We start from the raw sequence: 56603 nt of genomic DNA, 5'->3' as shown, positions 1-56603 counted from the left end.
CATCATCAAAGTAGATGCGAAAAAACGCTTCATGGACAAACTTGCTGGCGTTTCCGATCCAGAACAAAAACGTAAAATCATCGGTAACGAATTCATTTACGTATTCGACGACGAAGCCAACAAACTAGACGGCGTAGAATTCCTTGCACAAGGAACACTTTACACAGACATCATCGAAAGTGGTACAGCAACTGCCCAAACAATCAAGTCTCACCACAACGTTGGCGGCTTACCAGAAGATATGCAATTTAAACTAATCGAACCATTAAATACACTTTTCAAAGATGAAGTTCGCGCACTAGGAACAGAACTTGGCATGCCTGACGCAATCGTTTGGCGCCAACCATTCCCAGGCCCAGGCTTAGGAATCCGCGTTCTTGGCGAAATCACGGAAGAGAAATTAGAGATTGTTCGTGATTCTGATTACATCTTGCGCGAAGAAATCAAAAACGCAGGTCTAGAACGCGAAATCTGGCAATATTTCACAGCACTTCCAAATATCCGTAGCGTTGGTGTTATGGGTGATGGTAGAACGTATGACCATACTGTGGTTGTCCGTGCGGTGACGAGTATTGATGGTATGACAGCCGATTGGGCACGTATTCCGTGGGATGTACTGGAGAAAATTTCGGTACGGATTGTGAATGAAGTGGATCACGTGAATCGTGTTGTTTATGATATTACGAGTAAACCACCAGCTACGGTTGAGTGGGAATAAAAAGCAAAGCCCTAAAATCTCAGTAATGCTGAGGTGTTAGGGCTTTTTATATGACGAGTGATAACGGTTTTTTATTATCGTAGTATTTTTACGGATAATATTTTCTCAAAGTTTGCACATTATCAAAGATGGGGATATATTTTTTACAAAATAATTATAAAGCTGTTAAATTTTCTGAAATAAACAAACAGTTTTTTTATTTCGATAATTATATTGATAACGTTTTCACAATGTGGTAGGATGAACTAAAGGATAATTTATTCCAAAAAATAAAAAAGGAACCATTTGAATGAAACTTAAATCATAAGCAACAAAGTGGGTACAGTAATAATGCTGTAGGCTCTGAAGTGATGAACTATGCAGCTGGATGTTACTCATGTTCTTGTTCAACTTGCACATGTATATGAGCATTATCTGCTACGACCAAAATATAAATTTTAGAATGAAAAAGGGATGCATTTGTGTCCCTTTTCAATAAGTTATGAGGTGCAAATGCATATGAATAATATTTTGGAAACGAAAAATTTGAAAGTTACAATAAATAATAAAGTAATTCTATATTTAGATAAAGAAGTTTGTATTTCAGAAAAAGACAAAGTTGCTATTCTAGGAGACAATGGAGCTGGGAAAACCACATTAGTAAACAGTATTCTTGGCGAAAAGAACTTCTCTGGAGAAATTACCAAAAAGTTTAAAAAAAATGACTGTGGTGTAGTATTTCAAGAAAATGCATATAATGATTTGATGAAGGTTTATGAATTGATTACTTTAGTTCTGCCACATCTAAAGAAAAAAGAGATAGCACAGTTTTTACACAAATATGAACTTGAAAGCTTGAGAAAAAAGTATATTAAAGACTTATCTGGCGGAGAAAAACAACGGCTAACACTATGTTTAGTACTAGAAAGTCATAAGAAATTATATATTTTTGATGAGTTAACTTCAGGATTAGATTATAAGAAGAGACTGGGCTTACTTGCTTTGATGAAAGAAAGAACTAAGGACTCGACGGTGATAAATATAACGCATTACTTTGAGGAAGTTGAAAACTGGGCAACGAAAGTTTTGATTCTTCAAAAAGGAAAATTACTTTTTTGGGGAACAATATCAGAATTTTTCTCTAGTTTTCCTCATTATTCTGTTATTAAAGTAGATCAAACCGAACTAACAAAGATAGATGATACAGATATGGCTTTTATGAAAAGCACAGATACTGGTGACGGAATAGCAGTTATTTGTTCGGATTTGCAAATTCAGGAAGAGATAAAGAAAATTTTGGATAAAAAAAACGTCACATACAACACAATAAAACAAAATAAAACAAAATATATATACAACTTATTTAGTTGCATATTTGCGCGGAGCACCAAGCAGTGAACTGGAGGTACTTATATAATGAGTTATTTATGGACAAGTATTAAACTGCAATTTAGAATTCCAGTATCTGTATTTTTCTCATTATTATTTCCACTAATCATGATGTTCGCTATGGTTACTTCTTATGGGAATTTTGATATTGGTGAAGGTTATCATTTTGTAGATAAATATTTTTTGATTAGTACAGGGATGGGAATGTTACCAATAGCATTAATCAGTTTTCCAATTTGGCTTGGTGAAAGTGTTCAAAATAAAAGCTATAAAAGATTGGAATATTTTGGATTGAGTGCACAGAAAATAATTGTTTCAGATGTATGTTCTTATATTTTGCTAACAGCCTTAAGTATTTTTGTTAATATACTGTTTGGCTACTTGGTATATGGACTACATATCCCAGAAGGGCAATATTTTATTGCTTATGTTTTGCAATGTCTGTATTGTAATCTAGTGCTTTTGATTTTTGGTGCCTTGCTTGCTTTAATTATTAAAAATCCCCGGATATTGATGCCAGTAGGAATGTGTTTATTATTTATGTTTTATATTTTTACAGGAACATTTTCATCTTTTTCGGAACTTCCTAAATCATTTCAAGCTATTGGGAATTTTTTACCTATGAAATATATAATGAATGATTTATTTAATGTTTGGACACAAAATAAGTTGTTCATCTCTAAGTTTTTAGCTTTAAACACGTTATATGGAATCATCTTATCCTTCGCACTAATTGCTTTTTTGTTGAGAAGCAGAAAAATAAAAATTAAATCATAATTTATTATACTCAAGGTATAGAAAGGATTGTTTGTAATCTATGAAAAAAAATTTAGCAATCCCACGTTTAGAATTATTGCATCAATTATCATAGGGATTTTAATAGGTGTTCTTATTTGTTTTGTGGCTATTGGTTTAGGTTATATTCACATGAATGATGGCACATTAAAAGAGTATAGTGTGAAAATTTTCGGACTAACTATTTTTGATATTAAAAGAGTTGGTAGTGAGATGTTGGGAACACCTAATAACACTAGCATGATGTTTATAGGGGTTATTATTTCTATGATACTAGCTATTGTTGTAGAAATTATTGTTTCGTTAAAAAACAAACATAGAAAGGAAACAGCAAAATGATCGACTATGTATTTTTTCTTACCATTTATAAAAAAATAAAATAATTATTTTGTATGGTTCCTACCACAAATCCCTATCAAGATGATGCTTGATAGGGATTTGTTTTTTTGAGGGCTTACATTTTAATACTAAATTGTAATATAATTTATTTATATGATTTTCAGAAAATGCTGCTCTAAAAAGGAGGGGGAACAATGAAAACGAAGATGCCTGAAATGCTTTCTTTCATTTCAGAAGAAGCTGTTAGTAGAAAAATGACAAGTGAGGAAATTGCTGCTCACTTTGGTTATGATAAACATCACTTTAGTCGGAAATTTAAAGAAATTAATGGATTCAGTGTAGTTGAATTCCTCTCTAGTTTAAAAGTGGAAAAGGCGATTATTGGACTTGATGAAGAAAAGAAAGTACTCGACCTACAAGAACATTCAGGTTTTGAAAGCAGTGGTAGTTTCACGAATACTTTTAAAAAATATACAGGTAGTTCTCCTCGAAAATACAAAATGGAAATGAATGATATTTTTTATGATATGAAACGTTTTGAAAATGATAATAAAGATAAGCCGATAGCGCATTTTCAAGAAAAGAATGATTCTTTTTGTACTGTAACTATTGAAGTACCTGATGAATTTGAAAAGGGTATCATATTTATTGGGGTTTTCCATACTCTTATACCGAATCATATGCCTATATCTGGATTAGCTACTAAAAATTTAATAGGAAATCAATTGAAAAATATTCCAAGTGGAGACTATTATTTATTAGCTTGTGCGATAAGCCAGTCTAATAACATTCTATCTTACTTTAACTTAAGCAATAGTTTGAGGGGGAAAGAAGATAAAAGGCTATCTTTCCCAAAATGTTCTGGCCATCATTACACGATTAAGCTGAGAGAACCAATACCAGAAGATCCACCCATATTAGCTAATGTGGGAAAACTTTTAATCTCCTGTTTAAAGAACACAATCTAGAACAATATTGTTTGATTATGAAATGATAAAATAATTGTAGATTAGTGAAATGGAGGGAATAGTTATGGCTTTAAATGCAAAGAGTATCACTGTAGGGCTACCAGTAAGTAATTTGGAGAAATCTGCTAGTTGGTATGAAAAAATACTTATGAGTGATGAAAAATTAATACCAGTTGAAGGTGTTATTGAATATCCAATTGGTTCGGTTTGGATTCAACTTTTTGAAGAAAAAATAAATGTTTCAGAAAACGTTTTACGCTTAGGTGTAGAAGATTTAGATGTGGAATTTGAACGTTTAAAAACACTTGGAGTAATAACTGACGAGGTGATAGAAGATGTACCAGGTATCATTCGATATTTTGACTTCTCTGATCCTGATGGTAATAAGTTATCATTCTATTGGTTGTATGATCAGGAATAGATTTAAACAGTATTATATGATGGATGTAATGTTAAAACGACGGATGAATGATTCGTCGTTTTTTGATGCTAGAAATAAAGCTTAAGTGGGGTGGGGTAAGATATAACATTGTGGATTTTAATAGAATTAGCAACTCTTATAGAACCAATGACTTTGAACAATAGGACTGCTGTTTCAATGGAAGAAGCAGAAGAAATATTTAGATAATATTCATTAGATTTACAGCATACGAAAAAGTATGCTGTTTCGTGATAATTGCAGATAACTCATGTATTTGTTAAAGCCTTTGTAGTAAATAGTATCGGAGAGGTCATCGATTTTATTAGAGAAGCTAACTAAAACTTCTTTTTATTTCTCAAATAATAATGTACTATGAAAACATGGGAGATTCAAATACGAGAGGAGAAAAGAAAATCAATCATACACAAAAGGGTAAAATTGATTTCACTTTCTTTGTGTTTATGCTTTAAAACCTTTAACAATTAAAAAAAACATCATGGGATTTTTGTATTTAGGACAACAACATATAAACAATAGTGTAATCCAGCACAATAATTTTAAAGGAGCGTAACTTTATGAACGAATTTCCAGTTGTATATGAACCAGAGTATATGACAATTTATTTACTTGTTATCATCGGTGTCTTTTCTACAACTTTGGCTTTATCGCTTGAAAAATATAAGTTCACTTTAGCGGGAAAAGCGTTGATTGGGATGTGTTTTATTTCTCTAGCTGTGTTATTTATATATGTTTTAGAGTTAGCATATCTTTCGGATACAGCTGATTTGTTATTTCATACAATCGGTGTTTGGGAAGTAGTGCTTTTCACACATCCATATATTTTCTTAATACTTGCAATCTTGCTCGGTGGGGAAAAGAAACCGCCACATGTACCCAAACTTAAAAAATAAACTTGCTTAAATGACAGCATGAAAAGGAGATTATCAAATGAGTATTACAGAAGAAGAATTTGAAGAACAGGTTTCGGAGTTGTTTATTAATTATTTAGAAAAATGTACGCCTGAAGAGATTCATCAAGTGGTTGTAGAATGGAATTTTGATAATCCTAAGAAACCGATTTATTGGATTGCTAATTCGCCGAAAACGGATAAAGGGACTGCGTTAATGTTGTTTTGGTTAATGGAGCCGGACTTTGCTTATCAATTTGAAACGAGAGAAGCGATGGTTGAAAAAAGTAGTTGGTATGCGGAAGATTTTGATATTGTTGCTAGTTTGGAAGAAAAGTACTTAGCTGGGTTCTATCAAAATCAAGTCTATGGTTACGCACCTCCAGCCGAGTTTCAAGAGGAGGAAATGAAAAGAGCAATTCCGAGCGAAATGTTTGTTCCTTTGAAAGGGCTAGAAGTTTCTGAGTCGGCGGATTGGGAAGATGGTTTTCCTCCTGAATTGCAAGAACGGTATAATGAATTAGCTGAATCAGTGGAAGAGTAATCTTGATTCGGTATTATTCAAAAAGGAATTCAAAGTCGAAAATCTTTTAGATAGGTTTTCGACTTTTTTAGTATTGTTGCTTTGAAAATATTAAAGCAGATTAGGAGGAATAGCATGAAGTCGCAGCAGACCTTTATGGTAGAGGTTACCTTTTATTCTAGTGCAAGAAAAACGGTTCCAGAAGCGGGGTATCGGCCGCATTTAGTGATGGAGTTGGATGAGGAGCGGGAATATTTAGGTGTTGAAATTTATGATATAGAGGTGGATACGCTGGATTCGGTGGGGTACGCAATGTGTTCTTTTTTATATGAGCAAGAGGGCGTAGGTTATAGTAAGTTTCAGCCGAATAATTCTTTTAATGTTATGGAGGGGTCGAGTGTTGTTGGGAGAGGGAAGATAGTGTCGTTTAATTTGTAAATGAGAGTTAAATTGATTTATGCGTTTTACACAGTATAATTAAACTATAAGAAGAGGCTTTTTATAACCAGCATACACCATTACTGAGGAGGGAAAATGTTGATTCCATCATATTTGAAAAACACAGCTAAAGAGGTAAGTATTAATGATTTTCTTAATGTAGAAATTGTAACAACAAGCAACGAGGAAACTTTTGAGATTTTTTATTGTGGAACGCTTAAAGAAATAGAAGGCGATCAGTTAATTACTTCGGAAGCATACGAAATCCCATTAAAAATTATAGCGAAAAGCACTTTATCTGGAAAAGAAATTTTGCTTTATGATGGTGCATATTATGGGTATGATAGTATGTTTTGTGATGAGTTTGAGGCAGAAGTTACGCAAAATAGAGAATTAACAAAATATCCTATAAATAATTTATCTAACATTCGTTTATCTATAGGAATTGGCATTGATTATGAAACGGAAAAAGAAGATTATGAATTTGATGAAAATGGTCATGTGGTTTTAATTGATGATAGGCATATACCATGGGAACAAGTAAAAACGGACGGTTTTGATTTTTTAGAAATAACGGCAACAGATGAAAATGGAGAGTCTTTATTAATCTTGACCGAAGAACTTGCGTAAATAAATAGGAAGTTGAAAAAAATGATACTTATAAATAAACGAGCGAAAAAACAAGATTACCAGACGATTTTAGCGATTTGGGAAAAGTCAGTTATTGTAACGCATGATTTTTTAGCTGCGGAAGATAGGCAGTTTTACAAAGAACAAATTCCTTTGTTTCTAGATAATGTGGAACTGTCCTTATGGTTCGATGGTGAGCAGGTTGTTGGTTTTAGTGGGACGAGCGAGCGGGAACTAGATATGTTGTTTCTGGATCCGGTAGCCACGGGTAATGGTTATGGGAGTCAGATTCTGGGTTGGCTAATAGAAAATAAGCAGATAAACCTGGTGGATGTGAATGAACAAAATGAAAATGCCACGAGATTTTATTTGAAGCATGGATTTGTGGTTTCTTCCAGAAGTGACTTGGACGGTTTTGGGAAGCCTTATCCAATTCTTCATTTACAACTGAAGGAGAGCGTTAATGGAATATGAACAGCTGTTACAAAGCGAACTTGGTGAACTTGAAATAATTCGGGAAGAACTACAAAACAAAGAATATCGAGGAATGATTGTAAAAACGGCTAAAGATGGCACAACGATTCGGACGCGTTTGGCGAAAAAAACAGATAAAAAAACAGGGTACTTTGTTGCTTTTTGGGAGAAAGATGAACTTGGTAAGAATTGTCCTTTTGATGAGAATGATAGCGCTGACTTTTTATGTATTGTTGTTATTGATGGTGATTTGAACGGTTTATTTGTTTTTCCAAGGCAGTGTTTAATTGAAAAGGGAATTTTAACTAGTGAAGCTGGTATTGGAAAAATGGCTGCTAGATTTTATCCATCGTGGTGTCAGGATTTAAATAAAACAGCGAAAAAAACGCAAGCTTGGCAACAGGTGTATTTTAAAAATTATTCTATAAGAAAAGAAGACCATTAATTTGGTCTTCTTTTTATTGTATAGAGACTACTTGCTCGCAGTAATCTAAGTAAGCATCGTCTACTAGAAAATATTTTGGAACCATTAAGCCAACAATATTGGTGAGTAGCTCTGAATTAGCGATGGCAGGATTAATCATTTGGTGAGAGACGTCTGGGATGGTTTGGGTTTCTACGTTTTCTTTTTTGATTTGTTTGGTGTAAACATCTTTTGTTTCTGCTGAATCGACATTTTTATCTTTTTCAGCTAAGACGAGATAGATTTTTGCTTTTACTTTTGAAAGGTCTAGGGTGGCATCTTGGTTCATGTTTTTGCGAATAAAGTTGTAGCGATCTGGGGTCATTTTTTCTTTACCGCCATTTTGTTTGTAGCTTTCGTAGGTTTTGTTTTTAGAAATAAGGGCGCTGTCGGTGCGAAAATTTTGTTTTGCTTGATTGATTTCTTTAGTTGCTTTACCAGCTTCTTTCGCTTGCCAGCCGGTGTTGTATTCTCCTTGACGCATCCAGTTGATAGCAGGGGCGGCAAGGATTGAGAAGTCAATCTCCTTATTTGCATTCATTGCTTTTGGGATCACCCAACCAGCTTGACTAGCGCCCCATAAGCCGATTTTGGCGGTGCTATCAGAATACTTCACTTTCATCCAATCAATCACTTGGTTGACTTCGTTTGCGCGATCATCCATGGACTGATTTAGCCAATTGCCTGTGGATTTACCAACGCCTAACTTATCCCAAGAAACAGATATATATCCTTGTTTGGCAAAGCGTTCCATCAGCGGTTTATAGCCACCATTTTGTGTTGCTTCTTGTGCCCCGTCACCGTGAACAAATACGATAATGCCTTTTGGTTTCTCGTGTTTTGGGGTTGTCACGACCGCAGAAAGTTTTCCACCAGTAGTTGGGATTGCGACGCTTGTTTCGTTCATTTCGAAATCGTTTCCGATGAAAAGAATCGCTACTAATATGACGATGATTGCGCTCATTATGATAGTTATTTTTTTCCAAAGTTTCATTGTATCCACTCCATTTTTTGCCATTCTTTAATACCGGTGAGTACTCCCATCAATGTGCTATTTTCTTTTTGAATCACTTCGAAGCCGATAGTTCTATACAGCTTGCAAGCGCCATTATTGTTCTTGGCAACGTATAAAGTTATCTGTTCATCATGAAAAGTTTCTAGGCAATGAGAAATTAACGTTTTTCCAATACCTTGACCACGAAAATTTGGTGAAACGGTTATAAAGTCAATATATCGTTCATTTTGAACAGGTTTGTGTGATAGAAGACTGAGGAAGAAAATCAATTTGAGGCACTGTGAAAATGATAAAAATTTTCTTAGGTTTTGATATAGCTTTTGATGAGAGTCACTCTTGCTCGTTACAAACATGCAACCGCAAACTAGCTCATCTTGTATTGCAATTAGTAGGTTTTCGCCTTGTTCTGTATAAATGTAATGGCAAAAAGCGTATATAATGTCATGTGCTTCTGTTTCTTTGAATAACGTTTTTGTGAACTTTGATTTGAACCCTGCGAAAACTAAAGATGTTACTTCTTCAACGATATTTTCTTTTTCAAATGAATCAATGCTTTTAATGGAAAGTGTCATAACGGCACTTCCATTGTGTAAACCATTGCATCCGGATAGGCGAGTGAAGGGTAGATGTTTTCGTATAATATCATGCTTGGTGTAGGATGTTTTAATTCTTCTAAAAACAGTTGGATTTGCGTTTCAATAGTTGCTTCATCTTTGGCAATAAAAGATTTACAAGCATATTCGCCGGCTGGAAAAGTATAATCACTCCTTTTTTTCACGCTCTTAAGGCATATTACACCAGCGTCTTGCTTGGAGAAAATGTAAAAAGGTTCCTCTAAATCCGGTAGATTGTGTTTTGCGGCTTGGGCATAGTTGATAGTGTTATTATCAATTATTTGGTTAGGAACTTTTTTAAAATAACGATCGTCTTTAGCTACAAACGTGATTTCATTTAAACGCATTTCTTTTTGCGAATGGATGATTTTCTGAATCGTTTTCTGAATTCCTACTAATTCTTCTATTTTTTGTTGCAAATCTTGTTCAGCCTGCTCTAACATCGGAGTCACTTTTTCACTAAGCAAACTTTCTTTGATTTCTTGAATAGAAAAGCCAATTTTTCTAAAAAGGATAATTTGATATAAACGGTAAATGTCGGCTTCTTCAAAATAATAATAGCCATTTTCGGGATTTCGTTTAGGAACTAGAATACCTTCATCGATATAATGACGGATTTTATATTTAGATATTTGAAAAAGTTGCGCGATTTCGCCAGTGGAAAGGGTAAGCATCTGAAAACCTCCTTATGATTTAGTTTTAGTATAAACTATGTGGTTACCACGCAGTCAAATAAAAAAACAAATGACAATGAGAATCATTATCAAACGCTGATTTTTGTGATATAATAAACAAAGATTTATTAATGGGGGTTAGCGATCAAATGGGAAAAGTAGTATTGAAAATGGCTTATACTGCCAAAAAATCAAATAAAGTATTAAGGTATCTTGAAACGAACCTTAATGTAACTCGGGGGAAGTACAATGATTGATAAGCGTTTGTTTCAATTGGTTGAAAAGAAATCTTTAGTGTTATTAATTCTTTTTCGTGTGCTTAGTTTGGGGCTGATGATTGGTCTTTGGCTTGTTTTTGCTCAACAATTAACGCATTATTTAGAGGGCCAAAGTGTCGATTGGTTATGGCTTGTTGGAACGGTTTTAGTCGTTTTAGTTGGCAAAGCGATACTTACAAAATTAGCGGAGAAACAAATTTACCAAGCATCGGCGGAATTGCGTTTATCAATGAGGCGCGCTGTGATGGAAAAAGCTTTTCGGTTAGGCAACAACGAAGGGCAGCTACCGGCATCAACATTAACGCAGCTCGCAGTAGATGGGATCGAACAATTAGAAATTTATTATTCACGTTTTTTACCGCAATTATTTTATTGTCTCATCGCTTCTTTGATGATTTTTGGAAGCTTAGTTGGATTTGCGTGGCAGCCGGCGATTGTGCTATTAATTTGTATGCCGATGATTCCGGTTGTTATTATGGCAGTGATGAAAATTGCTAAGCGGATTTTGAGTGGTTATTGGTCGGATTATACGAATTTAGGAACCAAATTTCATGAAAATTTAAGTGGTTTGAGTATTTTGAAGGCTTATGACCAAGATAAATATAAGCAAGAGGAAATTGTTTCTGATGCGGAACGTTTCCGTAAAGCTACGATGAGTTTGTTATCGATGCAGCTGAATTCGATTACGATTATGGATATTATTTCGTATAGTGGGGCGGCACTTGGTATTGGTATGTCTTTAATTATGTTCACAAATGGCGGTATAAGTATGACTGGCATGTTGATGTTCTTACTACTAAGCGCCGAATTCTTTATTCCAATGCGTCAACTTGGATCTTTATTCCATGTGGCGATGAATGGAATTAGTGCATGTAGTAAATTGTTCGCTTATTTAGAGTTAAAAGAGCAAGTTTATGGCTCAGAAGAATTAGCTAAACCGTTAGAAAAAATGGAAGTACGTCATTTGACATATACATATGAAGAAGGTAAAGCTAAAGCACTTCAAGATATATCAGCTCATTTCAATAAAGGAAGTTTTTCAGCACTTGTTGGAAAGTCTGGTTCAGGAAAAAGTACTTTTGTGCGAGTGTTATTAAATCAATTGCCTGGTTATCAAGGGGAAATTATTTGGAATGATGTTCCGTTAGCTAGTTTGAGCGGGGAAGCTATTCGTAAACAAGCTGTGTTAGTAGATAATCATGGTTATCTTTATGCAAATAGTATTCGGGAAAATTTATTAATTGGTAATTCAGCCGCTAATGATAGCGATTTGTGGAATGTTTTGGAGCAAGTTAGTTTGGCTGATTTTGTTCGGAAGTTACCGGGGCAATTAAGTGAGAATTTAGAAGAGAACGGAAGTAATTTATCTGGTGGGCAAAGGCAGCGGTTGTTACTAGCAAGAGCATTGCTGCGTCAAGCTGAAGTCTTTGTTTTCGATGAAATTACGTCTGGTGTGGATTTGGAAAGTGAAAAAATTATTCTTTTGGTGTTGCAGAAATTAGCTAAAGAAAAAATCGTGCTCTTTATTTCGCATCGCTTATATAATGTTTTGGACGCGGATCAGGTACTCGTTTTTGACGCGGGGAAATTGGTGGAAGTGGCGAGCCCAGAACGATTGCAACAAGAATCCAATTACTTCAAAAATTACTTTTTAGAAGAAGAAGCGTTGCTGAAAGGGGGAGCATGATATGTCAGAATGGACGATTATTGGTTGGTTATTAAAGTTTGTTAAGCCGTTACGAGGAAAGATGATTTTGGCAATTTTACTTGGTATTATAAGTAATTTATCGGTTATCATGATTTCTTTGATCGGTACGTATGGCATTATCGCTGTGATTTTACAGCAACCTCTGAATCCGTATAAATGGCTCTTTGTAATGGTTGCTTGTGGTGTGGTTCGCGGTTTGGCACGATATTCGGAACAATATTTAAATCATGATATTGCCTTTCGTTTACTTGCGATAATTCGTGAACGTATTTTTGCGACTTTGCGAAAACTGGGACCAGCTCGTTTATCTGGGAAGAAAAGTGGCGATTTAGTTGCCGCGATTACAACGGATGTCGAAGCTTTGGAAGTGTTTTTCGCGCATACAATCTCACCAGTTATTATTGCAGTTGGTACGACGATTGCAACTGTTGGCTTTTTGGCGACCTATGATGTTGGTTTAGCGCTCATACTTTTGCTAGGACAAATCTTGGTTGGTGTCATTTTGCCGATGATTAGTTATAAACGAAATAAAAAAATCGGAACTGCTTATCAAAAAGAATTCGTTGGGCTCAATCAGATGGTAATGGAAAATATTGCAAGTTTACAAGATATATTCCAGTTTAAATTGGGAGAAGAGCGTTTAAGAAAACTAGAAGAACAAGGTGAAAAGCTCAATAAGCAGTATAAAAAAAGAATACGACAAGGAAGCGAGCTCCAAATATTTGGTGAATGGGTGCTAATTGGTACGGCGACTTTAATTTTAGTGTTAGGCAGTCTTTGGCAATTACCACTTGAAACAGTATTAATTGGAACCGTGCTTAGTCTGAATTCTTTTGGATCGGTATTGGCATTAAACGCTTTAGGAACAGCGCTGTTAACTACTTTTGCTAGTGGTAAGCGATTATATACATTAACTGAAGAAAAACCTGTTGTATTATTTAACGGCCAGCTTGAACTATCGGATTTTGAAAGTGCGGAGTTAGATAAAGTGAGTTTTAGTCATGATGGAAAACAACCACTTTTAAACGAAATTTCGCTAGCGCTTCCTAAGGGGAAATGGCTCGGCATCGGTGGGGAAAGTGGCAGCGGGAAAAGTACCTTAGTAAAACTACTGATGCGCTACTGGGATCCAGATGGTCAGATTAAATTAAATGATAACGCACTCCCTGAAATTACAGAGTCTTCGCTTCATAGGCTGGAAGGTGTTATGGAGCAAAGTACGTTTTTATTTGAAGACACGCTCGGTAATAATATTCGTTTAGGAAAAAAAGGTGCTACTTTGGAAGAAGTTAAAGAGGCTGCCCGAAAAGCTGCTATCGATACATGGATTGAGAATTTGCCAGAAGGTTATGACACGATCATTGGCGGGCAATCACGAAATTTATCAGACGGCGAACGCCAGCGGATTGGCTTAGCTAGACTATTTCTCCATGATGCCCCGTTATTATTATTAGATGAACCAACAAGCAATTTGGATTATATTAATGAACAAGCGATTTTAAACACGCTCCGTTCAGAAATTCAAGATAAAACGGTGCTCGTAATTTCTCACCGAGCAACAACATTAGACTTGGCAGAAGAACAATTATTTATAGAAAATGGTGCATTGAAACGTGCAGTAAAATAATAAAAACAGCTTGTATAGATTACAAGCTGTTTTTATTTATAAATTTACCTTCTCTGAGCTTTCGAAAAATTCAACCTTGTCAAGTTCTGTTTATTTGAATAACTGCTGTGTAATATAAATAATTCGCGTTTTACAGAACCGCTCAAAATATTTTATCAATTTGATAGGAAATAATGTCCAAAGTAAATGGACGCTGGTTTTTCATCATATTTGACGTACTATACAAAAACTTTCCCAATTTGCTCAAATAGAAATTCTCGTCCAAACAAAAGAATGAAAATCAAGAAGAGCATGACAATACCAAAAATAAATACTCCATATACAAGATCAAGGGGATAGCGATGATCATGTTCAATAATATCTTCGCTTAATGAAGCTAATTTGGCATCAAATTGGTTAATTAACTCAACGAAATTATTTCGGCCGATAAAGGCACAGTCGATTTTCTCCATTTTGTTTTCTGTTTGAAAGAATAGTTCCATCGTTTCTGGAACTTGATACTTCAAGAACCTACGAATAGGTTGGAAGTTATAACTTATTCTTTTCACATTTGCAAGATGAATCGTTTTTGTTTTGTTGCGTGTGTGAAGAATAAAAGCAGTCTTTGTGACCTGGATCCATTCTTTTGGCGGGAGTAGAAGTTTAACAATTAAATATCCTATAAAAAAAAGAGTAATAAGACCAAAGTAAAATGACTCTGCTTTTTCTATTGATAATAAAGTTGATAAGCCAAACAAGAAAATAAAAGATAAAGAAGTTAAAGCTGTTCCGATTGTTTTAAGTTTGTCTTTGTAATATATCATGATGCACACCTGCTTGGTTGAATTTATGTTGAATTTAATGATAACATTGTAAAATACAATCATCAAGTTCATTAGTGAACTTTTAACTACCTAATTAACAAGGAGGAACTTCATGGAAATCACATTACAACAACCTACAACAGCTGACTTTCCTTTCATTGAATGTTGTGGGGAGATTTAGCAACAACAGAAGTGCTCGGCGGACCATTTTCTTTTCCAGAAGAAACGCGAATGGACTGGCTAAAATCAAAATCAAAAGCGAGCAATGCTTATTTTATTATAAAAAAAGGTACAGAATCCGTTGGTGAAGTCAGCTTTCGCGATTTTGAAAAAGGAACAGCTCATTTAAATATTAAAGTGGCTGCATGTTACAGGGGTCAGCGAATCGCTCAAAAAGCTTTGCAATTATTCTTGGATTTTTTCCAAACTGATTGCGGCGGGATAGTTTTGTTGGATGAAGTTAGACGGAAAAATGTAGCTGGCATTAAGTTTCTCGTGAAAGCTGGTTTCGAAGTTATAGAAGAAAAAGAATGGACGATGGTGCTCAAATGGAGTGCTCAAGCAGAAGGAGGTTTTGAATGAGTAAAGAAAGATGTGCATGTTGTAACTGCTTAACAATTGATGTTAGAGGCGAGTTTGAGATTTGTCCGATATGTTTCTGGGAAGATGACGCTTATTTTGTCTTTGATAAGGAAGAGATTTATTCTCATTATCAAGATAGTTCATCGATAGAAGATTTGTTAAAAATTCGCTCTAGTGCTAACAATGGTTTAACGTTATTAGAAGCACGGCAAAATTTTAACCAGTTTGGCGCTTGTGAGCTGGCAATGAAGAAATATGTAAGAGTGCCAACTGCAGAGGAATTATAAAAAATTAGCAGGTAAGTTAGATTTAAAAGTCTAACTTACTTTTTTAGTAGTTAAAAAAGCTGATTTCTTATGTCGGTTCATTTTTTAGACACATTTTAATAAAAAATAAATGGGTATGATAAGTACAGTGAAAGCAATAATAGCAAGGTTAAATGGGAATTAGCTTCAAAAATAAAAGTAAGGAAAATAATTTCCTGAAACAAGAAAAATTGCCTCCTTATTCTGTTGATTTGATTATATAAGCAGAGTATTATGTTGATTGACAATCAAGGAGGATACTATGAAAAAAACTATCAAGATTACAACCAGTTTACTTTTGAGCTTTGCTTGTGTATTTAGCATGGGGGATTTTACTAAGCCACACACAGTCGAAGCTGAAACAGTCTATTCGCTTACAAATCCAAGTCCAATTAATGAAATTTTTCCTGATCCAAAGCTCGCACAAGTTGTGGCGGATTGGTTAAAGCTTCCATCTGCGACTAGCATGGTTACGCAAAGCCAATTGAATACAATTAAATCTTTGCACTTTGATTCAAAAGGTGTTCAAAGTCTTGAAGGAGTGGAGTATTTAAAAAATCTCACGCAAGTATTTGGCTATGGTAATCAAGTGAGTGATCTAGGACCATTAAGTAATTTAACGCAACTCGAAATCATCCAGATGCCAAGAAACCAAATAAGTGATTTAACACCCATTTCGAATTTGACAGCATTAATGTCACTTGATTTTGAATTTAATAACTTACAAACGATTGAACCGATAAAAAATTTAACGAACATGTTAGAACTGAATGTTAGCGCAAATCCTATTTCGGATATTAGTGCCGTTAAAAACATGACACAACTGGAATTTTTGACCATAAGAGACTGTGAGGTAAGTGATTTATCGTCAGTTGAAAATCTGTCTAATATGCTGATGTTTTGGGCAGGTAGAAATAATATTAGTGATATTACGCCGCTCAAAAATATGCCCAAACTGCTTGGTTTAAGTTTATTTGGGAATCAAATCAAGGATGTGAGTGTGGTTAAAAATCTTACTAGCCTTGAAGATTTCGATATAAAAGCGAATCAGGTGAGCGATATTAGTAGTTTAGCAACATCAACTACGCTCGAGACATTAACTCTTAGTTTCAACCAAATAATTGATATTTCACCCCTGAAAAATTTGACCAATTTAACTAGGTTAGAACTTGAGAATCAAACACATGTATTAGATGCGGTTGAGGTAGATAATCCATTAATTTTGCCCGCTCCAGTAATTGATGAAAATGGCAACAGAGTACAGCCGACAAAAGTAAGTCATGCGGGTATTTATTCGAATGGCGAGATTACATGGGAAGGGTTGCAAAGTAATTATATTCTAAATTACGAGTATAATTTACCCGTAGCAATTGGTTCGTTAACAACAACGTATTCTGGTAAAATTACCCAGCCACTGTTGGAGAAGCCTGTTGATCCGATTACTCCGGTAGATCCGGTAGATCCGGTAGACCCGGTAGATCCAGTCACTCCAGTAAACTCGTCAAATCAGGTAAATTCAATTGATCCAGTGAAACAAGTTATTCAAGCTACTGAAACTTTACTGAAACAGACTACTGCTGTTAATCCGATAGTAGCTAAAGAGAATAGAAATTTACCGAAAACAGGGGATAGTGGAATGACTTCTAGTTTATTTAGCGGTTTAATCCTAGCAGTTTCTAGTGTGATATTATTGCGTAAACGAAAATAAAAAAAGGAATTTGGCTTTTAGTCAAATTCCTTTTCTATACGATTTTTGTGCCTTGGTGAAAGGTGAGTTTCCACGAGCTATTTTCGAAAATCCAGATGTTACTTCGCATTGTATAGGAGTTTTCACTTAGATTTTTAAGTTTATAATATGATAAGACCTTTGTTTCATCCAAGATTTTTATGTCGTAATTCATGATTTCTAGAGCGCTATCGCCAAGTGTTGTTAGCGATTTGTAATAGGAAAAGTCTTTAACAACACCGCTTTGCGTGATTTCAATATAAGATTCGCTTAAAATATCGATAATTTCGGACATGGAGTGACGGTTTTCGAGCGATAAATGTATTTGGTCAAGTTTTTGAAAATTTTCTTTCGTTAATTCCATTATAAGTCCTCCGTTTTAAAGGAATAAAAAAGGTTCACTTCAAAATTGTAAGTGAACCTTTTTGTGTTATTTTATGCCGTCACGATTTTGAATGATTTTATTTACGATGCCGTAATCTTTTGCTTCATTTACAGAAAGCCAGAAGTTGCGGTCTGTATCTTTGGAGATTTTTTCGTACGATTGACCTGTTGCTTCGGCGATGAGACGATTAATTCTTTCGCGCATCCGGATAATTTCTTTTGCTTCGATTTCAATTTCTGTGCTTTGACCTTGGACACCGCCAGCTGGTTGATGAATCATATAGCGAGTGTTAGGTAGGCTATAACGGTTTTCTTTGTCAGCGGCTAGGTAAATAGTAATACCAGCACTTGCAACCCATCCAGTTCCAACGACTTTCACTGTTGGTTTAATGAATTTAATCATATCGTGAATCGTATCGCCAGCTTCAACATGACCACCTTGGCTATTTACAAAAATCGTAATTGGTTCGTCGCTGATCGATTCAAGTAGTAAAAGCTGCTTAGAAACGTCTTCGGCTAACTCCTGATTGATTTCCCCGTAAATTAACACCGTTCGTGTATCAATCAATTTTTGGGTAAGGATGTTTGTGATATTTTCATTATTTTTATTCTCTGCCATGAAAAATTCCTCCTTAAAAAGCCTTAGTTTATTTGTAATACAGGTATCTTATCATAATGGTCGAAAATGGTCAAACATTTTGGATAGAAAAAAGAAAACGCTTTAGGATAGCGTTCTCTTCTTAATTTTATACGAATGCGAGTTGCCAAGTAATCCCGAATTTATCAGTTACCCAAGCCACTTTTCGAAGCGCTTCAACTTCTTCAGGTCCCATCATAACCGTACCTTCTTTAGCCAGTTTTTCAAAAAGGGTATCGAATTCATCTTCTGTGTCTGCAAAATAAAGGGTTGTTGTAGCCCAGCTGAAGTCAGGGGAGGCGTTGTTAGTCATGTCCATAATCATAAATGATGCTCCCTTAATTTCAAAGGTAGCATTCAGCACCTTGCCAATATCGCCGCCTTGTTCTGGTTTTGTGAAGTAAGTTAAGCCGATTTTTTTCGCATCTGGAAAAGTGTCTAAATAAAAATTAAAAGCTTCCTCGCCATTACCATTAAAAGTGAAAAATGTGGAGATTCGTTTTGCTTGATTAAACATTTATTTTACCTCCTTTTGAATTATTTTAACTATACCCGAAAAATGTTTCAATTATGTGTTAAAATGAAGAAAAATGTGCGGGGGCTTGATGATGAAATATCCGATAATGCTTGATATTACAGGGAAACGGGTTGTCATAATTGGCGGCGGGAAGGTGGCGCTTCGTAAAGTAAAGGGGCTGCTTCATACCGGAGCTGATATTTTAATTGTCGGATTAGATGTTTTGCCAGAGATAAAAGAGCTTCAAGTGCAGGTGAAAGAAGAAGCTTACCGGGCCGAACATCTAGCTGGTGCTTTTTTGATATTTATTTGTACGAATAACCCAGAAGTAAACCAAATGGTACTGAAAGATCATCTGCCAGAACAACTAGTGAATGATACGACAGAACAAAAGAATTCCGATTTTTTCAATATGGCAACTGTATCAAAAAATGAGTTGCTAGTCGGTATTTCAACGGGCGGCGGTAATCCTGGATACGCCAAGAAAGTAAAACGGGAAGTCAGCCAGTTAGTAGAAAATTTAGAAACAGAAGAAATCGGAAGGCGTAACAAAAAAGATAAAACCTGCTAAATTTTAGTAGGTTTTTTATTCTATTATATTGCTCTCTTTTAGGTTGCAAAATTTTACTATAGATTTTGGAATGTAAACGCTCTATCATTGAAGTATACTGAAAAACTATTAAGAGGGTGCTGAGCCAAATGTCCATTTTAGAAAAGATTAAAGATGCCGGAGTTGTTGGTTGTGGTGGAGCGGGCTTTCCGACCCATGCCAAATTTAGCGGTGAAGTGGAATACTTAATTATTAACGCAGCGGAATGTGAACCGCTCCTAAAAACAGATCATTTTGTCATGAGAAACCATGCAGTAGAAACGATTAAAGCAATTGAAATGGTTAAAAACCAAGTAGGTGCAGAGTTTGCCGTTATTGCAACAAAACGGTATTACACAGAAGAAATTGCGGCTTTACGGTCAGCAATTACAGAACTAAATGCAAGCGTGACAATACATGAGATGGATAATGTCTATCCAACTGGCGACGAGCAAGTGATGGTCTTTGAAGTGACTGGACGCGTTGTGCCACCGAGCGGTATTCCACTTATGGTTGGCTGTATTGTATCGAATGTCTCGACAATGTGGAACGTCTTTCATGCGATTCAAGATGACGCGCCGGTTGTTCGTAAACAGTTAACAGTAACTGGAGCAGTTGGAGAGCCAAAACTTTTAGATGTACCAGTTGGAACGCCATTTGAAGTATGTTTAGCAGCAGCTGGTGGAACTAATTTAGACGAGTATTTATTTTTAGATGGTGGACCGATGATGGGGAAATTAAATGATCAGTCCACTATTGCTGAAAAAGTTGTAACGAAAACAACTTCTGGTTTGATTGTGGCAGAGGATACGGGTTATCTGCACAAGCTACATTACCAAACAGTGGAACAAATTTTTAATGAAACAAAATCGGCTTGTATTCAGTGTTCGCTTTGTTCGGATTTATGCCCGAGACAACAATTAGGTCATGATATTCATCCGCATAAAGTCATGCGCCATTTTGCGGTTGCAGAAGATATAACGGATATTAAACCAGATCCGATTTGGGAAGAAGCGATGATTTGTTGCGAATGTGGTATTTGTGAAGTAATTGCCTGTCCGATGGGGCTTTCCCCGCGCCAAGTAAACATTCATGTGAAAAAAGAGCTTTTAAAACAAGGTGTTCGTTATCAAACTGATAAAAAAGAATTTACGCCTGACCCGATGCGCGATTATAAATCGATTGCTCCAAAAAATATTCTAATTAAAATGGGCTTGCAGCAATATGCTGATGTTCATTTAGAAACAATGCATTATTTAGATGTGGATGAAGTTTTTATCCCAACAAAAATGCATATTGGTGCGCCGTCTATTCCAGTAGTAAGTGAAGGGGACATCGTGAAAAAAGGCGATTTAATTGCGAAAATTCCTGATACTGCTCTTGGGGCAAATATCCATGCAAGTATTGACGGTCAAATTATTCGTATAACCGAAGAACAAGTTCATATTAAGAAGGTGATGTCATGAAAATGGATACATTAGGATTTCTCGAATTAAATAGTATTTCGAAAGGCATCGAGGCGGTTGATACAATGCTAAAAGCGGCCAACTCCGAATTGATTTATGCTAAAGCAAGCTGTCCTGGGAAGTATTATATATTAATTGCAGGTACAGTAGATTCTGTAGCACAATCAATTGAAGCTGGAACGAAGATTGGTGCGGCAAATATCGTTGGGAACTTAGTCATTCCTCGCGTGTCCGACCAAGTAATCAAAGCAATTAACAAAACGGAAGTGCCAGATGAGATGAATGCAGTTGGTGTTATGGAGTATTATTCCTGTTCAGGATCAATTATTGCTGCAGATGCCGCGGTAAAAGCTGCAGATGTTCAGTTAATGGATATTCGGTTGGCGACGGGGATTGCTGGTAAATCTTTCGTTGTTCTAACTGGTGATACAGCAGCATGTGAAGCAGCCGTGGAAGCGGGACTTGCAGCTGCTAAAGAGGAAGCACTTTTAATTAATAAAGTAGTTATACCAAGACCTCGTAAAGAAGTTTTCGAGAGTTTAATCTATTAAAAAGATAACAATATATTGTCATAGAGTTTTTGAGAAAGGTACGCACTGACTGTGGTTGCGTGCCTTTTGAACAATCTGACAAAATAGTGGCGCTTAAATATGATAGGATTATTTTGAGATAGTTTGTCTAGATGAGGAGTGAAGAAAATGAGTTTTGATGATAATAAAGAGCGTGTAATACAAGAATATGTACCGGGAAAACAGGTGACGCTGGCGCATTTAATCGCCAACCCGAACCGTGATATTTATACAAAATTAGGATTAGAAGAAGGCGCAAGTGCGATTGGAATTTTAACGATTACGCCAAGTGAGGCTTCGATTATTGCGAGTGACATTGCAACTAAATCAGGTGACGTAAGAATTGGATTTATTGATCGTTTTAGTGGCTCCGTTGTACTTACAGGTGATGTTTCTTCTGTTGAATCAGCTTTACAACAAGTCGTTTATTCATTACATGAGATTTTGGACTTTTCTATTCCAAAAATCACTAGGAGCTGAGTCACTTGAAGAAAATGATGGTAATGGGTTCAGTTGGTTGTGGTAAAACAACGCTGTGCCAGAAATTACATGGATATGATATTTTATATAAAAAAACACAGGCTGTGGAGTATTTTCAAGAAATGATTGATACACCAGGCGAATTTGTACAGCATAGACAACTTTACAGTGCGCTCACTGTGACTGCGGCTGATGCATCAGTAATCGCGATTTTACAAAGTGTAACGGAGAAGAAGCAGACGTTTTCACCGATGTTTGCCAGTATTTTTGCTAAACCGGTTATTGGGATTGTTACAAAAGTGGATTTAGCGGAATCGGACAAAGACATCGAGCGAGCAGAGCGGGAATTACGTATGGCTGGCGCGAAGCATATTTTTTATATTTCTTCTGTAGAGGAAACTGGAATAGAGGAGCTTCGGGCATATTTGGAAGATTAATTTTAACTAAGTGGGGGTTATTTTATGCCTCAAGTGAGGGATTTATCTGTAATTGATGTGCCTGGTGGTTGTGTTTTGACGAGCTGTGATATTAGCGCTGGGTTTGGTGAGAAAGTGCATGATGGCTTAAGAGTTGCGCCGGAAGTCACAGCTCGGTTGACCTTGAGAGTTGCTCTATTAGAAATGCTTGCTTCAGGTGCTGTAGTAGTGGCTGTGAGTGATGTTATCGGAGCGGAAATGGAGCCGACCGGTAAACGTGTTATCGCAGGTCTAAATGATGAACTTATTAAGGCTGATTTAGGTCATATTGAATTAAATGGTAGTACTGAAGAAAATATGAACGTAACACAAACTAGTGTAGGCGTTCTTGTAACTGGTTTTGCGACTAAAGCTGCACTTAAGCTCATAAATGTGCATGAAGCTGCGGTCTTATTTGCATTTGGCGAACCGATTGTTGGAGCAGAAGTTTTGCAGAGGATGACGGAAATGCCAGATTATCATTTGGTCAAACAGTTAGTTTCTGATAGTAGAGTACTTGAAGTTGTGCCGGTTGGGTCGAAAGGAATGGCTTATGAGGCCAATACTTTAGCACAGCTCAATGATTGTGTTTTCGAAGCCAGTGGCGTTTTTAATGAAGCGACCATGAATAAAACTGCTGGGCCGGCTTCGGTTATTTTAGTAGCAGTTAAAGCGAGTGAAGTAAAATCATTTGAGCAGAATTTTCCAGCTGCTAAATGTTTAGGAGAGTTGAGGAATTACCATGGCTGAAATGATGCTTGTAACTGGTGGCGCTAGAAGTGGTAAAAGTAATTTTGCTGAAAAAGAAGCTGCCAAATATGATCGTGTTTTATATGTGGCGACTGGAATTGCATTTCAAAATGATACAGAGTTTCAAGCTAGGATAAAAAAACATCAAGCAACCCGTCCAGAGAACTGGGATACTTTTGAAGCGTTTAAAGGGATTGCCACTTATTTGGAGCAACATGGAAATCAATATGATGTAATAATGCTTGATTGTGTAACGATGTTAGTAACTAATTTATTTTTTTCGTTGCTTGGTGAGCGCGAGTTGACAAATGAGATTGCTGATGAAGTAGAAGCGGGAATTCAATCGGAAGTTTGCGCAATTTTAAAAGCAGGAAAGCAATCCTCTGCCAAACTTATTTTTGTTACGAACGAAATTGGGCTAGGGGTTGTACCTGAAAACAAGTTAACTCGAGTATTTCGAGATATTATTGGTCGTATTAATCAGCAAATTGCAACGGAAGTAGAGGAAGTTTATTTTGTCGTGAGCGGCATTCCGAAAAGGTGGAAGTAATATGAAAACATTGATTTTATTAATTCAATTCTTTACGCGAATTCCGCTACCGATCCAAATAAATATGGATGAGATTAACTTGAAAAAAGGGAGCGCGCTTCTTCCATTTGTTGGGGTTGTTATAGGTGCTTGGAATTGGCTCGTTTTTTCTTTAGTAGCGCTTGTTATGCCTTTGCCAGTTGCGATTATCGCAGGACTTTTTGCAGAAATTATTATTACGGGCGGATTCCATGTTGATGCGCTTGCAGATACAGCTGACGGATTATTTTCTTCGCGTAAAAAAGAGCGGATGCTAGAAATTATGAAAGATAGTCGGGTTGGTGCCAATGGTGTGATTGCGATTTGCTTTTATTTTCTTTTCTATGGCGCTTTATTTCTTTCTGTTCCAAATCTACAGCAGATTGGCTGGTTGTTTTTCGTTTTACCAATCGTTGCAAAAGGTGTGACAATGCTACTTTTTGCGAAAATGAGTTATGCAGGATCGAAAGAAGGGCTTGGTTCTATTTTTCTAGGTGTTCCTTGGTGGCCGATTATGATTGCCCAAGGGATTGTCCTCTTTGTTTTAGCGTTGTTTTTCTCTTATGTTGGGCTAATTGCTTACGCCGGCGTGTTAGTATTTACGATTATTTACCGGTTATTTGTATATAAGCGAATTGGTGGAATGAACGGGGATACGCTTGGTGCAGGTGGGCAAATGGGACAACTTGTGTGTCTATTTTGTTTAGTGTTAATTTGGGGGTTGATGTAATTGCAACTTATTTTTGTCCGGCACGGCGAAACCGACTGCAATGCACTAAAAAAATATTGTGGTCAAATGGACGTGGCTTTAAATGAAAATGGTATAAGACAAATGAAACGACTTCAAGAGAGACTTACTGATTACTCATTTGATTTAGTAGTTACAAGCGATTTAATGCGAGTAAGTCAGTCTGCAGCATTGTTAAGTAGCCGAAAGCCGATTCGTTTTCCTACATTTAATGAAATGAATTTTGGCGATTTTGAAGGATATACCTATCAAGAAATTAGTACTAAGTTTCCTGTCGCCTGGGATGACTATTGTAGTAACTGGCAAACAGCTCCGTTTCCAAATGGGGAAAGTTTTCCGGTTTTTTATGAGCGAGTGATAGCTACATTTAAGGCTGAATGGGAAAACTGGCAGAAACTCGATACGGTGTTATTTGTAGGGCATCTTGGTGTGTTACGCGCCATTGCACTTTTTCTACAAGATCAAAAAATAGCACAATTTTGGGATGCCGATTTTAAGCAAGGGTGCTATTCGCTCTGGGACAATAAGTCTCAAAGTTTTCTCATTTCTAATCAATAGTAGATTTTTGTTGTTTCAGGTGAAAACGCTTTTTTTGTAAATTGTTTGTGGTAAGATGTAGGTAGTTAAATAGGTCTTATGTTGGTGGAATGTGTTTGCATTTCTGAAAGAGGAATTCGGTGTGAAGCCGGAACTGCCCCCGCAACTGTAAGGTGGACAAGAATTGAAAATAACCACTGTGCGTTTTTGACGTATGGGAAGGTTCAATTGTTGAATGAAGCCAAGTCAGGATACTCGCCAAATAAGACGGAAGCAACTCTTTTTCGGGGTCCTAAAAAGCGTATGCGGGTAGTATAGCTTATTTGCTGTGCATAAACTCTCATTCGATATTGGATGAAAGTTTTTTTGTTTTTCAGGCAGCAAAAAAGTCATATTCTGAAATAATCATCGAATATGACTTTGGAAAGTACTTATTTTAAGGTTTCGCGGTAGCCTTTTGGAGTTACATCAAACTCTTTGCGGAAGACTTTGCAGAAATAACTCGTTTGTGTGAAGCCTAAGTTACGAGCAACATTATCAATCGACCAACGCGGATTTTTCAGCATATCTTTTGCGAGCGACATTTTCTTTTGGTTTACATAATTGATAAAATTAACATTCATTTCTTTTTTGAATAATTTACTGAAGTAATAAGAGCTAAGGTATACATGACTTGCAACTTCATCAAGTGTAATTGGACGATTGAGATTTTTTTCAATATACTTAAGTGCTTTTCGAATTTCTTTATTATCTTCATGATGTGTTGGTTTATTGTGATGGAAGACGATTTTTTGTTTTTGTTCTTCGCGGCTTTTTTCCATTTCAGATTTCAAGTAATACTGGGAGATAATTGTAAGCATTTCGGCAGAAGAATTGATTTTTTTAGAGCTGAAAACAGGGACAGAGCGAAACGCGGAAATTAGGTCTTTATCGTTTTTCCAATCAGTTTCTTCTGTTTGAATATTACCAACTTCACTATTTTCTTCACAAATAACCTGGCCACTGAGTAAAAATCCGCTCAGTTGATTTTCGACGACGATTGGAACTGAAAAATCGGTTAGTCCAGCGTGACATCGATAAATTAAAGGCTTTCCGGTTTTAGAAGCTTCCAACCCGCCAAACATATCACATTTTTGGCAAAGCGAGCGATATTTTGGGTTAGAACGAATGAGTTGGCAAAAAGGAGTAAAGTTACATAATCTTGAAACTTCGGTACCGTGTATATCTACAACAACTGAGGCTAGACTAGTAGCGGCTGAGAACTCATCCATGACTTTTTCAAGAAGCATTTCATTGCTTTTGGTTTGTAGTAACATAGCTATTCCCCTTTCGGCAATACTTGGCGTGTTTCTGTCGTTCTTAGTATAGCATATTTATAATGCGCTTACATTTTCTTGCCATGAAGATAACAATATATTGCTAAGACTAATTTCATAGTAGAAAGCCCAAACCATGCTCTACTGGATGGCTTTTTGTCGTTTATTTTTTTGAAGGCGCAAAATTGTGTTAAAACACGATTCAAGTCTTCTTTTTTTATATTGTAAGCGGCAACTATTTATATATTAGATTGCATATACTGAGAGAGTAAAATACTTATTTTGAGAAGGAGGTACACCCATGCAAGAAGCACTAGGCTTAGTTGAAACTAAAGGGCTAGTTGGCGCCATTGAAGCCGCTGACGCCATGGTTAAATCAGCTAACGTAACATTAACAGGGTACGAAAAAATCGGATCCGGGCTTGTTACTGTGATGGTTCGAGGAGATGTTGGTGCAGTTAAAGCAGCAACAGACGCTGGAGCAGAAGCAGCAAGAAATGTAGGTACCGTAATGAGTACGCATGTTATTCCTCGTCCGCATACTGAGGTGGAAGAAATTTTACCAGTGAGGGTGAAGTCAGATGAGTGAGCAAAATAAACTAATTGACGAAATTCTAAAACAGGTAATGGAAACGGTTAATGATGCCCCGGAAAAACTAGTAGAGGATGGAGGATCACGTCAAATGAATGAAAAAGCAGTTCAATTAACAGAGTTTGTAGGAACAGCGATTGGAGATACAATCGGCCTAGTGATTGCGAATGTAGACGGACAACTTTTAGAAGCAATGAAGCTTGAGAAGTCTTACCGTTCTATAGGTATTTTAGGAGCCCGTACTGGTGCAGGCCCACATATTATGGCAGCAGATGAAGCTGTAAAAGCAACGAATACAGAAGTAGTAAAAATCGAACTACCGCGTGATACAAAAGGCGGTGCAGGTCACGGTTCTTTAATTATCTTTGGTGGTGATGATGTTTCTGACGTTAAACGCGCAGTGGAAGTTGCACTGAATGAATTAGATAAAACTTTTGGAGATGTATACGGTAATGAAGCAGGACATATTGAACTTCAATATACTGCTCGCGCAAGCCACGCACTTAATACAGCATTTGGCGCACCAGTAGGTAAAGCATTTGGGCTTATGGTTGGTGCACCGGCTGGAATTGGTGTTGTAATGGCTGATACTGCAGTGAAATCCGCCAATGTAGATGTAGTTGCATATTCTTCACCAGCAGATGGAACAAGCTTCTCCAATGAAGTTATTCTTTGTATTTCAGGAGATTCTGGCGCAGTTCGTCAAGCAGTTATTTCTGCACGTGAAATTGGTAAAAAATTACTTGGAGCTTTAGGGGATGAACCGAAAAATGATCGTCCATCCTACATTTAGAACGGAGGGTAACGACTGATGAAATCAAAACGCTTTGAAGAATTAGCAAAACGCCCGGTCAATCAAGATGGTTTTGTAAAAGAATGGATTGAAGAAGGCTTAATCGCAATGGAAAGTCCAAATGACCCAAAACCAAGCATTAAAATAGAAAATGGTAAAGTAGTCGAAATGGACAGCAAAAAATTAGCTGATTTTGACTTAATTGACCATTTCATCGCTAAATATGGCGTCGATTTATCCCGTGCGGAAGAAGTTATGAAAATGGATTCTGTGAAGCTCGCAAACATGCTTTGCGACCCAAATGTACCGCGGGAAAAAATCGTTTTACTTACAACAGCAATGACACCGGCAAAAATAGTAGAAGTAGTTTCACAAATGAACGTTGTCGAAATGATGATGTCCATGCAAAAAATGCGCTCACGTAGAACACCGACAACGCAAGCTCACGTAACTAACTTGCGTGATAATCCTGTTCAAATTGCAGCAGATGCAGCAGAGGCAGCAATTCGTGGTTTTGACGAGCAAGAAACAACCGTTGCGGTAGTTCGTTATGCACCTTTCAACGCACTTAGCTTATTGGTAGGTTCGCAAACTGGCCGTGGTGGCGTATTAACCCAATGTTCTCTTGAAGAAGCAACAGAATTAGAGCTTGGTATGCGCGGTTTAACTTGTTACGCTGAAACGATTTCTGTTTATGGTACAGAACCTGTATTTACAGACGGAGATGATACGCCTTGGTCCAAAGGTATTTTGGCAAGTGCTTATGCGTCTCGTGGTCTAAAAATGCGTTTCACATCTGGAACTGGTTCAGAGGTTCAAATGGGTTATGCAGAAGGAAAATCCATGCTTTACCTTGAATCGCGCTGTATTTTTATTACAAAAGCGGCTGGTGTTCAAGGGTTACAAAATGGGTCGATTAGTTGTATCGGAATTCCGGGAGCCGTACCAAGTGGTATTAGAGCGGTTCTTGCAGAGAATTTAATTGCCGTTATGTTAGATCTAGAAGTAGCTTCTGGTAACGACCAAACTTTCTCTCACTCGGATATTCGTCGTACAGCTCGTTTACTAATGCAATTTTTACCAGGAACAGATTACATTTCCTCTGGATATAGTGCGACTCCAAACTATGACAATATGTTTGCGGGTTCCAATTTTGATGCAGATGATTTTGATGATTACAATATTTTACAACGTGACTTAAAAGTAGATGGTGGTTTAACCCCAGTGACGGAGGAAGAAGTTGTAGCGGTTAGAAATAAAGCTGCACGAGTAATCCAAGTTGTCTTTGATAAATTAGGTCTTCCTGCTGTAACGGATGAGGAAGTAGAAGCAGCAACCTATGCACGTGGAAGTAAAGATATGCCAGAACGTAACATGGTAGAAGATATTAAAGCAGCAGCAGAAATGATGGACCGCGGCGTAACTGGTCTGGATGTTGTAAAAGCATTAGCTGCTGGTGGATTTGACGATGTTGCCGAAAGCGTACTAAACATGCTGAAACAACGCGTATCTGGAGACTTCCTTCATACATCTGCCATCATTGATAAAGACTGGAATGTCATTAGTTCCGTCAACGATTTAAATGATTACGCAGGCCCAGGAACTGGTTATCGCTTAGAAGGCGAACGCTGGGAAAAATTAAAAGATATTGCTGTTGCAGTTGATGCAAACGAATTAGATTAAGCTACTTCCCATTTTTTATAAAGGAGGATTAAGAGACATGGTTGAAATTAACGAAAAAGTGCTTCGCGGAATTATCTCAGAAGTACTAGATGAATTACAGCTTAAAGAAGATAAAGTTTCTTTCCAAAAAGAACAGCCAAGTGTTGCAGTTTCAGATGAGAGCTTTTTAACAGAAGTTGGGGATGCGAAACCAGGAAGACAAAAAGATGAAGTTGTCATTGCGGTCGCACCAGCTTTTGGTAAATATCAAACGAAAAACATTGTTGGCGTTCCACATAAACAGATTTTACGAGAAGTGATTGCAGGTATTGAAGAAGAAGGGTTAAAAGCACGCGTTGTTCGTGTATTCCGTTCTTCTGACGTAGCTTTCGTCGCAGTAGAAGGCGATAAATTAAGTGGTTCTGGTATTTGTATCGGCATTCAGTCGCGCGGTACAGCATTAATCCACCAAAAGGATTTACAACCACTTTCGAATCTAGAGTTATTCCCACAAGCACCACTAATCACACTAGAAACTTACCGGGCAATTGGTAAAAACGCTGCGAAATATGCAAAAGGTGAATCACCAAATCCAGTCCCAATGGTAAATGATCAAATGGCTCGTCCAAAATTCCAAGCAAAAGCAGCTTTACTTCATATCAAAGAAACGAAACATGTTGTTCAAGGTAAAAATGCAGTCGAACTACAAGTAAATTAATAGTGAGGTGAGAATGATGAATCAAGAAGCACTAGAAAATATGGTTAGAAATATTTTACAAGAAGTAAATAGTGGTGCAGTAACAACAACCACTTCTCAAAAAGCAAGCGGAGATTCACTGACTGTACGCGACTACCCACTTGGTACGAAACGTCCAGAACTTGTAAAAACAGCTTCATCTAAATCTTTGGATGATATTACGCTAAAAAGTGTTCTAGATGGCACAATTAAACCTGAAGATGTTCGTGTAACAGCAGAGACGCTTAAAATGCAAGCGCAAGTAGCAAGAGATGCAGGACGTGCTACACTCGCGAACAACTTTGAACGTGCAGCAGAATTAACCGTTGTTCCAGATGAGCGTATTTTAGAAATTTACAATGCGATGCGTCCTTACCGTTCCTCAAGAGAAGAATTGCTTGCGATTGCGGATGAATTAGAAAATGTGTATCAAGCAACAATTTGTTCTAATTATGTTCGTGAAGCAGCACAGCTTTATCAAGAGCGTAAGAAATTAAAAGGCGATAATTAAAATTCACCTTTGCTCATGATTATGTAGGAAATGCGGTGAAATGAATGAAGTATATTGCAGGTATTGATATCGGAAACTCGACAACTGAAGTGGCGCTTGCCATCCTCGACTCGGTAAATAATGCGGAGTTTGTTGCTAGCGCTATTACAGACACAACTGGTATCAAAGGAACAAAACAAAATCTTCACGGGATTTTTAAAGCGTTAAAACTAGCTTTAGAAAAAGTAAATGCAACAACAGCGGATTTGGCTGAAATTCGTATTAATGAAGCGACTCCCGTGATTGGTGATGTAGCAATGGAAACAATTACTGAAACAATTATCACAGAGTCTACCATGATTGGGCATAATCCTAAAACACCAGGTGGGCTTGGAATGGGTTCAGGAATTACAGTACATTTGGATGAAGTGGCTTCTAAATCAAAAGATACTGATTATATCGTGATTATCCCAAAAACGGTTGACTTTGAAGATGCCGCACAGCAGATTAATGATTATACCGAACTTGGCTATCAAATAACTGCTGCGATCCTTCAAGCAGACGACGGGGTGCTCGTTCATAATCGATTAAACCATAAAATTCCGATTGTAGATGAAGTTGGTTTTATTGATAAAGTTCCAGTTGATATGTTAGCGGCTGTTGAAGTCGCAGCTCCTGGTAAAGTCATTGAAACGATTTCTAATCCGTATGGTATTGCGACAGTCTTCCGTTTGAGTTCTGATGAAACGAAGAATATCATTCCCGTAGCTCGAGCATTAATTGGTAATCGTTCAGCAGTTGTGATTAAAACACCAGAAGGCGACGTAAAAGCTAGAACAATACCAGCCGGACATATTGAACTTCAATCAGGAACTAGAACGCAGCGTGTAAATGTAGCAGAAGGTTCCGAGAAAATCATGCAAGCGATTATGTCACTGCCAAAACTTGATAATGCAAGCGGCGAACCGGGAACAAATATCGGCGGCATGCTAGAAAAAGTACGACAAACCATGGCTGGACTTACTGATAAATTACCGGCAGATATTTTTATTCAAGATTTGCTGGCTGTAGATACGTTTGTTCCAGTAGATGTTCAAGGTGGTCTGGCGGGTGAATTTTCCATGGAGCAAGCTGTTGGAATTGCCTCAATGGTAAAAAGTGATCATTTACAAATGGCTGCGATTGCCTCAGAAATCGAACAAGAGCTAAATGTAACGGTCAAAATTGGTGGCGCAGAAGCTGAGGCAGCGATCCTCGGGGCACTTACTACCCCAGGAACCAATACACCACTTGCTATTTTAGACTTAGGAGCAGGTTCAACAGATGCTTCAATCATAAATGGAAAAGGCGAAATCATTGCTACTCATTTAGCTGGAGCAGGTGATATGGTAACGATGATTATCCAGTCAGAAATTGGCCTTGAAGATCGGTATTTAGCAGAAGATATAAAAAAATATCCACTTGCTAAAGTCGAAAGCATTTTTCATATTCGCCATGAAGATGGTACGGTTCAATTTTTCGATACGCCGCTTTCCCCAAGTGTTTTTGCGAAAGTAGTGATTGTAAAACCAGATGGATTTGTACCAATTCCAGGTGACGTTTCGATTGAAAAAATTAAATTAATTCGTCGTTCGGCTAAAGAGCGCGTTTTTGTAACGAATACGATCCGTGCATTAAAATATGTCAGCCCAACTGGGAACATTCGTGATATTCCATTTGTCGTTATTGTCGGAGGATCAGCCCTTGATTTTGAGATTCCGCAATTAATCACAGATGCATTATCTCATTATTCCTTAGTTGCGGGACGGGGAAATATTCGCGGACAAGAAGGACCTAGAAATGCAGTTGCAACAGGATTAATACTGTCGGGTGGTGCTGATGTATGATTCCGGTTGTAAATAAACCAGCTATTTATTTTCATGCAGATCAAAGCGCGAATCCAGACTGTATTAAACAAGTATTATTCGGAATAGAAGAAGAAGGCATTCCATGTGAATTAGAAATTATGCCTTTAAAAGACGAAGTGCAAGCCGCATTTCGAGCTTCAGCGAGTTCGCCACTTTTGGTTGGAATTACGCTCAAAAATGATCATTTAGTGATTCATTATCGTAATTTGCCGCCAGATCAGCCGCTATTTTCAGAATATCGTTTTTGCGCAGCGACCTTGGAAAAACAACGAAATATGGGAATGAATGCGGCGCGACTCGTCAAGGGTGTACCTTTTAAATAAGGAGGTGAAGGAATGCATCAAGCAATTGGAATTATTGAAATTAAAGGACTTGCTTCAGCGATTACTGTAGCAGATACAATGGCTAAAGTAGCAAATATCCAAATCGTGGACACAGAAAAAGCAAAAGGTTTTGGCTGGATTACTGTGAAAGTGGAAGGAGATGTTGCTGCCGTCAATGCTGCTCTTGAAGCAGGAGAACAAACGGCAATAGCCTCAGACAGCTTTATTGCGAAAAAAGTCATTCCTCGACCAGGGGAAGAGATTTTTACAGTATTTTGGCCAAAAGAAGAAATTGTGCCAGAAGAACCAGAATTGATTGTTGAAACAGAAGATGTCGCGGAACCTGAAACATCGGTAGAAGCGACCTGCAATTTATGTCATGATCCACTTTGTCCACGGATAAAAGGTGATCCAAGACAAGATTGTATTCATTTTGAAGAAGAGAAGTAAACCTAATTTTGAGGAGGAAATAATTATGAATAACGCACTAGGAATGATTGAAACTAAAGGACTTGTTGGCGCAATTGAAGCAGCTGACGCAATGGTAAAAGCAGCAAATGTATCGCTTGTAGGTTATGAAAAAATCGGTTCAGGACTTGTAACTGTTATGGTTCGCGGTGATGTTGGCGCAGTAAAAGCAGCAACAGATGCAGGCGCAGCAGCAGCTCGTAATGTTGGAGAAGTACAATCTATCCACGTTATCCCACGTCCACACAATGATGTAGAAACGTTGCTACCAAAAGGTTTATAAGCCGTGGAAAGAGAAGAATTAAAAGCAATAATTAAGAAAATCGTAACAGATAAATATGGTGGCGCGGAGACAGAGATTCCAATCGGAGTCTCTAACCGCCACATTCATCTAACAGAAAAAGACTATAACCAACTTTTTCCAAATGAACCTATTGAAGTGAAAAAATGGTTAAAGCAACCTGGCGAATTTGCTGCTGAACAAACTCTCACCGTAGTTTCAGAAAGAGGCGAGTTAAAGCGGGTTCGGATTTTAGGGCCACTTCGAAAATTTTCGCAAGTAGAGCTTTCTAAAACGGATGCACGGATGTTAGGGATGAATATTCCAATTCGTGTATCTGGTGATATTGAAGGAACACCAGGGATCAAACTCGTTTCTAAACATAGCGAAATCTTCTTACCAAAAGGAGCAATTGTTGCGAAACGTCATATCCATTTACCAGAAAGTGTGGCGAATGAATACGGTGTAAAACAAGGTGATGAAGTTTCTGTCCTAGTAGGTTCAGAAATACGTAGTCTCGTGTTAAACCATTGTACGATTCGAGTGAATAATCAATTTATCCCAGAAATGCATATTGATACAGATGAAGCAAACGCGGCAGATATTGCTGGCGATAGCTTTGCAAAAATAATCAAGTCGTGACCTGATAAGGAGGTGTGGAAATGGATATTTTACAAACAGCTAACGAACGGATGGAACAGCTTGCAGCACTAATGAATAAAGATACCAAACAAAAGATTTCTGCTAATCAAAAAGTAAAAGTTGGCGTCGATTTAGGGACTTCCTCGATTGTTTTCGTTGTGTTGGATGAAAATAATGTTCCGCTTTTTGGAGCGTTTGAATTTGCTGACGCTGTTCGCGATGGGCTTGTTGTTAATTACCGCGAGTCCGTAGAAGTTGTCAAACGACTTAAAGATAGAGCAGAAAAAAGCCTTGGAATAAGTTTAACGCATGCTTCTGGAGCTATTCCACCTGGTACAATCGGAAACAACAAAAAAGTAGTTGCTAACGTGATAGAAAGCGCCGGAATGGAAGCACTTTATACAATTGACGAGCCAACAGCCGCTGCAGCAGTACTAGATTTAAAAGATGGTGCAGTTGTAGATGTTGGTGGCGGCACAACAGGAATTAGCGTTTTTAAAGACGGTGACGTGATTTATACCGCAGATGAACCAACTGGAGGAACGCATATGACGCTTGTTCTAGCAGGATATTACGGTGTCTCTGTAGAAGAAGCTGAAGAAAATAAGCGCGCGCAAAAAGATTCTAGCGAGCATTTTTCTGTAATGCGTCCAGTGGTTGAAAAAATGGCAGAAATCACCCGTGTTCATCTCGAAAAATCTCCCTCAGAACCGCTTTATATTGTTGGTGGTGCTTCTGCTTATAGCCAGTTCAAAGATACGTTTGAAAGCTATTTGAAGATGCCTGTTTTTCAACCTAATTATCCGCAGTATGTCACGCCTCTTGGTATTGCCATGAGTTCAGGGAGCGGAAATTTATGATAGAAAAATTAGTTGAAATCATTGTTAAACGCTTGAAACTTCGTGCCGCAAATAAAACAGTCATCGCTGTTAGCAAAATGCCTCGCGATCCAGTTGCGATTTTTATGGAAAGTGGGACAGTTCGGTTAACCCAAGTAAACAAACATTTTCTTGAGCGGATACTAGGTGGGAATCGAGCAGAATCACTTACTATTTGGCTTGAAACTGCAGCAGAATACGGGGTAACAATTGAACTTGAACTGTATGATAACGGCGAACCTTGGCTGGATTATAAAATGCTCAGTCAGCTAGTCTATCCAGTTTTTACAAGTGCTGGTGAGAGGCTTTTTCATCCAAGTTCTGAAGTGATTTGTTACAGTGATAGCGCATTAATCCCAAGCGGAAGTACTCTTTGCAAATTTAAAAAGCAGCTTATTACACCGCTTGCAAATGAATATTTAACTAAAAATAATATTGCAGTGCGGGAAAGGCAGTGACGTTATGTTTATGGCGAAAATTACTGGAAGCGTAGTCTCGACAAAAAAAGAAGATTCGCTTACAGGCAAGAAATTAATGATTGTACAACCAATTGATGCGAACGGAGAACATGTGCGCTCAGAAGAAGTGGCATGTGACTCTGTTGGCGCTGGAATCGGGGAGTATGTGCTTGTTGCTCGTGGAAATGCGGCTAGGAGCGTATTTGCAGAACCAAATAGTGCGATTGATTCGGCAATTATAGCAATTGTCGATAGTTTTGATAAGTAAGGAGTGAATAACTCGTGAGTATTTATACAAAAACCGGCGATAAAGGAACGACTGCACTATTTGATGGAAATCGTGTGAAAAAATATGATGACCGTGTCGAAACATATGGTTCGTTTGATGAGCTAAATGCCGAAATTAGTGTAGCAGAAAAATTCGTAACCTCAAATGAAAACAAGGCTTTGCTTAGAAACGTTGAGCGCCAATTGTTTTATGTGTGTGCAGAGCTTGCAACAGAACACGAATCTGCGCTTGTTAGTAAAATTGTCATTACAGAAGATGACATTAACGAACTTGAAAAAGTTATTGATGCTTATACTCTGAAGTTGCCAAAAGTTGATAGTTTTGTGCTTCCTGGTTCAAGTAAAGCCGGCGCGTTTCTTCATAGTGCGCGGACGATAGCCAGACGAGCGGAACGATTATTAGTTCGTTTTTCAGAACAAACAGCAGTTAGAAATGAGCTGTTGAAATTCGTCAATCGCTTATCTGATTTCTTGTATATTCTTGCTCGAGAAGAAGACTTTAGACAGATGCTAGATAAAGCGACTAAGCTAATTGTTGCCAAGTACTTAGAGCAAACAGAACAAAAGCCTAGTACGACGAGCGATTTATCTTTTTCATTTTGTGGAAAACTAATGCATCAGGTGCAGGTTGTTTCAGAAGAAGTCGGCGTTCCAGTCACACTTGCAATAGTTGATGCGCACGGCAATGCAAGATTTAATTACCGAATGGAAAACGCTCTCTTAGTAAGCGCAGAACTAGCAACGAAAAAAGCATATTCCGCCGTAGCGATGAAAACAAGTACAGAAAAATTAACAGAAGCAGTTCAGCCAGGAGCCCCACTTTATCAATTAGAAACACTGACAAATGGTGACATTGTTACTTTTGGCGGAGGCGTTCCAATTTACGGAAAAGATGGAGCGATTATTGGTGGAATGGGAATTAGTGGCGGATCAGTGGAAGAAGATATCCACATTGCAAAAAAAGCATTATCAATGATAGAGAAGGGGTAATTCTGTATGGAATCATTAGAACTCGAACAACTGGTAAAAAAAGTTCTCTTAGAAAAATTAGCAGAACAAAAAGAAGTACCAACAAAAACAACTACACAAGGCGCGAAAAGTGGCGTTTTTGATACAGTTGACGAGGCTGTTCAAGCAGCAGTTATAGCGCAGAATTGCTATAAAGAAAAATCACTTGAAGAACGCCGCAATGTTGTAAAAGCAATTCGTGAAGCACTTTATCCAGAAATTGAAACAATTGCGACAAGAGCAGTTGCGGAAACCGGAATGGGTAATGTGGCAGATAAAATTTTGAAAAACACGTTAGCAATTGAAAAAACACCAGGGGTAGAAGATTTATATACAGAAGTAGCTACTGGTGATAACGGTATGACACTGTATGAACTCTCTCCGTATGGCGTAATTGGTGCAGTAGCGCCGAGCACAAACCCAACGGAAACATTGATTTGTAATTCAATCGGTATGCTCGCAGCTGGAAATGCCGTTTTTTATAGTCCTCATCCAGGGGCAAAAAACATTTCATTGTGGTTGATTGAAAAGCTAAACACAATTGTTCGCGAAAGTTGTGGTATTGATAACCTTATTGTAACGGTGGCTAAACCATCCATTCAAGCAGCTCAAGAAATGATGAATCATCCAAAAGTACCGCTACTTGTTATTACAGGTGGTCCGGGCGTTGTTCTCCAAGCGATGCAATCAGGTAAAAAAGTGATTGGAGCAGGAGCAGGGAACCCGCCTTCTATTGTTGACGAAACAGCTAACATCGAAAAAGCAGCTGCTGACATCGTAGACGGTGCATCTTTTGATCATAATATTTTATGTATTGCTGAAAAAAGTGTGGTAGCTGTTGATAGCATTGCTGATTTCTTGTTATTCCAAATGGAAAAAAATGGTGCTCTTCATGTTACTAATCCAAGTGATATTCAAAAATTAGAAAAAGTAGCCGTTACCGATAAAGGTGTAACTAATAAAAAATTAGTCGGAAAAAGTGCAACTGAAATCTTAAAAGAAGCAGGAATAGCTTGTGATTTTACACCGCGTTTAATCATTGTGGAAACGGAGAAATCTCATCCATTTGCAACAGTAGAGCTATTAATGCCAATCGTTCCAGTTGTAAGAGTGCCTGATTTTGACGAAGCCCTTGAAGTGGCTATTGAACTCGAACAAGGCTTACATCATACAGCGACAATGCATTCACAAAATATCTCGAGATTAAACAAAGCTGCAAGAGATATGCAAACTTCCATCTTTGTCAAAAATGGTCCTTCCTTTGCGGGATTAGGCTTTAGAGGAGAAGGTAGTACTACTTTCACTATTGCAACTCCTACTGGAGAAGGAACAACTACAGCACGTCATTTTGCTAGACGCCGCCGTTGTGTTTTAACAGATGGTTTTTCGATTCGTTAAGAGGAGGCAAAGTTAATGAATAGCTTTCAAATCAAGACAAAAGTAGCTTTTGGTACGAATAGTTTACAAGTTTTAAAAGAAATTAAAAATAAAAATGTTTGGATTATTTGTGATCGTTTTTTGGCGGATGGAGAGGGACTTCAAGGTTTAATTGGGCAGTTAGATGCATCTAATAATGTGCATATTTTCACCGATGTAGTTCCAGATCCACCCATTTCAAAAGTAGCTAGTGGTGTTAGTGAAGCAGGTAAAATTCAGCCTCAAGTCATGATCGCTTTTGGCGGTGGCTCAGCAATTGATACGGCAAAAGGAATTTACTACTTCGCAAAACGCTTGGAAAAAATTAATATTAGTACTTTTATCGCAATCCCAACCACAAGTGGCACTGGATCTGAAGTGACAGCTGCTACCGTTATTACTGATCCAACGACAAAAATTAAGTATCCACTTTTCCTAGATGAACTTATTCCGGATATGGCTATTCTTGACGCGCAACTCGTTGTCACAGTGCCGCCAGCGATTACAGCGAATACTGGAATGGATGTATTAACACACGCGATTGAAGCTTATGTTTCTAAAGCTGCGAGTGATTATACGGATGCACTAGGAGAAAAAAGTGTGCAATTAACGCTACGCTTTTTAACGAGCTGTTATGACGATGGTCGTAATTTGGCTAACCGTGAAAAAATGCATAATGCTTCGACAATGGCAGGGATGGCTTTTAACTGTGCCAATCTCGGTCTAAATCATAGTATTGCGCATCAACTAGGTGCACAGTTCCACGTGCCGCACGGTCTAGCTAATGCGATATTACTTGATGCGGTCATTCGTTTTAACGCCTTCAAAAATCGTGATACCGAACAAAAATATGCTGAATTGGCGAGGATTTGCGGAATGGCTTCTAGATCTGATTCCAATGAAACCGCTGTCCGTCTGCTTCGTGAAAGAATTGTCCAAATGATGGAACACATGCAAATGCCACGAACATTGACAGACGCTGGCGTAACAAAAGAAAAAGTCTATGCAAAAATGGACGAAATTGCAACAAATGCACTGAAAGACGCTTGCTTGCCAACAAGTCCAACAACACCAACACATCAAGAACTAAAAGAAATTTTAGAACAAATTATTTAGATTTTACGTTAAAAAGGAGGATAAACTATGTCAGCATATTTGGCGGAATTTATTGGAACGATGGTACTTATTATGTTTGGTAATGGCCTTTTAGCAGGTTTAACATTAAATAAATCATTATCACAAGGAGCGAACTGGGTAGTTGTTACATTTGGTTGGGGTTTTGCTGTAATGATTGGTATTTATGTCGCTGGGGCATATAGCGGGGCGCACTTGAATCCAGCAGTAACTATTGCGCTTGCAGTCGGAGGTTCATTCCCTTGGGCAGATGTAGTTCCGTACATTATCGCCCAAATCGCCGGAGCATTTGTCGGAGCATCGATTATTATTTTACATTATTATCCGCATTTTAAAGCAACACCACAAGAAATTGATACACATGGTATTTTTTCTACTGGACCAGCGATTCGAAACACACCGTTCAACTTAATCAGTGAAATTATTGCAACGTTTGCCTTCATTTTTGGATTACTTATGATCGGCGAGAATAGTTTTACAAATGGTTTAAATCCGTTAATTCTCGGTTTCTTAGTAGTTGCAATCGGAATGAGTTTTGGACCAACAACAGGTTATGCGATCAATCCAGCGCGTGACTTCGGACCTAGACTTGCTTACTTTTTACTACCAGTTCCAAATAAAAGTGGATCAGATTGGCGCTACGCATGGATTCCAATTGTCGGCCCAATCATTGGCGGTCTACTTGCCATTGGACTTTATAACATTTTATTATAAAAAATAGGATGGAGTAAACAAGAAGTAAGTTGTTTACTCCTTTAAAAATGAGAAAGGACTGAGCTATATGCACAAAATTATGGCGATAAACGCAGGGAGTTCTTCACTGAAATTCCAAATTTTTACGATGCCAGGAGAAGAAGTCTTAGTTAAGGGCTTAATTGAAAGAATCGGCTTACCAGATGCCATATTCAACATGTCCTTTCAACATGAAAAAATCAAGGAAACTCGCGCGATAAATAATCACGGAGAAGCAGTTGAAATTCTACTGGAGCAATTGAAGGAGCACCAAGTAATTAATGACCTAAATGAAATTACAGGAGTGGGACATCGTGTTGCGCACGGCGGAGAAGCTTTTGTTTCTTCATGTATTGTAACGGATGATGTTGTAAAGGGGATTGAAGATGTCACAAGCCTTGCGCCGCTTCATAATCCAGCCAATATCATCGGCATTAAAACATTCCGCGAACTATTACCAAATGCCGTTTCGGTGGCAGTGTTTGATACGGCCTTCCATCAAACGATTCCAGAAGAAAACTTTTTATATGCGCTCCCTTATGAACTTTATGAAAAACATCATATTCGAAAATACGGTTTTCATGGAACAAGCCATAAATATGTGGCTGGAAAAGCAGCAGAAGTTCTCGAGAAACCTTTAGAAAAATTAAAAATTATTTCTTGTCATTTAGGAAATGGGGCGAGTGTTTGTGCGATTGAAGCTGGAAAGTCAGTGAATACTTCCATGGGCTTTACACCAAATGCTGGCTTGATGATGGGAACACGTTCTGGTACAATTGACGCGACAATCATCCCTTATTTAGTTGACGAATTAGGCTATAGCTTGGATGAAGTGACACATTTGATGTCGAGCGAATCTGGCGTTCTTGGTGTATCCGGAATTTCAAGTGATTTTAGAGACATCGAAATTGCTGCGAAAGAAGGAAATTCGCGTGCGTTATTAACGCTCCGGATGTTTACTGGCCAGATCTGTAATTATATTGGGGCTTACGCTTCTGCCATGAATGGTTGCGACGCTTTATTATTTACAGCTGGAGTTGGTGAAAACTCACCATTAATTCGTAAAATGGTTACAGAACAGCTAAGTTACCTTGGTGTAACGTGTAATGTGACAAAAAATAATGCAGGTGATATGATAATTAGCAATGATGACGAAGCGGTCAAAGTATGCATTATTCCAACAAACGAAGAACTAATGATTGCTCGAGATGTAGAAAAATATACAAAACAAACGATAAGTTAAGGAGCGATTTGAAGTGAAAATAACGACGGCAATGCACGGTGGCAACTATAACGAACTAGCAAAACAACATGGATTAACCAAAGAAATGATTCTGGATTTTAGTGCGAATATTAATCCACTTGGCGTTCCAGCTAGTTTGAAACAAACGATAACAGCGAATCTGGATAATCTGGTGGAATATCCAGAACCAGATTACTTAGCGCTCCGTGCGCGTATTGCCTCGTTTCATCAACTTAACTTAGCAAATGTTATTCCAGGAAACGGTGCTACTGAGCTGATTTTCGGAATCGCAAAAGTAACCAAGGCGCAAAAAGTTCTCTTACTTGCGCCTACTTTTGCGGAATATGAACGAGCTTTTTTTGATGCGGAAATTATTTATGCAGAATTAACGAAAGAAACTCATTTTGCTGCAGCGGAAACGGTACTAGAAATAATTCAATGCGAATCAGATCTTGAAGCGGTCTGTTTGTGCAACCCGAATAATCCAACCGGACAATTAATATCGCAGCAAGAAATGATTCAAATTGCAGAATTATGTGAAGAACGAAACATATATTTAATCATTGATGAGGCGTTTATGGATTTTTTAGAAGACAATGAAACAATTTCGATGATTAATTATTTAGAAAGCTTTCCACATTTAGCAATTATCCGCGCATTTACAAAATTTTTTGCAATTCCAGGGCTAAGACTTGGTTATTTGTTGACCAAAAATGATTTGCTAGCTGAAGCATTATTACAAATGCGTGAACCTTGGTCTATCAATACTTTTGCCGATATGGCTGGTCAAGTATTGCTGAATGATACAGAATACATCACTCAAACATACAACTGGATTTCAGCTGAACGAGATTTTTTATATCAAGAGTTGTCTAAGTTTAGCGAACTAACCGTGTATCGCCCAAGTGTAAACTACATATTTTTCCATCTTGAAACACCGCTTGATTTACGAAAAGAATTATTGCTAAAAGGGATTTTTATACGCAGTTGTGCCAATTACCGTGGACTCACTGAAAATTATTACCGAGTTGCGGTGAAAGCTAGATGTGATAATACCAAGCTTATAAGAGCGCTCGAGGTGATTTTTAGTGGAAATTAAAGCAACTTGTCCCGCTTCATGTGGCGAACTTTTGCAAGGGTTTATTACTGGCGGCGAAAAATTGATTTCATACCCAATCAACTGGTATTCCGAAGTAACTTTATCCGATAAATCAGGACAAAACAGCCAAGGTCATACAAAAGCATGGCTCGCACTCGAGGTAACTTGCGAGTATTTTGGCGTGACAAAAAAAGAACGTCCACCTATATCGTTACTAGTAAAATCGACTATTCCGGTCGCCAAAGGGATGGCAAGCTCTACTGCTGATATTGCCGCAACCATAGGCGCTACAGCAAAATGGTTAAATAAACCGATAACAGAAACCGAAATTGCCAAGCTTTGTTTGCAACTAGAACCAACAGATAGCACGATTTTTAAATCACTCACACTTTTTGATCATTTAAAAGGGTCCGTGATTGAAAGTTCTAACTGGATGCCGAAACTGGGCGTCGTTGTCTTAGAACCACTTACTGTTTTGGAAACTGCAACATATCGGCAAGAAGACCACCATGAACAATTACTTGAAAATGAACAACAATTAGCCAAAGCTGTGCAATTTTTCAACCAAGCGGCAGCCCGAAAATCAATCAACTTGCTTGGAAAAGCCGCCACACTTAGCGCAGCGAGCAATCAAATCATTTTACCCAAACCGTTTTGGAATGAGTTGTTAGAAGTGGTGAGTTGTTTAAATCTAGTAGGGATCAATGTGTCGCATAGTGGGACGGTCGTTGGTTTACTGTATGAGTTAGGTAAGATAGACCCGCTAGAAATTTTATTCGAATTAGAACGACGCTATGTCACCACTTTTTACAGCAGATATTACTTTAGGGAGCTCGTTCGAGGTGGGGTTCAAATAATTTCTTAAAGCAAATTCTTCTTGCAAGCGGATTAATTTATGCTATAATAACTTTGATAAACGAATTCGTTCATACAAACAGTTAGATACTGGAAGTCTGGTGAAAATCCAGCACGGTCCCGCCACTGTAAGGAGTTAGACACTCTAAGTCAGGTCTTTTATCTAATTGTTTTAACTGGTTATACTGCTTCGAGGCAAAGCATGTATAATTCTTGGTTCCAGTGTAGTTGTCTCACTGGGGCTTTTTTATTTGTTTTTAAAACAAATAAGCCCACTGTAAATGGTTTGGTGCCGAGAAGCTGGACGAAGCTACGTTTTATCAAGCACCATACGCACAAAGATGTGCACCGCTTAGTTTTATGGTGGGCAATGATCTTTTCAACGACGAAAAGAGTGATACAAGGAACGTATCTTCATTGCCTATTTACAAAAAAGATTTGACATTTCCACGTGTTTGGTTTTTAATAAAGTGGACAAATAAAATATTTTACGGTACAAAGGCGTACTGTTTACTTAGCAAAGAAGCTTTGAGTTGGAAGAGGAAATTTCTCTACTCAAGGCTTCTTTTTTTAGTTTTAAAAAATTAGGAGGTAATCTCATGCAAAAAGTTAGTTTTAAAACAGATCTTTACATTGGCCAAGGAGCAACAGATCGTTTACTGGATTTTAAAGACAAACAAATTTTCATCGTAACAGATCCATTTATGGTGAGCTCAGGAATGATTAATGCTATCACGGAAAAAATTGATAAGTCGAATACATATACTATTTTTAGCGATATTATTCCTGACCCACCAATTGAAAACGTTGTAGCTGGAATTGAAGTTTTAAACGAATGTGATGCCAACTTGATGATCGCTATCGGTGGTGGTTCCGCGATTGATGCGGCGAAAGCGATGAAATTCTTTGGTCAAAAACTTGGTACGGTGCGCGCAATGCCATTCATCGTAATCCCAACTACAAGTGGAACTGGTTCTGAAGTTACTAGTTTTTCTGTCATTACGAATAAAGAAAAAGCAATTAAATATCCACTTATTACCGATGCTATTTTGCCGGATGAAGCGATTTTAGATGCGGATTTAGTGAAATCTGTCCCACCTGCAATCACAGCAGACACTGGCATGGATGTACTCACACATGCGCTAGAAGCATACGTTTCCACAAAAGCAAATGATTATTCGGACGCAATGGCTGAAAAAGTAATCCAATTAGTATTCACATACCTAGAGCGCGCTTATAAAGACGGAAATGATCTTGAAGCACGCGAAAAAATGCATAATGCTTCTTGTTTAGCAGGTATGGCATTTAATATTACCTCACTTGGTTTAAACCATGGTATCGCTCACACAGCCGGTGCTAAGTTTAAAATTCCACATGGTCGTATGAATACTTTACTTTTGCCACATGTTATTAGTTATAATGCTGGATTAACAAGTGATTTTGGTAACAATCCAGATAACCGTGCTGCAGAACGTTATACAGCAATTGCCAAATTACTAAAAATGCCAGCTTCCAATACAAGACTTGGCGTTCGCAGCTTAATTAACGCTATTAAACAACTTCAAAAGAAACTTAATATGCCAACAACATTATCTGAATGTGGTGTTAGTCGTACCGATTTAAACGAGCATATCGCGCAAATCGCTGAAGGTGCGCTGAATGATGGTTGTACTGCAACTAATCCAAGAACACCGACAGAAACAGATGTTAGTGCGATTCTCGAAAAAATGTTGGCTTAAAAGTTATTTATTTCACAACTGGAAACAAATAACCTATTGACATCGTTTTCATGCTACTTTATAATAGAACCGAGCACAAAGACGTGTGGAATAATAAATATAGCAGAGCAACGGGGCTCCCTCAAAAATATTGCACAATATTTTTAAGGGGCTCTTTCTATTTTCTGGGAGAATTTTTTCTCTAGCTCTTTAACTCTTTCGCTCAAGTATATGCTTCTATAGAGTGATTTCGTAGAGCTTTGTTACGAATCAATCAATAGCAGAAGAAGAGGACGTGACAGGAATGAATGGAAGAATTGTAATAGCCGATGATGAACCTATTACAAGAATGGATATCCGAGACATATTGGAAGAAGCGAACTACAATGTTGTAGGGGAAGCGACAGATGGTTTTGAAGCAATCGAACTTTGTAAAAGCCATCAACCAGATCTTGTTATTATGGACATTCAAATGCCACTCTTAGACGGTTTAAAAGCAGGGAAACGGATTATTTCTGAAGGTCTTGCTGGCGGTATTATCTTATTAACCGCATTTAGTGATCCAAAAAACACTGAAAAAGCAAAAGGATTCGGAGCATTAGGTTATCTAGTAAAACCACTTGATGAAAAAAGTTTAATCCCAACAGTTGAAATGAGTATTGCCAAAGGGCGAGAAACAAGAAAACTAGAGCAGCAATTAGAAAAGCTCACAAAAAAATTAGAAGAACGAAAAGTGATTGAAAAAGCTAAAGGTGTGCTTATGATTGAGAACAACATCACAGAGGAAGAAGCCTACAACATGATTCGTAATCTGAGCATGGATAAACGTTGTCCAATGATGGAAATCGCAGAAACGATTGTGATGAGCGATGACTAAGACGATTCGAGAAATGTGTTTACGCTATACGGACTTAGCAGAATATGATATTGATGAATTAATACATACTGCAAAATCGTTAAGCGAGTCTTCCATGTATCAAGATGTAGATGTTTTCATTGATGTTTATAACAAACTTACTAGTGAAGCACTTGTCATTCATCATACGCCGCCAAAATCAACCAAGTCACTTTATAAAAACAATGTAGTTGGAGAAACTGCTCTTCGTAGTAATGAACCAGGTGTACTCAGAACTCTTGAAACTGGTATGAACTCCAACGACTTGCTTGCAAAAACACAAGAAAACGTATTAATTCGTCAAAAAGTGTATCCTATTCGCAACAAGCAACGAGTCATTGCCGTACTTATTCTAGAAAATGATATTAGTGCAGAAATTAAAGCTCATTTTGAGATTGACAATGAAGAAACGGCTTATAGAGATGTTTCTACAACACTTTCCGCGATGAGTAAATTAACCGATTCTATTACTGATCAACTAGATGACGCAATCTTGATTTTTGATCGTAACGGTATTTTACAACAAAAAAACTGCGCTGCTGACCAGTATTATGAACGACTAGGCTACATGGAAAATATCCAAGGAATGCATTATGATAATTTATCTCTCGACCAGATGATGTTTGATGCAATTATGTATCAAATCGAAACGGGAAAACAGCCAGTTCAATTAAAAAAAGAAGTGGTTATTGCCGGGAATTACTTTATTATGAAGCAAATTTTTGTAAAAGAAGAGGATGAACAAGAATGTCGTTTTATCCTTATCTTACATGATGTCACGGATATTAAAGTGAAAGAAGCAGAAATCGTTTCAAAATCGGTGGCAATTCGCGAAATTCACCATCGTGTGAAGAATAATTTACAATCAGTTGTTTCACTGCTGAGAATTCAAGGCAGACGCTCTACAAGCGTGGAAGCACAGAAGGTTTTGAATGAGAGTGTCAGTCGTATCCTTGCAATTGCAGCTACACATGAACTTTTATCCAAGCAGATGGAAGACGGCATCAACTTATATATGGTAATTGAAGCAGTCGCCTATAATATTGAAAGATGTTGTAACGATTGTCCGCAAGTTGCAGTTAGAATGGATATTGATAAACGGATTTACTTGGATAGTGACCGAACCGTGGCACTAGCACTTGTTATGAATGAACTATTACAAAATTCATATGATCATGCTTTCCATCCAAATGAATCAGGCGAAATTTTACTACAAATAAAAGAAGAAAAAAATATTATTCACGCAGAAGTAAGCGATAATGGTCATGGCTTTAATGTTCGGAAAGTATCCGAAAAAAGCCTAGGACTTTCCATTGTCAAAAGTTACATCAAAGATAAACTTCGAGGTAAAGTAACAATTGAATCAAATGAACATGGAACTAAAACAATGTTCGATTTTAAATACAATTCAATCCATGCTACAAAGAAGTAGCTATGAAAAAAGCGATGAAGCTTAAAGCCAAGTAACGATACTGTTATTTGTCTTTAAGCTTTTTCTTTTTGCTAGAAAGGAGTGAGGGTTTTGACGGAAACGATTTTAAGTGTAGGGATTGACCTTGGTACGTCGACAACACAACTCATTTTATCCGAGTTAGAAATTCAAAATATGGCATCAAGCTTCACAGTGCCGCGCATTGTTATTTCAGATAAGCGAATCATTTTTAGAAGCGAGATTCTTTTTACACCGATTCTTGCTGATAATTTAATTGATGTCGATGCAATTCGTGATTTTGTAACGAAAGAATATGCGAATGCCGGGATTAAGAAAGAAGAAATCGGCATGGGGGCAGTTATTATTACAGGTGAAACGGCTCGTAAAGATAATGCGAGTAACGTTCTAGATGCGATGAGCGGTTTTGCAGGAGACTTTGTCGTTGCTACAGCTGGACCTGATTTAGAAAGTATTATTGCTGGAAAAGGAGCAGGTGCGCACACTTATTCTAAAGAAAATAGTACTTGTGTTGTGAATCTGGATATAGGTGGCGGGACAACAAATTTATCGCTATTTGATCGCGGTGAGCTTATTGATACAGCATGCCTTGATATTGGTGGTCGGTTAATCAAAGTGGACCGTGAAACAAGAAAAATCACCTATATTGCCCCAAAAATTCAAGCTTTAATAGAAAAACGTGGTTATCCAATCACGCTAGGTGAGAAAACCTCGCCAGAAAATTTACAACCAATTCTAGGTGAAATGGTAGAGTTACTTAAAAACAGTGTCGGTCTTGGAGCTCCAAATGGTTTTTACGAAACAATCATCACAAATAAAGGTTTAAAATTCCTTGCTGAAATTGAATGTATTTCTTTTTCAGGCGGTGTGGCTGATTGTATTTCAACTGGTGCTTTAAGTGATCCGTTTAGATACGGAGATATTGGTCTTTTACTCGGAAAGTCAATAGCTGAATCTAGCTTGATGACCGAAAAAAAGTATATCGAATCTGTCGAAACCATACGGGCAACTGTGGTAGGAGCCGGTTCACACACAGCTGAAATTAGCGGTAGCACAATCACTTATACCGAGAAAATTTTCCCAGTAAAAAACATTCCTATTTTGAAACTTGCCAAACAAGAAGAAAATGAAAATATGGCAGAAGTCATCAAGGAAAAACTCAACTGGTTCAAAATAGATGAAGATATGGAACGGATTGCACTTGCAATTGAAGGGGAGAATAGCCCCAGTTTCCAGCAAGTAACAGAATATGCAAAAGCCATTTGCGAGGGGATGAAAGAACCGATTGCACTTGGTCACCCACTAATTATCATTACTTGGCACGACATGGCAAAAGCGCTCGGACAGAGTATTTTCGGGCATTTACCAGCCGGCTATCCACTGATTTGTTTGGATAGTGTCAAAGTCGATAACGGTGATTATATTGATATAGGAAAACCAGTTGCTGACGGGAAAGTGCTACCAGTAGTAGTAAAAACCTTAGTCTTTAACTGATCCATATAAATAGCTTTAATTTTGAGAGGAGGATTTATCGAATGATTTTAAAAACGAATTTATTCGGCCATACATACCAGTTCAAATCCATCACTGATGTGTTGGCAAAAGCAAACGAAGAAAAATCGGGCGACCGTTTAGCCGGAGTTGCTGCTGAATCTGCAGAAGAACGTGTAGCTGCCAAAGTGGTGCTTTCTAAAATGACGCTTGGAGATTTACGTAATAATCCGGTTGTCCCATATGAAACAGATGAGGTAACCCGTATTATTCAAGACCAAGTAAATGAACGTATCCATGATTCCATTAAAAACTGGACAGTGGAAGAATTACGGGAATGGATTTTAGACCATAAAACAACAGATGCTGACATTAAACGTGTTGCACGCGGCCTAACATCAGAAATTATTGCTGCTGTTACAAAATTAATGTCCAACCTAGATTTAATTTATGGAGCGAAAAAAATTCGTGTTATCGCACATGCGAACACAACAATCGGTCTTCCAGGAACTTTCTCCGCTAGACTACAACCAAACCATCCAACTGATGATCCCGATGGTATCCTTGCTTCCTTAATGGAAGGATTAACTTACGGTATTGGGGATGCGGTAATCGGACTTAACCCAGTAGATGATTCTACTGATAGCGTTGTTCGTTTACTTAATAAATTTGAAGAATTCCGCAGCAAATGGGATGTGCCAACACAAACTTGTGTACTTGCGCACGTGAAGACTCAAATGGAAGCAATGCGTCGCGGCGCTCCAACTGGTCTTGTATTCCAATCTATCGCAGGTTCTGAAAAAGGAAATACAGCTTTCGGTTTTGACGGAGCAACGATTGAAGAAGCAAGACAATTAGCTCTTCAAAGTGGTGCTGCAACTGGACCAAACGTTATGTATTTTGAAACAGGACAAGGTTCTGAACTTTCTTCTGACGCTCATTTCGGCGTAGACCAAGTAACAATGGAAGCTCGTTGTTATGGATTTGCGAAGAAATTTGATCCATTCCTAGTGAATACTGTAGTTGGATTTATCGGACCTGAGTATTTATACGATTCCAAACAAGTAATTCGTGCCGGCCTAGAAGATCACTTCATGGGTAAATTAACTGGTATCTCTATGGGTTGTGACGTTTGTTATACCAACCATATGAAAGCCGACCAAAACGACGTAGAAAACTTATCCGTGCTTCTAACTGCAGCAGGATGTAACTTTATCATGGGTATTCCTCATGGTGATGACGTAATGCTTAACTACCAAACAACTGGTTACCATGAAACAGCTACTTTACGTGAATTATTTGGTCTAAAACCGATTAAAGAATTTGATCAGTGGATGGAAAAAATGGGCTTCAGTGAAAATGGTAAATTAACAAGCCGTGCTGGAGATGCATCTATTTTCCTAAAATAAGGAAGGGAGGAACTAAGCGATGAACGAACAAGAATTAAAACAAATGATTGAAGGCATTTTAACGGAAATGTCCGGTGGTAAAACAACCGATACAGTAGCAGCTGCGCCAACTAAATCTGTAGTTGAAACAGTTGTAACAGAAGGTAGCATCCCGGATATTACTGAAGTTGACATTAAAAAACAATTACTAGTACCAGAACCAGCTGACCGCGAAGGCTATTTGAAAATGAAACAAATGACCCCAGCAAGACTTGGTTTATGGCGCGCTGGTCCACGTTATAAAACAGAAACAATTCTTCGTTTCCGTGCGGACCATGCTGTTGCACAAGATTCCGTGTTCTCTTATGTTTCAGAGGATTTAGTCAAAGAAATGAACTTCATCCCAGTAAATACGAAATGTCATGATAAAGACGAATACTTAACTCGTCCAGACTTAGGTCGTGAATTTGATGATGAGATGGTGGAAGTGATTCGTGCGAATACTACGAAAAACGCGAAACTACAAATCGTTGTCGGTGACGGACTTAGTTCTGCAGCAATTGAAGCAAACATCAAAGACATTTTACCTTCTATTAAACAAGGTTTGAAAATGTATAACTTAGACTTTGATAATATTATTTTTGTAAAACATTGTCGTGTGCCATCCATGGATCAAATCGGCGAAATCACTGGCGCTGACGTTGTGTGCTTACTTGTAGGCGAACGTCCAGGTCTTGTAACTGCTGAATCTATGAGTGCTTATATTGCTTATAAACCAACAGTTGGTATGCCAGAAGCTCGTCGTACTGTTATTTCTAACATTCATAGCGGCGGAACTCCACCAGTTGAAGCAGGCGCATATATTGCTGAATTAATTCACAATATGCTTGAGAAAAAATGTTCTGGTATTGATTTAAAATAAAATTGTTAGAGGAGGAAACTTCATGAAAAACGATAAATTACCTGCATCCGTTTTAAGCGTCAAAGTTGTATCTAATGTAGACAATGGTTTATTTAAACAACTTGACTTAAAACCGCATCAAAGAAGTCTGGGTATTATTACATCTGATTGTGATGATGTTACATACACAGCACTTGATGAAGCAACAAAAGCAGCAGAAGTAGATGTTGTCTATGCGAAAAGTATGTATGCTGGTGCTGGAAATGCATCCACAAAACTAGCTGGTGAAGTAATCGGTATTATTGCCGGACCAAGCCCAGCTGAAGTAAAAAGTGGCCTTTCAGTTGCAGTAGACTTCATCGAAAATGGCGCTAGCTTTGTTAGTGCAAATGAAGATGATAGCGTACCTTACTTTGCACATTGTGTATCAAGAACAGGTTCTTTCCTTTCAAAAGAAGCAAATGTAGCAGAAGGACAAGCGATTGCTTACTTAATCGCACCGCCACTTGAAGCTATGTATGCTCTAGATGCAGCTCTTAAAGCAGCAGACGTAACAATTGGAACTTTCTACGGACCACCATCCGAAACTAACTTCGGTGGAGCACTTTTAACAGGTAGTCAATCTGCATGTAAAGCTGCTTGTGATGCGTTCAAAATGGCAGTAGAAAATGTGGCTGAAAATCCACTTCAATATTAAGGTGGTGCTAAAAAATGCCAAATGAAGCACTTGGTTTAATTGAAGTCACTGGTTTCCTTGGTGCTGTGGTTGCCGCTGATACTTGTTTAAAAGCAGCAAATGTTGAATTAATTAGATGTGAAGTCATTAAAGGTGGCTTAACAACAGTTGAATTAACAGGCGATGTTGGTGCTGTAAATGCAGCAGTGGAAGCAGGAAAAGCAGCTACAGAAAGCTTAGGTTGCCTCATTTCTAGTCACGTGATAGCAAGAATGAGTGAAGAAACGAAATCACTCTTTGTAAAAGCTGAGCAAGAAATAGAAGAAACAAATGAAGTTATCCAAGAAGTCGTAGAAGTAAAAACAACTACAGATGAAACGGAAAAGAAACTTCGCGAAATGAAAGTTATTGATTTAAGGAAACTTGCTTACACATTAGATAATGTGCCTATCCCAAAAAGCAAGATTAAATATGCGAACAAGGATAAACTTGTTCACGCACTAAAAGATATTTATGGAAGGAGTGAAAACTAGTGGCACTAGAAGATAAAGATTTACGCTCAATCCAAGAAGTTCGTAACCTCATTGAATCAGCTAACAAAGCACAAAAAGAACTTGCTGCAATGAGCCAACAACAAATTGATACAATTGTAAAAGCGATTGCTGATGCCGGTTATGATGCTCGCGAAAAACTCGCAAAAATGGCACATGAAGAAACTGGTTTTGGAATTTGGCAAGACAAAGTAATTAAAAACGTCTTCGCCTCCAAGCACGTCTACAATTACATCAAAGATATGAAAACCATTGGTATGTTAAAAGAAGATAACGAAAAGAAAGTAATGGAGGTTGCAGTTCCACTAGGCGTAGTTGCAGGATTAATTCCATCAACAAACCCAACATCCACTGTTATTTACAAAACACTAATTTCGATTAAAGCAGGAAATAGTATCGTATTTTCTCCACATCCAAACGCACTAAAAGCAATTCTTGAAACAGTAAGAATCATTAGTGAAGCTGCAGAAAAAGCTGGTTGTCCAAAAGGCGCTATCAGCTGTATGACTGTTCCAACAATCCAAGGAACAGATCAACTGATGAAACACAAAGATACAGCAGTTATCCTTGCAACAGGTGGTTCTGCTATGGTAAAAGCTGCTTATTCATCTGGAACTCCAGCAATTGGAGTTGGACCAGGTAATGGCCCAGCATTTATCGAACGCAGCGCTAACATCCCTCGCGCAGTAAAACATATTCTTGATTCTAAAACATTCGATAACGGAACAATTTGCGCATCTGAGCAATCGGTCGTTGTGGAACGTGTGAATAAAGAAGCTGTCATTGCTGAATTTAGAAAACAAGGAGCACACTTCTTATCAGATGCAGAAGCTGTTCAACTTGGTAAATTCATTTTACGTCCAAATGGATCCATGAACCCAGCAATCGTAGGTAAAAGCGTGCAACATATCGCTAACCTTGCTGGCCTAACTGTTCCAGCTGACGCAAGAGTACTTATCGCTGAAGAAACAAAAGTTGGCGCTAAAATCCCTTATTCAAGAGAAAAATTAGCACCAATCTTGGCTTTCTACACAGCGGAAACTTGGCAAGAGGCTTGTGAACTTAGCATGGATATTCTTTATCACGAAGGAGCTGGACATACTTTAATCATCCACTCTGAAGATAAAGAAATCATCCGCGAATTCGCACTGAAAAAACCAGTTTCCCGTCTCTTAGTTAATACACCAGGAGCACTTGGCGGAATTGGCGCAACAACAAATCTTGTACCTGCTTTAACACTTGGTTGTGGGGCAGTTGGAGGAAGTTCATCATCTGATAATATCGGACCTGAAAATCTATTCAACATTCGTCGCATTGCTACTGGCGTTTTAGAGTTAGAAGATATTCGTAAAGAAGAAAACCAAGCAACACCTGAACTTTCGGTTGATGCAGACGCACTCATCCAAAGTTTAGTAGAAAAAGTTTTAGCAGAATTAAAATAAAAAATAAAACACTAATTGGAGGAATTTTAAAATGGCAAACGCAAACGCATTAGGTATGATCGAAACAAAAGGTTTAGTAGGAGCAGTAGAAGCAGCAGACGCAATGGTGAAAGCAGCTAACGTAACACTTATGGGTAAAGAACAAGTTGGTGGCGGTCTAGTAACAGTTATGGTTCGCGGTGATGTAGGAGCAGTTAAAGCAGCAACAGATGCAGGCGCAGCAGCAGCTGAACGCGTTGGTGAATTATTATCTGTACACGTAATTCCACGTCCACACAGCGAAGTAGACGCAATTCTACCAAAAAGCGCTGAATAAGAAAAATTTCTAACATAAATCAGGAAAAAGCGTGAGCGTAGGGCATAAGGGTTCCATCAGACTCGGAAAATGCCTAAAACTTTCGCTTTTTACCAGATTTAAGCAAGACAAAGCTTCCCATCATTACTAACACCAATTGTAAATGGGACAAAAGGATGTGGTTCTTTGGCTATTTTGACAGAAGATGAGTTACGAAAAGCCTACTTACACACCGATTTAAAAACAAAGAAAAAATTAGATATAAAAAAAGGAACGATTATTACTCCATCAGCTAAGAGTTTTTTATCTGAAAAGAAAATCGACCTTCATTATATTGATGAAATTTCAGAAACAAAAGTAGTAGTGGAGCCAGTGAAAAAAGAAACTACTAGAGCAAAATTCCAAACGATTTATGGTGGTTCAGTAGATGAAAAGCCAGAACATATGACGCATTTACGCGGCAACTTGCTTGTATTTAAAGACCATCCTCAAATCGCTTTCCGCGGAAAATTAGATACACTTGAAGCTGAAATCCTGGAAACCCAGTGTTCTGTTGCTAGTGAATTTAAAGAACTTGCGGAAGATTTACAAGAAATCCTCACCTTTGTAAGAAATATTGTTCGATCGGAAGTTTTAAACGAGCAAATTGAAACAGTTAATTTGCTTGGAATGGACGAAAAAGAACTGCGGGAACGTAGTCATAATCCGAAAAAATACTACCAAATGACACATTTTATGCCCGATTATACGATGGGGAATGCTGTTATTCGGTTAAACAAATTAAGAACGATGGTTCGTGAAACGGAATTAACTGCTTTTACAGCATTTAAGGAAGCGGATTATTCGGTAAAAAGACCAGATATTATTCAAGCGCTCAACCGGTTATCCAGTTTATTTTGGATACTAATGTTCCGCGTAAGAACTGGTGAATATAAAAAGTAAGGAGGCTTATTCATGAATAATGAGTTAATAACAAGCCTTATTGAAGAAGTCACTCGCCGTGCGTTACTTGAAACTGGCGTAGAAGTAGAAGCATCCGGCCGCCACGTTCATTTAGATCGTGAAACAGTCGATGCACTATTTGGACCTGGGTATGAACTTACTCATTTCCGTGACCTATCTCAACCAGGTCAATATGTTTGTAAAGAAAGAATTAGCATCGTTGGACCAAAAAGCGTGATTCATAACGTAGTAATTCTTGGACCAATCCGTAAAAAAACACAAGTAGAAATTAGTGCTACAGACGGTACCGCACTTGGTATTAAAGCACCTGTCCGCGAAAGTGGAGACATAGCCGGGACACCAGGAATTTTACTTTTATCTGCTAAAAACAGTGTTCAATTAACTGAAGGACTTATTGTTGCAAAACGCCATATTCATATGACGCCAGAAGATGCAGCAAAACAACAAGTAACACAAAGTGAAATTGTTCAAGTGAAAATTAATGGCGATAGACCACTGATTTTTGACGATGTGGTCGTTCGAATTAGCCCTGATTTTGCTACATATATGCATATTGATTACGACGAAGCCAACGCATGCGGCTTTAAAAAGGGAATTCGAGGTCAAATAATTAAGAAAACAAAGGCAAAATGAGTATGGAAATAGAAGCTCTAATAAAAGCCGTCACCGAGGAAGTCATGAGACGATTACAACTTCCAGATAAAAAAATGATTATCATGGGACAAGATTCAGAACACACTCTCAGACAGTGTTATCAAAAAGAATATCAAGTTTCGCTTTATGATCGTTCTGAACGTACCTGTGACATTTTATTATTAGAAGAAATGGAAATCGCTGAATTAGCTCGAATCAGTTTGCTTGCACCAATGAATAAAAAAGAACAATTTATCACAGATCATCTTTTAGAAGGACGTCCTACTTGGATCATGAAAAGCGGAATTAAAACAAATGCTTATAAACGTTCTGCTAAATATGGTATCAGACAGCTCCTTCAAGAATATGAAGAAAAACTCGCTCGTTTTGGCGTAGAATTTATCGATAATCCGGTGAAATCCGTGAAAACGAGCAAAGTTATTAGCGAACAAGATGTGATTAAACTCACGAAGAACAAAAGCGAATTCATTTTGCCAGAGGGAAGTTTCTTAACACCACTTGCAAAAGATTATTTACAGGAAAACCGAATTAGCATTAAAGAAAGTTAGGAAGGAAGAGCGGCATGCAAATTGGAAAAGTTACCGGGAGTTTATGGGCGACAAGAAAAGATGAAAAACTGAATGGTTTAAAACTACTACTAGTAGAGATTTGTACCGATGAAGTGGAAGATAAAAGACATTCCATAGTGGCAGCTGATAATGCCGGAGCAGGAAACGGTGATCTCGTGCTCGTTACAACTGGTAGCGCAGCACGAGCATCCACTGGGGATAATACAATACCAG

67 protein-coding genes, 2 pseudogenes and 2 riboswitches (2 of these 71 running past the window's edge) are annotated in these 56603 nt (G+C 37.9%); of the genes and pseudogenes, 61 read left to right on the top strand and 8 right to left on the bottom strand.

Annotation, left to right across the window (positions count from 1 at the left end):
- From guaA to AC4PG8_RS02805, 13 genes and pseudogenes are all read left to right on the top strand, one after another.
- On the top strand, nt 1-718 hold the final stretch of the coding sequence (gene guaA, locus AC4PG8_RS02865) for a glutamine-hydrolyzing GMP synthase (RefSeq protein ID WP_077916460.1). 839 nt of this gene lie to the left of the window's left edge; 718 of the gene's 1557 nt are visible here — the last part of the coding sequence; its start codon lies beyond the left edge, outside the window; the stop codon is at nt 716-718.
- 311 nt (nt 719-1029) lie between these two features.
- Nucleotides 1030-1125 (top strand): annotated as a pseudogene (llsA, locus tag AC4PG8_RS02860) (listeriolysin S); the annotation flags it as partial.
- Nucleotides 1126-1216: 91 nt separating this feature from the next.
- Nucleotides 1217-2095 carry an ATP-binding cassette domain-containing protein gene (locus AC4PG8_RS02855; protein ID WP_492170004.1) on the top strand — a complete coding sequence of 293 codons (879 nt, stop codon included), beginning with the start codon at nt 1217-1219 and terminating at the stop codon, nt 2093-2095.
- 18 nt (nt 2096-2113) lie between these two features.
- The gene (locus AC4PG8_RS02850) at nt 2114-2863 is read left to right on the top strand and encodes an ABC transporter permease (protein WP_185547230.1); all 750 of its coding nucleotides are present in this window, start codon (nt 2114-2116) and stop codon (nt 2861-2863) included.
- Nucleotides 2864-2899: 36 nt separating this feature from the next.
- Complete coding sequence (gene llsX, locus AC4PG8_RS02845) at nt 2900-3220, top strand: protein LlsX (protein ID WP_492170203.1); 321 nt, start codon at nt 2900-2902, stop codon at nt 3218-3220.
- A gap of 194 nt (nt 3221-3414) precedes the next feature.
- On the top strand, nt 3415-4188 hold the full coding sequence (locus AC4PG8_RS02840) for a helix-turn-helix domain-containing protein (RefSeq protein ID WP_492170003.1): 774 nt from the start codon (nt 3415-3417) through the stop codon (nt 4186-4188).
- A 64-nt stretch (nt 4189-4252) separates the two neighbouring features.
- Nucleotides 4253-4609 carry a VOC family protein gene (locus tag AC4PG8_RS02835; protein WP_185547234.1) on the top strand — a complete coding sequence of 119 codons (357 nt, stop codon included), beginning with the start codon at nt 4253-4255 and terminating at the stop codon, nt 4607-4609.
- A 575-nt stretch (nt 4610-5184) separates the two neighbouring features.
- Nucleotides 5185-5520 (top strand): hypothetical protein, encoded by a 336-nt coding sequence (locus AC4PG8_RS02830; protein ID WP_009929610.1) that lies wholly within the window; start codon nt 5185-5187, stop codon nt 5518-5520.
- A 37-nt stretch (nt 5521-5557) separates the two neighbouring features.
- On the top strand, nt 5558-6061 hold the full coding sequence (locus AC4PG8_RS02825; protein WP_003771371.1) for a DUF4274 domain-containing protein: 504 nt from the start codon (nt 5558-5560) through the stop codon (nt 6059-6061).
- 114 nt (nt 6062-6175) lie between these two features.
- Nucleotides 6176-6478: a hypothetical protein gene (locus AC4PG8_RS02820; protein WP_185538450.1), complete on the top strand. Its 303-nt coding sequence runs from the start codon at nt 6176-6178 to the stop codon at nt 6476-6478.
- Between the two features lie 96 nt (nt 6479-6574).
- Nucleotides 6575-7108, top strand: coding sequence for a hypothetical protein (locus tag AC4PG8_RS02815; RefSeq protein WP_185570609.1), 534 nt, complete (start codon nt 6575-6577; stop codon nt 7106-7108).
- 21 nt (nt 7109-7129) lie between these two features.
- The gene (locus tag AC4PG8_RS02810) at nt 7130-7582 is read left to right on the top strand and encodes a GNAT family N-acetyltransferase (RefSeq protein WP_185538454.1); all 453 of its coding nucleotides are present in this window, start codon (nt 7130-7132) and stop codon (nt 7580-7582) included.
- On the top strand, nt 7572-8027 hold the full coding sequence (locus tag AC4PG8_RS02805) for a MepB family protein (protein ID WP_160463959.1): 456 nt from the start codon (nt 7572-7574) through the stop codon (nt 8025-8027). The genes AC4PG8_RS02810 and AC4PG8_RS02805 overlap by 11 nt, the downstream gene beginning before the upstream one ends.
- A gap of 13 nt (nt 8028-8040) precedes the next feature.
- Here AC4PG8_RS02805 and AC4PG8_RS02800 read toward each other — a convergent pair whose 3' ends face one another.
- Genes AC4PG8_RS02800 through AC4PG8_RS02790 form a run of 3 tightly spaced genes read right to left on the bottom strand, consistent with a single transcriptional unit; the run spans nt 8041 to nt 10348 of the window.
- Entirely contained in the window at nt 8041-9063 is a 1023-nt protein-coding gene (locus AC4PG8_RS02800) for an alpha/beta hydrolase family protein (protein ID WP_185520416.1), read from the bottom strand.
- A complete protein-coding gene (locus AC4PG8_RS02795) occupies nt 9036-9632 on the bottom strand; it encodes a GNAT family N-acetyltransferase (RefSeq protein WP_185520415.1) in 597 nt (198 codons plus the stop codon). The genes AC4PG8_RS02800 and AC4PG8_RS02795 overlap by 28 nt, the downstream gene beginning before the upstream one ends.
- Nucleotides 9629-10348, bottom strand: a complete 720-nt coding sequence (locus AC4PG8_RS02790; RefSeq protein ID WP_185520414.1) for a MerR family transcriptional regulator — start codon at nt 10346-10348, stop codon at nt 9629-9631. Before AC4PG8_RS02790 ends, AC4PG8_RS02795 begins: the two co-directional genes overlap by 4 nt.
- Before the next feature lie 249 nt (nt 10349-10597).
- On the opposite strand from AC4PG8_RS02790, the gene AC4PG8_RS02785 reads away from it, so the two are divergent.
- Nucleotides 10598-12313 (top strand): ABC transporter ATP-binding protein/permease, encoded by a 1716-nt coding sequence (locus AC4PG8_RS02785; protein ID WP_492170002.1) that lies wholly within the window; start codon nt 10598-10600, stop codon nt 12311-12313.
- A gap of 1 nt (nt 12314) precedes the next feature.
- Nucleotides 12315-13961: an amino acid ABC transporter ATP-binding/permease protein gene (locus AC4PG8_RS02780; RefSeq protein ID WP_492170001.1), complete on the top strand. Its 1647-nt coding sequence runs from the start codon at nt 12315-12317 to the stop codon at nt 13959-13961.
- A gap of 218 nt (nt 13962-14179) precedes the next feature.
- Here the strand turns inward: AC4PG8_RS02780 and AC4PG8_RS02775 are convergent, their stop codons facing one another.
- On the bottom strand, nt 14180-14764 hold the full coding sequence (locus tag AC4PG8_RS02775; RefSeq protein ID WP_185540040.1) for a hypothetical protein: 585 nt from the start codon (nt 14762-14764) through the stop codon (nt 14180-14182).
- Nucleotides 14765-14876: 112 nt separating this feature from the next.
- On the opposite strand from AC4PG8_RS02775, the pseudogene AC4PG8_RS02770 reads away from it, so the two are divergent.
- From AC4PG8_RS02770 to AC4PG8_RS02760, 3 genes and pseudogenes are all read left to right on the top strand, one after another.
- Nucleotides 14877-15346, top strand: a pseudogene (locus AC4PG8_RS02770) (GNAT family N-acetyltransferase).
- Nucleotides 15343-15633 carry a CPCC family cysteine-rich protein gene (locus tag AC4PG8_RS02765; protein WP_185540038.1) on the top strand — a complete coding sequence of 97 codons (291 nt, stop codon included), beginning with the start codon at nt 15343-15345 and terminating at the stop codon, nt 15631-15633. The pseudogene AC4PG8_RS02770 and the gene AC4PG8_RS02765 overlap by 4 nt, the downstream one beginning before the upstream one ends.
- Nucleotides 15634-15913: 280 nt before the next feature.
- Entirely contained in the window at nt 15914-17359 is a 1446-nt protein-coding gene (locus tag AC4PG8_RS02760) for a leucine-rich repeat domain-containing protein (protein WP_492170000.1), read from the top strand.
- Nucleotides 17360-17393: 34 nt separating this feature from the next.
- On the opposite strand, the gene AC4PG8_RS02755 is transcribed toward AC4PG8_RS02760, so the two are convergent.
- The 3 genes from AC4PG8_RS02755 to AC4PG8_RS02745 form a co-directional block, all read right to left on the bottom strand.
- Nucleotides 17394-17741, bottom strand: a complete 348-nt coding sequence (locus tag AC4PG8_RS02755; protein ID WP_185484244.1) for a nuclear transport factor 2 family protein — start codon at nt 17739-17741, stop codon at nt 17394-17396.
- Nucleotides 17742-17807: 66 nt separating this feature from the next.
- Nucleotides 17808-18380, bottom strand: coding sequence for an ATP-dependent Clp protease proteolytic subunit (locus AC4PG8_RS02750; protein ID WP_185540034.1), 573 nt, complete (start codon nt 18378-18380; stop codon nt 17808-17810).
- A gap of 127 nt (nt 18381-18507) precedes the next feature.
- The gene (locus tag AC4PG8_RS02745) at nt 18508-18915 is read right to left on the bottom strand and encodes a VOC family protein (RefSeq protein ID WP_003771400.1); all 408 of its coding nucleotides are present in this window, start codon (nt 18913-18915) and stop codon (nt 18508-18510) included.
- Nucleotides 18916-19006: 91 nt separating this feature from the next.
- On the opposite strand from AC4PG8_RS02745, the gene AC4PG8_RS02740 reads away from it, so the two are divergent.
- The 9 genes from AC4PG8_RS02740 (at nt 19007) to cobC (ending at nt 25098) form a co-directional block, all read left to right on the top strand.
- Complete coding sequence (locus tag AC4PG8_RS02740) at nt 19007-19486, top strand: precorrin-2 dehydrogenase/sirohydrochlorin ferrochelatase family protein (RefSeq protein WP_185547265.1); 480 nt, start codon at nt 19007-19009, stop codon at nt 19484-19486.
- Nucleotides 19487-19605: 119 nt separating this feature from the next.
- Nucleotides 19606-20970 carry a 4Fe-4S dicluster domain-containing protein gene (locus AC4PG8_RS02735; RefSeq protein ID WP_185504968.1) on the top strand — a complete coding sequence of 455 codons (1365 nt, stop codon included), beginning with the start codon at nt 19606-19608 and terminating at the stop codon, nt 20968-20970.
- Nucleotides 20967-21521 (top strand): BMC domain-containing protein, encoded by a 555-nt coding sequence (locus AC4PG8_RS02730; RefSeq protein ID WP_003719346.1) that lies wholly within the window; start codon nt 20967-20969, stop codon nt 21519-21521. Before AC4PG8_RS02735 ends, AC4PG8_RS02730 begins: the two co-directional genes overlap by 4 nt.
- 147 nt (nt 21522-21668) lie before the next feature.
- Nucleotides 21669-22019, top strand: a complete 351-nt coding sequence (eutS, locus tag AC4PG8_RS02725; protein WP_003724686.1) for an ethanolamine utilization microcompartment protein EutS — start codon at nt 21669-21671, stop codon at nt 22017-22019.
- Nucleotides 22020-22024: 5 nt separating this feature from the next.
- Nucleotides 22025-22456 (top strand): EutP/PduV family microcompartment system protein, encoded by a 432-nt coding sequence (locus tag AC4PG8_RS02720; RefSeq protein ID WP_003721544.1) that lies wholly within the window; start codon nt 22025-22027, stop codon nt 22454-22456.
- A 24-nt stretch (nt 22457-22480) separates the two neighbouring features.
- The gene (gene cblS, locus AC4PG8_RS02715; protein WP_492169999.1) at nt 22481-23224 is read left to right on the top strand and encodes an alpha-ribazole kinase; all 744 of its coding nucleotides are present in this window, start codon (nt 22481-22483) and stop codon (nt 23222-23224) included.
- Entirely contained in the window at nt 23217-23774 is a 558-nt protein-coding gene (gene cobU / locus AC4PG8_RS02710) for a bifunctional adenosylcobinamide kinase/adenosylcobinamide-phosphate guanylyltransferase (RefSeq protein WP_070753303.1), read from the top strand. The genes cblS and cobU overlap by 8 nt, the downstream gene beginning before the upstream one ends.
- Nucleotide 23775: 1 nt before the next feature.
- Complete coding sequence (gene cobS / locus AC4PG8_RS02705; RefSeq protein WP_492169998.1) at nt 23776-24522, top strand: adenosylcobinamide-GDP ribazoletransferase; 747 nt, start codon at nt 23776-23778, stop codon at nt 24520-24522.
- Complete coding sequence (cobC, locus tag AC4PG8_RS02700) at nt 24523-25098, top strand: alpha-ribazole phosphatase (RefSeq protein ID WP_492169997.1); 576 nt, start codon at nt 24523-24525, stop codon at nt 25096-25098.
- Between the two features lie 64 nt (nt 25099-25162).
- Nucleotides 25163-25354: riboswitch (cobalamin riboswitch) on the top strand.
- A 154-nt stretch (nt 25355-25508) separates the two neighbouring features.
- On the opposite strand, the gene AC4PG8_RS02695 is transcribed toward cobC, so the two are convergent.
- A complete protein-coding gene (locus tag AC4PG8_RS02695) occupies nt 25509-26393 on the bottom strand; it encodes a PocR ligand-binding domain-containing protein (RefSeq protein WP_010990777.1) in 885 nt (294 codons plus the stop codon).
- A gap of 301 nt (nt 26394-26694) precedes the next feature.
- On the opposite strand from AC4PG8_RS02695, the gene pduA (AC4PG8_RS02690) reads away from it, so the two are divergent.
- From pduA (AC4PG8_RS02690) to AC4PG8_RS02525, 34 genes are all read left to right on the top strand, one after another.
- Nucleotides 26695-26982 carry a propanediol utilization microcompartment protein PduA gene (gene pduA / locus AC4PG8_RS02690; protein WP_492169996.1) on the top strand — a complete coding sequence of 96 codons (288 nt, stop codon included), beginning with the start codon at nt 26695-26697 and terminating at the stop codon, nt 26980-26982.
- Nucleotides 26975-27778 carry a propanediol utilization microcompartment protein PduB gene (pduB, locus tag AC4PG8_RS02685; protein ID WP_185540026.1) on the top strand — a complete coding sequence of 268 codons (804 nt, stop codon included), beginning with the start codon at nt 26975-26977 and terminating at the stop codon, nt 27776-27778. The genes pduA (AC4PG8_RS02690) and pduB overlap by 8 nt, the downstream gene beginning before the upstream one ends.
- An 18-nt stretch (nt 27779-27796) precedes the next feature.
- A complete protein-coding gene (locus tag AC4PG8_RS02680) occupies nt 27797-29461 on the top strand; it encodes a propanediol/glycerol family dehydratase large subunit (protein WP_185323836.1) in 1665 nt (554 codons plus the stop codon).
- Between the two features lie 37 nt (nt 29462-29498).
- Nucleotides 29499-30158, top strand: a complete 660-nt coding sequence (locus tag AC4PG8_RS02675) for a propanediol/glycerol family dehydratase medium subunit (RefSeq protein WP_003721553.1) — start codon at nt 29499-29501, stop codon at nt 30156-30158.
- Nucleotides 30159-30174: 16 nt separating this feature from the next.
- Entirely contained in the window at nt 30175-30687 is a 513-nt protein-coding gene (locus tag AC4PG8_RS02670; protein ID WP_010990781.1) for a diol dehydratase small subunit, read from the top strand.
- A gap of 44 nt (nt 30688-30731) precedes the next feature.
- Nucleotides 30732-32552, top strand: coding sequence for a diol dehydratase reactivase subunit alpha (locus AC4PG8_RS02665; protein WP_112119780.1), 1821 nt, complete (start codon nt 30732-30734; stop codon nt 32550-32552).
- Nucleotides 32549-32896, top strand: coding sequence for a glycerol dehydratase reactivase beta/small subunit family protein (locus tag AC4PG8_RS02660; protein WP_003761750.1), 348 nt, complete (start codon nt 32549-32551; stop codon nt 32894-32896). The genes AC4PG8_RS02665 and AC4PG8_RS02660 overlap by 4 nt, the downstream gene beginning before the upstream one ends.
- 12 nt (nt 32897-32908) lie before the next feature.
- Nucleotides 32909-33346 carry a BMC domain-containing protein gene (locus tag AC4PG8_RS02655; RefSeq protein WP_185540024.1) on the top strand — a complete coding sequence of 146 codons (438 nt, stop codon included), beginning with the start codon at nt 32909-32911 and terminating at the stop codon, nt 33344-33346.
- Between the two features lie 25 nt (nt 33347-33371).
- Entirely contained in the window at nt 33372-33647 is a 276-nt protein-coding gene (gene pduA / locus AC4PG8_RS02650; RefSeq protein WP_003719364.1) for a propanediol utilization microcompartment protein PduA, read from the top strand.
- A 3-nt stretch (nt 33648-33650) separates the two neighbouring features.
- A complete protein-coding gene (locus AC4PG8_RS02645) occupies nt 33651-34286 on the top strand; it encodes a phosphate propanoyltransferase (RefSeq protein ID WP_160463941.1) in 636 nt (211 codons plus the stop codon).
- A gap of 20 nt (nt 34287-34306) precedes the next feature.
- On the top strand, nt 34307-35146 hold the full coding sequence (gene eutJ / locus AC4PG8_RS02640; protein WP_153648213.1) for an ethanolamine utilization protein EutJ: 840 nt from the start codon (nt 34307-34309) through the stop codon (nt 35144-35146).
- Nucleotides 35143-35622: a PduM family microcompartment protein gene (gene pduM, locus AC4PG8_RS02635; RefSeq protein ID WP_033533134.1), complete on the top strand. Its 480-nt coding sequence runs from the start codon at nt 35143-35145 to the stop codon at nt 35620-35622. The genes eutJ and pduM overlap by 4 nt, the downstream gene beginning before the upstream one ends.
- 4 nt (nt 35623-35626) lie before the next feature.
- Nucleotides 35627-35890: a EutN/CcmL family microcompartment protein gene (locus AC4PG8_RS02630; RefSeq protein WP_010990786.1), complete on the top strand. Its 264-nt coding sequence runs from the start codon at nt 35627-35629 to the stop codon at nt 35888-35890.
- Between the two features lie 14 nt (nt 35891-35904).
- Complete coding sequence (locus tag AC4PG8_RS02625; protein WP_185540022.1) at nt 35905-36900, top strand: cob(I)yrinic acid a,c-diamide adenosyltransferase; 996 nt, start codon at nt 35905-35907, stop codon at nt 36898-36900.
- Between the two features lie 6 nt (nt 36901-36906).
- Nucleotides 36907-38316, top strand: coding sequence for an aldehyde dehydrogenase family protein (locus tag AC4PG8_RS02620; protein WP_033533133.1), 1410 nt, complete (start codon nt 36907-36909; stop codon nt 38314-38316).
- A gap of 15 nt (nt 38317-38331) precedes the next feature.
- The gene (locus AC4PG8_RS02615; protein ID WP_185510319.1) at nt 38332-39450 is read left to right on the top strand and encodes a 1-propanol dehydrogenase PduQ; all 1119 of its coding nucleotides are present in this window, start codon (nt 38332-38334) and stop codon (nt 39448-39450) included.
- 27 nt (nt 39451-39477) lie between these two features.
- Nucleotides 39478-40182, top strand: coding sequence for an MIP/aquaporin family protein (locus AC4PG8_RS02610; protein WP_045553373.1), 705 nt, complete (start codon nt 39478-39480; stop codon nt 40180-40182).
- Nucleotides 40183-40249: 67 nt separating this feature from the next.
- Nucleotides 40250-41443 (top strand): acetate/propionate family kinase, encoded by a 1194-nt coding sequence (locus AC4PG8_RS02605; RefSeq protein ID WP_492169995.1) that lies wholly within the window; start codon nt 40250-40252, stop codon nt 41441-41443.
- Between the two features lie 13 nt (nt 41444-41456).
- Entirely contained in the window at nt 41457-42542 is a 1086-nt protein-coding gene (cobD, locus tag AC4PG8_RS02600) for a threonine-phosphate decarboxylase CobD (protein ID WP_185540017.1), read from the top strand.
- The gene (locus AC4PG8_RS02595) at nt 42532-43407 is read left to right on the top strand and encodes a GHMP family kinase ATP-binding protein (protein WP_185540015.1); all 876 of its coding nucleotides are present in this window, start codon (nt 42532-42534) and stop codon (nt 43405-43407) included. The genes cobD and AC4PG8_RS02595 overlap by 11 nt, the downstream gene beginning before the upstream one ends.
- A 55-nt stretch (nt 43408-43462) precedes the next feature.
- A riboswitch (adenosylcobalamin (AdoCbl) riboswitch) is annotated at nt 43463-43612 on the top strand.
- A 384-nt stretch (nt 43613-43996) separates the two neighbouring features.
- A complete protein-coding gene (locus AC4PG8_RS02590) occupies nt 43997-45136 on the top strand; it encodes a 1-propanol dehydrogenase PduQ (RefSeq protein ID WP_003761778.1) in 1140 nt (379 codons plus the stop codon).
- 274 nt (nt 45137-45410) lie between these two features.
- Nucleotides 45411-45992: an ANTAR domain-containing response regulator gene (locus tag AC4PG8_RS02585; RefSeq protein WP_003724712.1), complete on the top strand. Its 582-nt coding sequence runs from the start codon at nt 45411-45413 to the stop codon at nt 45990-45992.
- Nucleotides 45985-47442: a sensor histidine kinase gene (locus AC4PG8_RS02580; RefSeq protein ID WP_003761781.1), complete on the top strand. Its 1458-nt coding sequence runs from the start codon at nt 45985-45987 to the stop codon at nt 47440-47442. The genes AC4PG8_RS02585 and AC4PG8_RS02580 overlap by 8 nt, the downstream gene beginning before the upstream one ends.
- 90 nt (nt 47443-47532) lie before the next feature.
- A complete protein-coding gene (eutA, locus tag AC4PG8_RS02575; protein WP_492169994.1) occupies nt 47533-48954 on the top strand; it encodes an ethanolamine ammonia-lyase reactivating factor EutA in 1422 nt (473 codons plus the stop codon).
- A gap of 41 nt (nt 48955-48995) precedes the next feature.
- Nucleotides 48996-50360, top strand: coding sequence for an ethanolamine ammonia-lyase subunit EutB (locus AC4PG8_RS02570; protein WP_003761786.1), 1365 nt, complete (start codon nt 48996-48998; stop codon nt 50358-50360).
- A gap of 19 nt (nt 50361-50379) precedes the next feature.
- Nucleotides 50380-51261, top strand: a complete 882-nt coding sequence (eutC, locus tag AC4PG8_RS02565; RefSeq protein WP_003761788.1) for an ethanolamine ammonia-lyase subunit EutC — start codon at nt 50380-50382, stop codon at nt 51259-51261.
- A 22-nt stretch (nt 51262-51283) separates the two neighbouring features.
- The gene (eutL, locus tag AC4PG8_RS02560; RefSeq protein WP_003761789.1) at nt 51284-51937 is read left to right on the top strand and encodes an ethanolamine utilization microcompartment protein EutL; all 654 of its coding nucleotides are present in this window, start codon (nt 51284-51286) and stop codon (nt 51935-51937) included.
- A gap of 14 nt (nt 51938-51951) precedes the next feature.
- Nucleotides 51952-52449, top strand: coding sequence for a BMC domain-containing protein (locus tag AC4PG8_RS02555; RefSeq protein ID WP_003771463.1), 498 nt, complete (start codon nt 51952-51954; stop codon nt 52447-52449).
- On the top strand, nt 52449-53909 hold the full coding sequence (locus tag AC4PG8_RS02550; RefSeq protein WP_003761793.1) for an acetaldehyde dehydrogenase (acetylating): 1461 nt from the start codon (nt 52449-52451) through the stop codon (nt 53907-53909). Before AC4PG8_RS02555 ends, AC4PG8_RS02550 begins: the two co-directional genes overlap by 1 nt.
- 31 nt (nt 53910-53940) lie before the next feature.
- On the top strand, nt 53941-54225 hold the full coding sequence (locus AC4PG8_RS02545) for a BMC domain-containing protein (RefSeq protein WP_003719393.1): 285 nt from the start codon (nt 53941-53943) through the stop codon (nt 54223-54225).
- Between the two features lie 165 nt (nt 54226-54390).
- The gene (locus AC4PG8_RS02540) at nt 54391-55146 is read left to right on the top strand and encodes a cobalamin adenosyltransferase (protein ID WP_160463936.1); all 756 of its coding nucleotides are present in this window, start codon (nt 54391-54393) and stop codon (nt 55144-55146) included.
- Between the two features lie 12 nt (nt 55147-55158).
- Entirely contained in the window at nt 55159-55800 is a 642-nt protein-coding gene (gene eutD / locus AC4PG8_RS02535; RefSeq protein WP_003761796.1) for an ethanolamine utilization phosphate acetyltransferase EutD, read from the top strand.
- A complete protein-coding gene (locus AC4PG8_RS02530) occupies nt 55797-56369 on the top strand; it encodes a TIGR02536 family ethanolamine utilization protein (RefSeq protein ID WP_492169993.1) in 573 nt (190 codons plus the stop codon). The genes eutD and AC4PG8_RS02530 overlap by 4 nt, the downstream gene beginning before the upstream one ends.
- Nucleotides 56370-56383: 14 nt before the next feature.
- Nucleotides 56384-56603: the 5' portion of a EutN/CcmL family microcompartment protein gene (locus AC4PG8_RS02525; protein ID WP_003761800.1), read on the top strand. It continues 50 nt past the right edge of the window; 220 of the gene's 270 nt are visible here — the first part of the coding sequence; the start codon lies at nt 56384-56386; its stop codon lies off the right edge, out of view.

Source organism: Listeria sp. MAN/IMW/UF555 (assembly GCF_058684075.1).
This window is presented reverse-complemented; position numbering and strand designations above follow the sequence as displayed.

Bases quoted from the DNA above. Each gene is read 5' to 3' on its own strand.
- AC4PG8_RS02760 (WP_492170000.1), top strand. From the start codon at position 15,914: ATGAAAAAAACTATCAAGATTACAACCAGTTTACTTTTGAGCTTTGCT.
- AC4PG8_RS02655 (WP_185540024.1), top strand. From the start codon at position 32,909: ATGCATCAAGCAATTGGAATTATTGAAATTAAAGGACTTGCTTCAGCG.
- pduM (WP_033533134.1), top strand. From the start codon at position 35,143: ATGATAGAAAAATTAGTTGAAATCATTGTTAAACGCTTGAAACTTCGT.
- AC4PG8_RS02620 (WP_033533133.1), top strand. From the start codon at position 36,907: ATGGAATCATTAGAACTCGAACAACTGGTAAAAAAAGTTCTCTTAGAA.
- AC4PG8_RS02840 (WP_492170003.1), top strand. From the start codon at position 3,415: ATGAAAACGAAGATGCCTGAAATGCTTTCTTTCATTTCAGAAGAAGCT.
- AC4PG8_RS02675 (WP_003721553.1), top strand. From the start codon at position 29,499: ATGGTTGAAATTAACGAAAAAGTGCTTCGCGGAATTATCTCAGAAGTA.
- AC4PG8_RS02775 (WP_185540040.1), bottom strand. From the start codon at position 14,764: ATGATATATTACAAAGACAAACTTAAAACAATCGGAACAGCTTTAACT.
- AC4PG8_RS02785 (WP_492170002.1), top strand. From the start codon at position 10,598: ATGATTGATAAGCGTTTGTTTCAATTGGTTGAAAAGAAATCTTTAGTG.
- eutL (WP_003761789.1), top strand. From the start codon at position 51,284: ATGAAAAACGATAAATTACCTGCATCCGTTTTAAGCGTCAAAGTTGTA.
- AC4PG8_RS02740 (WP_185547265.1), top strand. From the start codon at position 19,007: ATGAAATATCCGATAATGCTTGATATTACAGGGAAACGGGTTGTCATA.
- AC4PG8_RS02750 (WP_185540034.1), bottom strand. From the start codon at position 18,380: ATGGCAGAGAATAAAAATAATGAAAATATCACAAACATCCTTACCCAA.
- AC4PG8_RS02605 (WP_492169995.1), top strand. From the start codon at position 40,250: ATGCACAAAATTATGGCGATAAACGCAGGGAGTTCTTCACTGAAATTC.
- AC4PG8_RS02555 (WP_003771463.1), top strand. From the start codon at position 51,952: ATGCCAAATGAAGCACTTGGTTTAATTGAAGTCACTGGTTTCCTTGGT.
- AC4PG8_RS02530 (WP_492169993.1), top strand. From the start codon at position 55,797: ATGAGTATGGAAATAGAAGCTCTAATAAAAGCCGTCACCGAGGAAGTC.
- AC4PG8_RS02745 (WP_003771400.1), bottom strand. From the start codon at position 18,915: ATGTTTAATCAAGCAAAACGAATCTCCACATTTTTCACTTTTAATGGT.
- cblS (WP_492169999.1), top strand. From the start codon at position 22,481: ATGCCTCAAGTGAGGGATTTATCTGTAATTGATGTGCCTGGTGGTTGT.
- AC4PG8_RS02795 (WP_185520415.1), bottom strand. From the start codon at position 9,632: ATGACACTTTCCATTAAAAGCATTGATTCATTTGAAAAAGAAAATATC.
- AC4PG8_RS02665 (WP_112119780.1), top strand. From the start codon at position 30,732: ATGAAGTATATTGCAGGTATTGATATCGGAAACTCGACAACTGAAGTG.
- AC4PG8_RS02580 (WP_003761781.1), top strand. From the start codon at position 45,985: ATGACTAAGACGATTCGAGAAATGTGTTTACGCTATACGGACTTAGCA.
- AC4PG8_RS02660 (WP_003761750.1), top strand. From the start codon at position 32,549: ATGATTCCGGTTGTAAATAAACCAGCTATTTATTTTCATGCAGATCAA.
- AC4PG8_RS02630 (WP_010990786.1), top strand. From the start codon at position 35,627: ATGTTTATGGCGAAAATTACTGGAAGCGTAGTCTCGACAAAAAAAGAA.
- pduA (WP_003719364.1), top strand. From the start codon at position 33,372: ATGAATAACGCACTAGGAATGATTGAAACTAAAGGACTTGTTGGCGCA.
- AC4PG8_RS02570 (WP_003761786.1), top strand. From the start codon at position 48,996: ATGATTTTAAAAACGAATTTATTCGGCCATACATACCAGTTCAAATCC.
- AC4PG8_RS02800 (WP_185520416.1), bottom strand. From the start codon at position 9,063: ATGGCAAAAAATGGAGTGGATACAATGAAACTTTGGAAAAAAATAACT.
- AC4PG8_RS02680 (WP_185323836.1), top strand. From the start codon at position 27,797: ATGAAATCAAAACGCTTTGAAGAATTAGCAAAACGCCCGGTCAATCAA.
- AC4PG8_RS02855 (WP_492170004.1), top strand. From the start codon at position 1,217: ATGAATAATATTTTGGAAACGAAAAATTTGAAAGTTACAATAAATAAT.
- AC4PG8_RS02780 (WP_492170001.1), top strand. From the start codon at position 12,315: ATGTCAGAATGGACGATTATTGGTTGGTTATTAAAGTTTGTTAAGCCG.
- AC4PG8_RS02830 (WP_009929610.1), top strand. From the start codon at position 5,185: ATGAACGAATTTCCAGTTGTATATGAACCAGAGTATATGACAATTTAT.
- AC4PG8_RS02790 (WP_185520414.1), bottom strand. From the start codon at position 10,348: ATGCTTACCCTTTCCACTGGCGAAATCGCGCAACTTTTTCAAATATCT.
- eutC (WP_003761788.1), top strand. From the start codon at position 50,380: ATGAACGAACAAGAATTAAAACAAATGATTGAAGGCATTTTAACGGAA.
- eutJ (WP_153648213.1), top strand. From the start codon at position 34,307: ATGGATATTTTACAAACAGCTAACGAACGGATGGAACAGCTTGCAGCA.
- AC4PG8_RS02810 (WP_185538454.1), top strand. From the start codon at position 7,130: ATGATACTTATAAATAAACGAGCGAAAAAACAAGATTACCAGACGATT.
- AC4PG8_RS02765 (WP_185540038.1), top strand. From the start codon at position 15,343: ATGAGTAAAGAAAGATGTGCATGTTGTAACTGCTTAACAATTGATGTT.
- AC4PG8_RS02815 (WP_185570609.1), top strand. From the start codon at position 6,575: ATGTTGATTCCATCATATTTGAAAAACACAGCTAAAGAGGTAAGTATT.
- pduA (WP_492169996.1), top strand. From the start codon at position 26,695: ATGCAAGAAGCACTAGGCTTAGTTGAAACTAAAGGGCTAGTTGGCGCC.
- AC4PG8_RS02670 (WP_010990781.1), top strand. From the start codon at position 30,175: ATGAATCAAGAAGCACTAGAAAATATGGTTAGAAATATTTTACAAGAA.
- AC4PG8_RS02825 (WP_003771371.1), top strand. From the start codon at position 5,558: ATGAGTATTACAGAAGAAGAATTTGAAGAACAGGTTTCGGAGTTGTTT.
- AC4PG8_RS02730 (WP_003719346.1), top strand. From the start codon at position 20,967: ATGAAAATGGATACATTAGGATTTCTCGAATTAAATAGTATTTCGAAA.
- AC4PG8_RS02615 (WP_185510319.1), top strand. From the start codon at position 38,332: ATGAATAGCTTTCAAATCAAGACAAAAGTAGCTTTTGGTACGAATAGT.
- cobS (WP_492169998.1), top strand. From the start codon at position 23,776: ATGAAAACATTGATTTTATTAATTCAATTCTTTACGCGAATTCCGCTA.
- AC4PG8_RS02545 (WP_003719393.1), top strand. From the start codon at position 53,941: ATGGCAAACGCAAACGCATTAGGTATGATCGAAACAAAAGGTTTAGTA.
- AC4PG8_RS02755 (WP_185484244.1), bottom strand. From the start codon at position 17,741: ATGGAATTAACGAAAGAAAATTTTCAAAAACTTGACCAAATACATTTA.
- AC4PG8_RS02835 (WP_185547234.1), top strand. From the start codon at position 4,253: ATGGCTTTAAATGCAAAGAGTATCACTGTAGGGCTACCAGTAAGTAAT.
- AC4PG8_RS02590 (WP_003761778.1), top strand. From the start codon at position 43,997: ATGCAAAAAGTTAGTTTTAAAACAGATCTTTACATTGGCCAAGGAGCA.
- AC4PG8_RS02695 (WP_010990777.1), bottom strand. From the start codon at position 26,393: ATGTTACTACAAACCAAAAGCAATGAAATGCTTCTTGAAAAAGTCATG.
- eutD (WP_003761796.1), top strand. From the start codon at position 55,159: ATGAATAATGAGTTAATAACAAGCCTTATTGAAGAAGTCACTCGCCGT.
- cobU (WP_070753303.1), top strand. From the start codon at position 23,217: ATGGCTGAAATGATGCTTGTAACTGGTGGCGCTAGAAGTGGTAAAAGT.
- AC4PG8_RS02805 (WP_160463959.1), top strand. From the start codon at position 7,572: ATGGAATATGAACAGCTGTTACAAAGCGAACTTGGTGAACTTGAAATA.
- AC4PG8_RS02850 (WP_185547230.1), top strand. From the start codon at position 2,114: ATGAGTTATTTATGGACAAGTATTAAACTGCAATTTAGAATTCCAGTA.
- pduB (WP_185540026.1), top strand. From the start codon at position 26,975: ATGAGTGAGCAAAATAAACTAATTGACGAAATTCTAAAACAGGTAATG.
- AC4PG8_RS02610 (WP_045553373.1), top strand. From the start codon at position 39,478: ATGTCAGCATATTTGGCGGAATTTATTGGAACGATGGTACTTATTATG.
- AC4PG8_RS02820 (WP_185538450.1), top strand. From the start codon at position 6,176: ATGAAGTCGCAGCAGACCTTTATGGTAGAGGTTACCTTTTATTCTAGT.
- eutS (WP_003724686.1), top strand. From the start codon at position 21,669: ATGAGTTTTGATGATAATAAAGAGCGTGTAATACAAGAATATGTACCG.